Origin of the sequence: Paraburkholderia sp. J76 (assembly GCF_905220295.1) — a bacterium.
GTDB lineage: Bacteria > Pseudomonadota > Gammaproteobacteria > Burkholderiales > Burkholderiaceae > Paraburkholderia.
Genome location: NZ_CAJMZJ010000006.1, coordinates 1 through 57671, shown reverse-complemented (window position 1 = coordinate 57671; position 57671 = coordinate 1). Strand labels below are relative to the sequence as shown.

47 protein-coding genes (1 of these 47 running past the window's edge) are annotated in these 57671 nt (G+C 64.2%); 22 read left to right on the top strand and 25 right to left on the bottom strand.

Annotated features, from left to right (window positions below; all coding sequences use genetic code 11):
* On the bottom strand, window positions 1–302 hold the beginning of the coding sequence (locus U5768_RS13425; protein WP_322030889.1) for an ABC transporter substrate-binding protein. Its footprint begins 307 nt before the window's first position; 302 of the gene's 609 nt are visible here — the first part of the coding sequence; the start codon lies at window positions 300–302; its stop codon lies beyond the left edge, outside the window.
* 237 nt (window positions 303–539) lie between these two features.
* On the opposite strand from U5768_RS13425, the gene U5768_RS13420 reads away from it, so the two are divergent.
* Both U5768_RS13420 and U5768_RS13415 read left to right on the top strand, forming a co-directional pair.
* Window positions 540–3167 carry an MMPL family transporter gene (locus U5768_RS13420; RefSeq protein ID WP_322030888.1) on the top strand — a complete coding sequence of 876 codons (2628 nt, stop codon included), beginning with the start codon at window positions 540–542 and terminating at the stop codon, window positions 3165–3167.
* Window positions 3164–4237: a VacJ family lipoprotein gene (locus tag U5768_RS13415; protein WP_322030887.1), complete on the top strand. Its 1074-nt coding sequence runs from the start codon at window positions 3164–3166 to the stop codon at window positions 4235–4237. Before U5768_RS13420 ends, U5768_RS13415 begins: the two co-directional genes overlap by 4 nt.
* A 99-nt stretch (window positions 4238–4336) precedes the next feature.
* Here the strand turns inward: U5768_RS13415 and U5768_RS13410 are convergent, their stop codons facing one another.
* From U5768_RS13410 to U5768_RS13350, 13 genes are all read right to left on the bottom strand, one after another.
* Window positions 4337–7885 carry an ImcF-related family protein gene (locus U5768_RS13410; protein ID WP_322030886.1) on the bottom strand — a complete coding sequence of 1183 codons (3549 nt, stop codon included), beginning with the start codon at window positions 7883–7885 and terminating at the stop codon, window positions 4337–4339.
* Complete coding sequence (locus tag U5768_RS13405; RefSeq protein WP_322030885.1) at window positions 7882–9120, bottom strand: hypothetical protein; 1239 nt, start codon at window positions 9118–9120, stop codon at window positions 7882–7884. Before U5768_RS13405 ends, U5768_RS13410 begins: the two co-directional genes overlap by 4 nt.
* Before the next feature lie 3 nt (window positions 9121–9123).
* Complete coding sequence (locus U5768_RS13400; protein WP_322030884.1) at window positions 9124–9381, bottom strand: PAAR domain-containing protein; 258 nt, start codon at window positions 9379–9381, stop codon at window positions 9124–9126.
* Window positions 9382–9465: 84 nt separating this feature from the next.
* Complete coding sequence (locus tag U5768_RS13395; RefSeq protein ID WP_322030883.1) at window positions 9466–10452, bottom strand: hypothetical protein; 987 nt, start codon at window positions 10450–10452, stop codon at window positions 9466–9468.
* A complete protein-coding gene (locus U5768_RS13390) occupies window positions 10449–13160 on the bottom strand; it encodes a hypothetical protein (protein ID WP_322030882.1) in 2712 nt (903 codons plus the stop codon). The genes U5768_RS13395 and U5768_RS13390 overlap by 4 nt, the downstream gene beginning before the upstream one ends.
* An 8-nt stretch (window positions 13161–13168) precedes the next feature.
* The gene (locus U5768_RS13385) at window positions 13169–15505 is read right to left on the bottom strand and encodes a type VI secretion system tip protein VgrG (RefSeq protein ID WP_322030881.1); all 2337 of its coding nucleotides are present in this window, start codon (window positions 15503–15505) and stop codon (window positions 13169–13171) included.
* Between the two features lie 702 nt (window positions 15506–16207).
* Complete coding sequence (locus tag U5768_RS13380; RefSeq protein ID WP_415913896.1) at window positions 16208–16930, bottom strand: phosphorylase; 723 nt, start codon at window positions 16928–16930, stop codon at window positions 16208–16210.
* Window positions 16927–18993: a squalene--hopene cyclase gene (shc, locus tag U5768_RS13375; RefSeq protein ID WP_322030880.1), complete on the bottom strand. Its 2067-nt coding sequence runs from the start codon at window positions 18991–18993 to the stop codon at window positions 16927–16929. The genes U5768_RS13380 and shc overlap by 4 nt, the downstream gene beginning before the upstream one ends.
* On the bottom strand, window positions 18990–20258 hold the full coding sequence (gene hpnE, locus U5768_RS13370; protein ID WP_322030879.1) for a hydroxysqualene dehydroxylase HpnE: 1269 nt from the start codon (window positions 20256–20258) through the stop codon (window positions 18990–18992). Before hpnE ends, shc begins: the two co-directional genes overlap by 4 nt.
* On the bottom strand, window positions 20258–21109 hold the full coding sequence (gene hpnD, locus U5768_RS13365) for a presqualene diphosphate synthase HpnD (protein ID WP_322030878.1): 852 nt from the start codon (window positions 21107–21109) through the stop codon (window positions 20258–20260). Before hpnD ends, hpnE begins: the two co-directional genes overlap by 1 nt.
* 269 nt (window positions 21110–21378) lie before the next feature.
* Window positions 21379–22323 carry a diguanylate cyclase gene (locus U5768_RS13360; protein WP_322030877.1) on the bottom strand — a complete coding sequence of 315 codons (945 nt, stop codon included), beginning with the start codon at window positions 22321–22323 and terminating at the stop codon, window positions 21379–21381.
* On the bottom strand, window positions 22320–22943 hold the full coding sequence (locus U5768_RS13355) for a chemotaxis protein CheC (RefSeq protein ID WP_110383369.1): 624 nt from the start codon (window positions 22941–22943) through the stop codon (window positions 22320–22322). Before U5768_RS13355 ends, U5768_RS13360 begins: the two co-directional genes overlap by 4 nt.
* A complete protein-coding gene (locus U5768_RS13350; RefSeq protein ID WP_201699526.1) occupies window positions 22936–23304 on the bottom strand; it encodes a response regulator in 369 nt (122 codons plus the stop codon). Before U5768_RS13350 ends, U5768_RS13355 begins: the two co-directional genes overlap by 8 nt.
* A 640-nt stretch (window positions 23305–23944) precedes the next feature.
* On the opposite strand from U5768_RS13350, the gene U5768_RS13345 reads away from it, so the two are divergent.
* Together U5768_RS13345 and U5768_RS13340 are read left to right on the top strand one after the other, a co-directional pair.
* Window positions 23945–26221: a hybrid sensor histidine kinase/response regulator gene (locus tag U5768_RS13345; protein WP_322031178.1), complete on the top strand. Its 2277-nt coding sequence runs from the start codon at window positions 23945–23947 to the stop codon at window positions 26219–26221.
* A gap of 152 nt (window positions 26222–26373) precedes the next feature.
* Window positions 26374–27120 carry a hypothetical protein gene (locus tag U5768_RS13340; protein ID WP_322030876.1) on the top strand — a complete coding sequence of 249 codons (747 nt, stop codon included), beginning with the start codon at window positions 26374–26376 and terminating at the stop codon, window positions 27118–27120.
* Window positions 27121–27174: 54 nt separating this feature from the next.
* On the opposite strand, the gene U5768_RS13335 is transcribed toward U5768_RS13340, so the two are convergent.
* Together U5768_RS13335 and arsC are read right to left on the bottom strand one after the other, a co-directional pair.
* Window positions 27175–27729: an NAD(P)H-dependent oxidoreductase gene (locus tag U5768_RS13335; RefSeq protein ID WP_322030875.1), complete on the bottom strand. Its 555-nt coding sequence runs from the start codon at window positions 27727–27729 to the stop codon at window positions 27175–27177.
* 332 nt (window positions 27730–28061) lie between these two features.
* On the bottom strand, window positions 28062–28415 hold the full coding sequence (arsC, locus tag U5768_RS13330) for an arsenate reductase (glutaredoxin) (RefSeq protein WP_322030874.1): 354 nt from the start codon (window positions 28413–28415) through the stop codon (window positions 28062–28064).
* A 476-nt stretch (window positions 28416–28891) separates the two neighbouring features.
* On the opposite strand from arsC, the gene parA reads away from it, so the two are divergent.
* Both parA and U5768_RS13320 read left to right on the top strand, forming a co-directional pair.
* Window positions 28892–29554 (top strand): ParA family partition ATPase, encoded by a 663-nt coding sequence (gene parA / locus U5768_RS13325; protein ID WP_322030873.1) that lies wholly within the window; start codon window positions 28892–28894, stop codon window positions 29552–29554.
* A 24-nt stretch (window positions 29555–29578) separates the two neighbouring features.
* Complete coding sequence (locus tag U5768_RS13320; protein WP_322030872.1) at window positions 29579–30658, top strand: ParB/RepB/Spo0J family partition protein; 1080 nt, start codon at window positions 29579–29581, stop codon at window positions 30656–30658.
* 101 nt (window positions 30659–30759) lie between these two features.
* Here the strand turns inward: U5768_RS13320 and U5768_RS13315 are convergent, their stop codons facing one another.
* Window positions 30760–32118, bottom strand: coding sequence for a replication initiation protein (locus U5768_RS13315; protein WP_322030871.1), 1359 nt, complete (start codon window positions 32116–32118; stop codon window positions 30760–30762).
* Window positions 32119–33970: 1852 nt separating this feature from the next.
* On the opposite strand from U5768_RS13315, the gene U5768_RS13310 reads away from it, so the two are divergent.
* On the top strand, window positions 33971–35176 hold the full coding sequence (locus U5768_RS13310; RefSeq protein WP_322030870.1) for a DNA-binding protein: 1206 nt from the start codon (window positions 33971–33973) through the stop codon (window positions 35174–35176).
* A 105-nt stretch (window positions 35177–35281) separates the two neighbouring features.
* Here the strand turns inward: U5768_RS13310 and U5768_RS13305 are convergent, their stop codons facing one another.
* From U5768_RS13305 to U5768_RS13295, 3 genes are all read right to left on the bottom strand, one after another.
* Window positions 35282–36274, bottom strand: coding sequence for a tyrosine-type recombinase/integrase (locus U5768_RS13305; RefSeq protein ID WP_322030869.1), 993 nt, complete (start codon window positions 36272–36274; stop codon window positions 35282–35284).
* 95 nt (window positions 36275–36369) lie between these two features.
* On the bottom strand, window positions 36370–36777 hold the full coding sequence (locus U5768_RS13300) for a DUF2471 family protein (protein WP_322030868.1): 408 nt from the start codon (window positions 36775–36777) through the stop codon (window positions 36370–36372).
* A gap of 98 nt (window positions 36778–36875) precedes the next feature.
* A complete protein-coding gene (locus tag U5768_RS13295) occupies window positions 36876–37529 on the bottom strand; it encodes an XRE family transcriptional regulator (RefSeq protein ID WP_322030867.1) in 654 nt (217 codons plus the stop codon).
* 162 nt (window positions 37530–37691) lie between these two features.
* Between U5768_RS13295 and U5768_RS13290 the strand changes: the two genes are divergently transcribed.
* Window positions 37692–38891 carry a glycine C-acetyltransferase gene (locus tag U5768_RS13290; RefSeq protein WP_322030866.1) on the top strand — a complete coding sequence of 400 codons (1200 nt, stop codon included), beginning with the start codon at window positions 37692–37694 and terminating at the stop codon, window positions 38889–38891.
* Window positions 38892–38908: 17 nt separating this feature from the next.
* Window positions 38909–39940 (top strand): L-threonine 3-dehydrogenase, encoded by a 1032-nt coding sequence (gene tdh / locus U5768_RS13285; RefSeq protein ID WP_322030865.1) that lies wholly within the window; start codon window positions 38909–38911, stop codon window positions 39938–39940.
* A gap of 13 nt (window positions 39941–39953) precedes the next feature.
* Here the strand turns inward: tdh and U5768_RS13280 are convergent, their stop codons facing one another.
* Window positions 39954–40631: a YceI family protein gene (locus U5768_RS13280; protein WP_415913895.1), complete on the bottom strand. Its 678-nt coding sequence runs from the start codon at window positions 40629–40631 to the stop codon at window positions 39954–39956.
* 189 nt (window positions 40632–40820) lie between these two features.
* Between U5768_RS13280 and U5768_RS13275 the strand changes: the two genes are divergently transcribed.
* From U5768_RS13275 to U5768_RS13245, 7 genes are all read left to right on the top strand, one after another.
* Entirely contained in the window at window positions 40821–41645 is an 825-nt protein-coding gene (locus U5768_RS13275) for an AraC family transcriptional regulator (RefSeq protein WP_322030864.1), read from the top strand.
* Between the two features lie 105 nt (window positions 41646–41750).
* Window positions 41751–42788 carry a DMT family transporter gene (locus U5768_RS13270; protein ID WP_322030863.1) on the top strand — a complete coding sequence of 346 codons (1038 nt, stop codon included), beginning with the start codon at window positions 41751–41753 and terminating at the stop codon, window positions 42786–42788.
* Window positions 42785–43504, top strand: coding sequence for a TetR/AcrR family transcriptional regulator (locus U5768_RS13265; RefSeq protein WP_322030862.1), 720 nt, complete (start codon window positions 42785–42787; stop codon window positions 43502–43504). Before U5768_RS13270 ends, U5768_RS13265 begins: the two co-directional genes overlap by 4 nt.
* The gene (locus tag U5768_RS13260) at window positions 43497–43976 is read left to right on the top strand and encodes a nuclear transport factor 2 family protein (RefSeq protein ID WP_322030861.1); all 480 of its coding nucleotides are present in this window, start codon (window positions 43497–43499) and stop codon (window positions 43974–43976) included. Before U5768_RS13265 ends, U5768_RS13260 begins: the two co-directional genes overlap by 8 nt.
* A 187-nt stretch (window positions 43977–44163) precedes the next feature.
* Window positions 44164–44736, top strand: coding sequence for a hypothetical protein (locus tag U5768_RS13255; RefSeq protein ID WP_322030860.1), 573 nt, complete (start codon window positions 44164–44166; stop codon window positions 44734–44736).
* A gap of 171 nt (window positions 44737–44907) precedes the next feature.
* Entirely contained in the window at window positions 44908–45504 is a 597-nt protein-coding gene (locus U5768_RS13250) for a thioredoxin fold domain-containing protein (protein WP_322030859.1), read from the top strand.
* A gap of 341 nt (window positions 45505–45845) precedes the next feature.
* A complete protein-coding gene (locus U5768_RS13245; RefSeq protein ID WP_322030858.1) occupies window positions 45846–46868 on the top strand; it encodes a hypothetical protein in 1023 nt (340 codons plus the stop codon).
* A 377-nt stretch (window positions 46869–47245) separates the two neighbouring features.
* Here U5768_RS13245 and U5768_RS13240 read toward each other — a convergent pair whose 3' ends face one another.
* Together U5768_RS13240 and U5768_RS13235 are read right to left on the bottom strand one after the other, a co-directional pair.
* Window positions 47246–49117, bottom strand: coding sequence for an ATP-binding cassette domain-containing protein (locus U5768_RS13240; protein WP_322030857.1), 1872 nt, complete (start codon window positions 49115–49117; stop codon window positions 47246–47248).
* Window positions 49114–49968: an extracellular solute-binding protein gene (locus U5768_RS13235; protein WP_415913906.1), complete on the bottom strand. Its 855-nt coding sequence runs from the start codon at window positions 49966–49968 to the stop codon at window positions 49114–49116. Before U5768_RS13235 ends, U5768_RS13240 begins: the two co-directional genes overlap by 4 nt.
* Before the next feature lie 231 nt (window positions 49969–50199).
* Between U5768_RS13235 and U5768_RS13230 the strand changes: the two genes are divergently transcribed.
* The 3 genes from U5768_RS13230 to U5768_RS13220 are packed head-to-tail and all read left to right on the top strand — an operon-like array spanning window position 50200 to window position 51737.
* Window positions 50200–50628: a TOBE domain-containing protein gene (locus U5768_RS13230; protein ID WP_322030855.1), complete on the top strand. Its 429-nt coding sequence runs from the start codon at window positions 50200–50202 to the stop codon at window positions 50626–50628.
* Between the two features lie 37 nt (window positions 50629–50665).
* Window positions 50666–51274: a nitrogen fixation protein NifQ gene (locus U5768_RS13225; protein WP_322030854.1), complete on the top strand. Its 609-nt coding sequence runs from the start codon at window positions 50666–50668 to the stop codon at window positions 51272–51274.
* Between the two features lie 49 nt (window positions 51275–51323).
* The gene (locus U5768_RS13220; RefSeq protein ID WP_322030853.1) at window positions 51324–51737 is read left to right on the top strand and encodes a winged helix-turn-helix domain-containing protein; all 414 of its coding nucleotides are present in this window, start codon (window positions 51324–51326) and stop codon (window positions 51735–51737) included.
* A 47-nt stretch (window positions 51738–51784) separates the two neighbouring features.
* On the opposite strand, the gene U5768_RS13215 is transcribed toward U5768_RS13220, so the two are convergent.
* Both U5768_RS13215 and U5768_RS13210 read right to left on the bottom strand, forming a co-directional pair.
* Window positions 51785–53104 carry a DUF2325 domain-containing protein gene (locus U5768_RS13215; protein WP_322030852.1) on the bottom strand — a complete coding sequence of 440 codons (1320 nt, stop codon included), beginning with the start codon at window positions 53102–53104 and terminating at the stop codon, window positions 51785–51787.
* Window positions 53105–53244: 140 nt separating this feature from the next.
* On the bottom strand, window positions 53245–53805 hold the full coding sequence (locus tag U5768_RS13210) for a hypothetical protein (protein ID WP_322030851.1): 561 nt from the start codon (window positions 53803–53805) through the stop codon (window positions 53245–53247).
* Between the two features lie 235 nt (window positions 53806–54040).
* Between U5768_RS13210 and U5768_RS13205 the strand changes: the two genes are divergently transcribed.
* The 3 genes from U5768_RS13205 to U5768_RS13195 all read left to right on the top strand — a co-directional run bounded on the left by U5768_RS13205 (window position 54041) and on the right by U5768_RS13195 (window position 56549).
* Window positions 54041–55309, top strand: coding sequence for an MFS transporter (locus tag U5768_RS13205; protein ID WP_322030850.1), 1269 nt, complete (start codon window positions 54041–54043; stop codon window positions 55307–55309).
* A 159-nt stretch (window positions 55310–55468) separates the two neighbouring features.
* The gene (locus tag U5768_RS13200; RefSeq protein WP_322030849.1) at window positions 55469–55921 is read left to right on the top strand and encodes a zinc-finger-containing protein; all 453 of its coding nucleotides are present in this window, start codon (window positions 55469–55471) and stop codon (window positions 55919–55921) included.
* A 229-nt stretch (window positions 55922–56150) separates the two neighbouring features.
* Window positions 56151–56549, top strand: coding sequence for a hypothetical protein (locus U5768_RS13195; RefSeq protein ID WP_322030848.1), 399 nt, complete (start codon window positions 56151–56153; stop codon window positions 56547–56549).
* The last annotated feature ends 1122 nt before the right edge of the window (window positions 56550–57671 follow it).

Below are 57671 nucleotides of genomic sequence, written 5' to 3'. Positions count from 1 at the left end.
AGCAGGAGTTGAAATTGCTCATACAGCTTCTGCTGCTGTTCGGGCGTGGCCGTCGCCCAGGGTTTGCCCACGGCGATACGCGTGGTGCGTTTGAAGTCGGTGGCGGGAACGAAATGGGTCTGGACCACCTCGGTGATCTTGTTCATGTCGCCGCCGCGGGCCTGCTGGTCGGCCTGCATCGCCTTCACGGTGCCTTCCACGGCGGCCTTGACGACGGCGTCCGGCGAGGTTTGCGCGAGGGCGGCGCCCGAAACGCCCGTGAAGCAGGCGGCGACAAAAAATGCGGTCAGGTAACGTTTCATACGCTCTTCTGGAACAGTGAAATTCAGGCGCCGGTACAGTGCGGTTCAGTGGGTGCGGGTTCAGTGCATTCACCTGCGCGCCGCGCGAGCGGCTGAGCCAGTATAACGGCTTTGACGCGCACGCTGCCCAGGCGCTGTCCGACGCCTCGAGTACATGAGCCGCGCCGGGACGGGCGGGGCCGGTATACTTGTGCGTTTCGCGTCAAAAAACCTAATTGACAGGGCCCACTCGCCTGTATGCTGAAGCCATTCATCGTTAGCCTCGTCGCCTGGTCGGTGCGCCGCGCGGCGTGGGTGATCACACTTGCGATCGTCCTTGCCGTGCTGTGCGGCGTGTACGTCGCCAGAAATTTCAAGATCAACACCGACGTCAGCGGTCTCGTCGAGAACACGGCTCAATGGGCCGCATTGAGCGAAGCCAAGGACAAGGCGTTCCCGCAGCGCGCAAGCTCGCTGCTCGTGGTGGTCGAGGCCGACGCGCCCGAATTCGCCGACGCCGCCGCCGACAAGCTCGCGCAGGCGCTCAAGGCCGACTCGCGCGAATTCAGCGCCGTCTCGCAGCCTGCGGGCGGCCCGTTCTTCCAGCACAACGGTCTGCTCTTTCCGTCCACGGCCACCGTGCTCTCGACCACAGGGCAGCTCGTGCAGGCGCGCCCGCTCGTGAACCAGCTCGCGAAGGATCCGAGCCTCGCGGGCCTGGCCGGCACGCTCACGACCACGTTGCAACTGCCGCTCACGATCGGCCAGATCAAATTGCCGCAAATGGCCAATCTGCTCGGCAGCGCCGCCAGCGTCGTCGATGAGGTGCTGGCCGGCAAGCCCGCTGCGTTCTCGTGGCGCGCGCTCGTCGACAAGGACGCGGCCACCAGGCCCGCGTTCGCGTTCATTACCGTGCAGCCGGTGCTCAACTTCGGCGCGCTCAAGGCGGGCGCGAACGCCTCGGAGGCGATCCGCGCGACCGCCGCCTCGCTTCATCTCGACGCCGAATTCGGCGCGCGCGTGCGCCTCACGGGCGAACAGCCGCTCGCCGACGACGAGTTCGCCTCGGTGCAGGACGGCGCCGCGCTCAATGGCGTGATCACGATCATCGTCGTGCTCGCCATCCTGTGGCTCGCGCTGCGCTCGGGCAAGCTGATCGGGGCGACGCTCATCACGCTCGTGATCGGCCTTCTCATCACGGCGGCGCTCGGCCTCCTGATGATCGGCTCGTTCAACATGCTCTCGGTCGCGTTCATGGTGCTGTTCGTGGGGCTGGGCGTCGATTTCGGGGTGCAGTTCGGCGTGAAGTATCGCGAGGAGCGCTTTCAGGACGCGCGGCTCGACGCCGCGCTGCTCAAGACCGCGCGCACCATCGGCGTGCCGCTCACGCTCGCGGCCATCGCCGTGGCCGAAAGTTTCTTCTCCTTCCTGCCGACCGCCTACAAGGGGCTGTCGGAACTCGGGCAGATCGCGGGCGTCGGCATGTTCGTGGCGTACATCTGCAACATGACGGTGCTGCCGGCGCTCATCCGCGTGTTTAAACCGAAGGGCGAGCGCGCGTCGCCCGGTTTCGCGTTCCTCGCGCCGGTCGACGCATGGCTCGCGGGGCATCGCAAGCCGGTGCTGCTGACCACGCTCGTCATCGTGCTGGGCGCGACGCCCTTGCTGCTGCATCTGCGCTTCGACTTCAATCCGCTGCATTTGAAGGATCCGCATACCGAGTCGATGGCGACGCTGCTCGCGCTCAAGAACTCGCCCGTCATTTCGATCAACGACGTGAGCGTGCTCGCGCCGTCGCTCGAAGAAGCCGACAAGATCGCCGCGCGGCTCTCGAAGCTGCCGGAAGTGGCGCGTGCAACGACGCTCAGCTCGCTCATTCCCGACGATCAGCAGCAAAAGCTCATGCTGATTTCGAGCGCCGCGCAGCAGCTTCTGCCCGCGCTCACGCAGCAGCCGTCCACACCCGTGACCGACGAAGTGCGCGTGCAAACGCTCAAGCGCGCGGCCAACCAGCTTTCGCTCGCCGCGAGCGACCATCCGGGGCCGGGCGCGGCGCAGGCGCAGCATCTGTCCGATTCGCTCAACAAGCTCGCGAGCGCGAGTCCTGAGACGCGCGACCATGCGGAAAAGGCGTTCGGCCTCACGCTCAAGCTGGCGTTCGCGCAGCTAGAGCGTCTCTTGCAGCCCTCGGAAATCACGCGCGAAAACCTGCCGCCGGAGATGGTGCGCGACTGGGTGGCGCCGAATGGCAACGCGATCGTGGACATCGCGCCGCGCGTGCCGCCGGGCGTCGACTCCAACGACGACGTGATGCTCGCGCGCTTCGCCCACGCGGTGAAGGCGGCGGAGCCGAACGCGATCGGCGGCCCGATCTCGATCCTGCACTCGGCGAACGTGATCATCCTCGCGTTCTTCCAGGCGGCGGCGTGGTCGGTGCTGCTCATCACGGCGCTCCTCTGGATCACGCTGCGCAACTTCGGCGACGTGCTGCGCACGCTGATTCCTTTGCTGGTGTCGGCGCTCGTGACGCTCGAACTGTGCGTCGTCTTCGGGATTCAGCTAAATTTCGCGAACATCATCGCGCTTCCGCTCATGCTCGGCGTCGGCGTGGCGTTCAAGATCTATTTCGTGATGGCCTGGCGCGCGGGGCAAACCGGCCTGCTGCATTCGAGCCTCACGCACGCGGTGCTCTTTTCGGCCGCGACCACGGCAACGGCGTTCGGGAGCCTGTGGCTCTCGCATCATCCGGGCACCTCGAGCATGGGCAAGCTGCTCGCACTGTCCTTGTTCTGTACGCTGATAGGCGCCGTGGTGTTCCAGCCGGTGCTGATGGGCAAGCCGCGCGCCAGACGTATGAGTTCGGAAATTCAGGGGATCGACCAATGAAGAAGAATCAAGCCGCCCTCACCATGGCGGCAGCCGGCCTGGCGCTCCTCGTGACGTCCGGTTGCGCGACGGGCCCCGAGCGCAAACCGGGCGACCCGTTCGAGCCAGCGAATCGCGCGATTTTCAAGTTCAACGACAAGCTCGACACCTACGTTGCGCAGCCGATCGCCAAGGGCTACCAGAAGGTGACGCCGCAGCCGCTGCGCCAGGCGATCACGAACTTTTTCTCGAACATCGGCGACGCCGACAACTTCGCCAACAACCTGCTGCAACTGAAGATCACCGACGCCGTCGAGGATCTCATGCGCATCGCGATGAATACGACCTTCGGTCTGGGCGGCCTGATCGACTTCGCAACGGCGGCGGGGCTGCCCAAGCATCACCAGGACTTCGGCCTCACGATGGGCCACTACGGGGTGCCGGCCGGTCCGTATCTCGTGCTGCCGCTGTTCGGACCGAGTTCGGTGCGCGACGGCATCGGCATGGGCGTGGATGTGAAGTTCAACGTCATCAACTACTTCGAGCCGGCCGTTCGCAACCCGATGTATATCGCGCAGTTCGTCAGCGCGCGCGCGGACCTGCTTGGCGCGACCGACCTGCTCAAGCAGGCGGCGCTCGATCCGTATTCGTTCGTGCGCGACGCGTATCGCCAGCAGCGCGAATCTCTGATCCGCGCGGGACGCGGCAACAATGCGGCGCTGCCCAATTACGGCGAGCCGGGCGGCGAAGCGACGCCCAACGAGAACGGCGCGCCCAATTACGAGGATCCGGGCGAGTCGGGCGGTGCGGGCGGTTCGGGCGGCGGCGGGGGCACCGGCGGTTCCGGCGCTTCGAACAATGGTCTGCCGAATTACGAGGATCCGGGCGAGGGAAGCGCGGCGGGCGCCGCCGGGGCCGCTGCCGCGAGCGGCGCGGCGACGACGGGGGCGGCAGCGGCTGGCGCGGGGCCGGGTGCCGCTGCGGCGGCGGGTACGGCTGGCGTGGCGGCGGCCGCTTCAGCACCGGCTACGGCATCGGCGCCGGTCGCGGCTTCGGCTGCTGCGCCGGCGAAGCCGGCTTCCGCGCCTTGAATTTGATATGGCGGGCGGCTGAGTCGTCGTGTGGGGTTGCGCTTAGGTGGAAAAAACCGTCGGCCTGCGGGAAGGGGCTTCTGACGCCTCATCCCGACTTCATTCCGCTTGCGGCGCAACACCGGCTGGCAAAGGCGTCCCCGCATGCTTCGCAGCGGCAATCGCCGCCGGCGGCAATGGCGGCGGCGTAGTGGCCGCGGCCCTGGCGCCAGCCGTCGCACCAGCCGCCGCGAAGATGCGCGTGGGCAAGGTGAAGTGCCGCAGCTTCAGCACGTCGAGCGGGCCCGCGCCCGCCTCGCTGCGCAACTGGACCTTCAGCTCAATGCCCTGGCTCGCATCCGGGCTCCACGTCAGCAGGTAACGGGCGTTGTCCTGCTGCGAGACCTTCGCGCGCTCCAGCAGCCGCACGACCCCGAAACGCCCTCGTGCGTCGAGCGCAGAGCGCAGCCCGCCCTGCGTGGTATGCCATTCGACATGGGACAGGTTTTCGAGCGACTGGCCCGGCCACTCGAACGGCACCCATTCCTCCTGCTGATTGAAGTAGTCGAGCTTGCCCCCCGGCAGCACGATCCTCATGTCGGTGATGCCCGGCGTCGCGACGCCGCGCAGATCGAACCGGACATGCGCGTCGCCGGACGGGAACAGCACCGTAGACACGCGCATCAGCCGGTTCAGGCTATCGAGGAAGCCGGGGTCGAGCCGCAGTGCGTCCTGCTGCGCACCGTGATCCGCGCCCTGAGCCGCCACCCAATGGTCTCCCTGACGCTCGACGACACCGGCTAGCTGCGTCGCGACGAACTGGGCGATCACGCCGTTGTCGGGCCGCATGAAGCGCGCCATTTCCGGCAGCGATGCATCGTTCTCCGAATCCGCGAACGGGTAGCGGCCGCCAAAGGACTGGTTCCAGTCGGCCAGGATCGACGTGCGCCAGATTTCGTTCAGGCTCGCCGCCGCCGGCTTCACCACGGCCCGCCACGTCTGGTCCAGCGGCGCCTGCAGCAACTGCCCAAAGCCCGCCCACTGCTCGCCCAGGCTCGCGGCCACGCGGCTCGCGTAGTCGCGGCTGTCCGCGATATCCGACGTCTTGCCTTGCAGCACCGACTGGGCCGCAATTCTCGACATGGCGTCGGTGTCGGCACTGTTGACCATCTGCGCGATCTTTAACCGCATAGCCGTCACGCGCTCCAGATACCGGGCGAGGCTCAGGTCGCCGGTGGCCGCCGGTTGCGCGGCCTTGCCGCCCTGCGCAGGCGCGGCGCTGACCAGGTCGCTGCCGGTCAGCCGAAGGATGGGCCCGAACGTCACGGCAAGCGGTGCGAGCTGGGGCTGCGAGCGCTTCGACGGATCCGGCTCGCCGCCGCCAACCAGTTGCTGCGCCTTGCTGATCAGCGTGTCGGAGAGCGATTGCGTACTCGCGCCGGCGCCGGCCTGATACGCGATGGTGTTCATGAGCGCGACCAGCGGCGAGCGCTGCGGGTCGGCCAGCAGCGTGAGCTGGTCGGCCGTTGCCGGCAATGTGGACGCCGGCTGCCAGCGCAGGCTGTTGAGGAACAGCGCCCATGCGCGCCCGTAGTCGTCGAAATATCGCTGACGCAGTTCGGCCTTGAGCGTCGAGGGCACCCGCCCCTCCGGCTTCACATCCGAGAGCACCCAGTCGCTGGCAATATCGCCCTGCTCGCTGGCCTCGTCGATGGCCTTCGAGATGCGCTCGTCCCACGCCGCGCGCGTAAAAATGCCGGGGATTGTCTGCGTCGTATTGAACAGGCCCCGCCCGGAGGTATCGCCCAGCAGCGTGGCCAGCGAGACGGGCGGATACTTCGGCCTCGCGTCGTCGAGAATCTGCTGGTAGATCGCGTCGGTCGAATTCTGGATGCCGCGCACCCCGATGACGGTCTGCCGGGTGGCCGCGACGAGACCGCTGTCCGGCACGATCGCAAGCGCAGTCCCGTTCGACGGTGCCTGGCGCCCCAGATGGCTGGCGAGGAAACCGATTGTGTGCGCGCGCAGATCCTCCCACGTGCCCGATGTCACCCGCGAATCCAGCGGACGCGCAGGCGCCGCCGTCGCGACAAGCTGCGGAGTCAGGAACGATGCGGCGGCACGCTGCGGCTTCGCGAGCATCAGATAGGCCTTGAGCGTGTCGTAAGCGGCCTGCGCCTGGGTGTTGCCGCCGCTTGCGATCTCGGCGTCGGACATGGAGGCGAGCTGGCGCAGGCGGTCTTCCAGCTTCTGCCGGATCGGGCCGACCAGGATGCGGCCCGCGGCGTCCTCGTAGCCCGGCCACAGCGCGTCGAGCAGCACGCGGTCGCGGTTCAGGCCAAAGCGCGAGGTCCACGGCGCGCCGTCGCGCTGGCGTGTCTCGAGTGTGTCGATCTGCCGGTCGAGCTGGTCCAGCGTCTGCATTGCCTGCGTGGGGGCCGGGTTGCCCGACAGCCTGGCGAGCGTGTCCCTGGCCGCGCCGATCGTTGCGCGGTTCGTGAATCCCGATACCATCGTGCCGGCCATCCAGAGGCCCACCGCTGCCGTGGCAATCCACGCCGCGGTGGTCGAAAGCGAGAAGCCCACACGGCGGCCATGAACCGTGCGGCTGTGATCGGCAACGGTTTGCCAGATCGAGCGGTGCCGCGCCTCGGGCTGTTCCTCTTCTTCGGGAGTCTTTTTGAGGTTGGCCCGCGGATCCACGTCCCTGTCCTTGAAGAGCGGCGCGAACAGCAGCCCGTGCACGGCATGCTGCCAGTAGCGCGATTGGGCGGTCTGCATGACGAGCCCCGACAGCGCACTTTCCATCCTCTCGATGTGTTGCGACAGCTCGGCGGGGTAGCGGTCAGCCCAATCCGCAATCAGGCGCACGACGCCGGCATCCGCGAGATTGCGGGCGAGCCGTTGCAGCGAGGCGCTGATTTCGCCGGCATGGGTCCGCGTGTTTGACCACGTGAAGCCGATGGCCTCGTCGGGCCCCGAAGGCTCGGTGCCGAAATCGGTGACGTTGAGCAGGTACACGGGTGCGGCCCAGCGCAGGGCACGGGCGTGGCGGGCGAGACGTTGCGAGAGCGCTTCGGTGTCGAACGGCGAGCTGGCCGAATTGCGGTTGCGCGTCACCGCCACGATGGCGTCGACCGGACGACGCCGGCGCAGACGACGGATCTGGTCGAGCCACTGCGTGTCGAGTGTGCTGCCGGTCTGCTTCGCGTAGAGCAGCACTGCATCTGCGGTGATCGCGTAACCGGTGTCGGTCAGCCCCGGCGCAATCCGTTTCACCAGGGGCTCGTCGCCGGCGAGGAGGATCCAGCGGTCGCGGTAAGGCCAGTGCCAGCGCGAACCGTGCCGGTCCTTGATTGCATCCGGCAGGGAAAGCGATGATTCGGTGACGCTCCCGGCGTTGCAAGCGCCCTTTTGGGTGTCATATTGCAATAGCCATTGTGTTGCCCGCATCGACGCGATCCAGAGCAGGATGGCTTCAAAAAACTTCGCAAAAAGAAAGGACAGCAGCATGCCTGCGAGAAGCGCAAGCTCAAAAATGACTAGCCGTTCCAGACTCCATCGGTGTTCTTGCGCGATGATCAACGTCGCAATAGCAACAATCAGAAACAGGATGGCAAATGCGATGCCGATAAAAAGTGCTGCGGGCCGTTGTTTGTTTTCGCTCATGTCTGCTTCCTGCAGATCAGTGCAGTCAGGACATTACCTTCCTGCGTGACCACGAGTTGAGGTTCATCCGTAACTGCGGCGTGCGCGACTGCCAGGGTCGTAGCTAACCACGCGCGCGCAACACCAGCATCTCCGACCGTTGTGTCCAGATCCACGATTTCCATCGAGCGACCAAAACGACAGGACGAACGAATTGTCCGGATCGAATCCTCTGCGAGCCCAGTGCGCCAGGTCGTTCCGATCCTGTCGAACGCCGCCCCTCCCCAACGAGCAGCAAGCTGCAATGTCTTAACTGCATCCGTTGACGAACTTTTCGCCGGGCGGTGCAGGTGCACCGAAGAGGTCTGGCCCAAGCGTCGTGCCATGGAAGGACTTGCTACAAGCAAAATGCTTCCTGCTTCAGCCACACCGTTCGCCAGAACCTCGCTTGTCACTTTGCGCAATTGCAGGGCGACCAGCAGACTGATTGCGTCAGAACGACATTCGTCAAACCATTCATCCGCTCGAAATAAGGGGAGTTCAGCGTCTGGCTCATTTATCTCCACACCCGGTGCGCGCCGGCTCTCGTTGAGAAGCGAAAGCAGGCGTTCCCTGACGGTCAGGGGATCCAGCAATGAATCGATACAAAGGTCGACCTTCACCGAAGCCCGTCTCGGGAGTGCGAGAAGCTGAGGGGCGATACCGTTCACCAACTGGCTGAGTAACCAGTCACAGACTCCTGTTTGACGTGCGTGCTCCGTCAGTGCGTTCCCTGCATGAAATTGTCGATCCGGGACATCCAGCCATCGCGCGATAACATCAGTGTTAGGCTTGGCCACACTCGGAACAGGACGTAACTTTGTCCTTTTATCCAGCAGAGAATCGATCGAATTCTCCTCCTCTGTGGAACTGAATCTCCATACATGCCCCAGCACGGCAATGGGCTGGCTTGAAGATTCATGGCACTGTGCTTCGACTCGATCGCTAGTTTTGTTCGTCGCCAATGCGGAATTAACCCGTCCGTATATATATGCGAGCCGACCACTCAACATAAAGGCCCACGCCAGGATGGGGAATCCAACTGAACAGAACCAGAACAGCGCACTGTCTGGTTTGCCGGCAGGCCAGACGAAAACGGCGAAGATTGTGCAACCGAGGATCATGAGGCAAAGCAGCAGCGCCCACCCCACAATTGAAGGGCGGGTGACGTCTGGGACAATGACCTTCGGCGGAACGCGCATAAAATCGACAGGCATCGTTTAGCCGACTTGAGCACCGTCCGAGGACGCGATCAGAACGCTACCGCACTGTGTTGCGTCGCCATCTCTTGCCAGCGGTACGCCAGCGTCGGTAAGACGACCACACCCCTCTATGATCTCGTTATCACCGTGGATTGGACAGGATACGAGAGTTCCCACCTTTGCAGCTCGGCGCCCCTTTACGGTAATCCTGTCAGATCCAGAAAGGACGACTCCACCGTGACTCGTATGATCGCCTTCATAGGCTAGCTTTTTCATTCTCTCTATTCCCGTTTAATTCATGGATCTCATGTGACGCCAATTTGCGATGCACCCGAACCTTGATCCATAAGTTTGATTCGACTAGTTGACACCGACTCTCTTCACGCAGTCTGTTCGAATCCACTTGCGCAAAACGTGGCCGCTTTTTTCCGAATACTCCACATGAGTAAATCCGGAATTATTGGATTCAACTACCGTGACGATGTCACCTCTAACGAGATACATTCTCGTTTTTGCATCGACGTTTGGACGATCATAAAGCCATGCTCTGTCTACGCTTACCCCAAGCCGCTCGCCGTTTAGTTGTGTTGACTTTACAGCGGACTCTGTCAATTTAGACTCAATATATGCAGCCTGCGAGTTCGCCTTCTCAATTTTGAGTTGTCCTGCAATCGCGAGGTAACTTTTTCGATTAGCGTCACCAAGCGGATCGCACGCCATCACATTGGAAATGCCCATGTTGCTGGTAATCACATCGCGAAGCTTCAGGTGGACGCTAGAATTTAAGAATTCTTTCCACAATTCGTCGGCACCGGATGTCGTCCTCTCCGTCATTTCCGACGTGCGATCAACGCTCGCATCTATCCACCTATCACCTTTCGAGCTCCACCCTCCGCCGCATATTTCTCCCGTTTGCATCGTAACAATACAACCGGTAGTCGCTTCAACAACCGGACAATACTCCCTCCCCTCAACGCGTGGCTTCTCACCCGCGTTTTCCAACGTTCCTTGTCGGACGACCTGCAATACAAAAAAATTGCCAGAAACGGAAATGTTCCTTTGATCCAAATCCTCAAATACAATTCCGCCGTGTTCTGTCAAATTTTCTTCCGAGAATAGCTGAAGACGCTGACGGTCCTTGCCGATGAAACTCGCCTTACTCCAACCCTCTCCGAAGCGATTCTTCATCTCTCCAGTCAAAGGAACATCAAGTTCGATTGACTGCCCCCCTGGTAGGGATACCTGCATCCCATAAGTCATCTCTGAAAAAACTGCAATAACGAAACATAACGACACAAGGCCGAAGATAAATTTCCTTATGGCAAGAAATGAATTAGTGACTTTCATGATAGCCTGCTCGTCAAGTGTGCAAATCTGGAATGACAATCGTTCATGCGCCTATGCTCCCCGTAGTAAGAAAGTATCTCCGATTCGTAGGCTGCATGAGAGTCGCCCCACGTAGACGGGTCTTTTTTTACGGTGGGATGAGCGTGAAAGAAGACATCCAAAGCTTTCCCCACGTCTTTCACGACATTACCTGGACGATTAACGTGTTGGTCGAGAGCAGTCGCGTGGCCAAGATCGGTCCAAAAATAGTCGGCGATCGAATGAATGTAGCCAACAGGAACGAGGGTACAGACTAAGCGTAATCGATCCACGAAGTCCTTGACTTGCTTATCTTGAAATTCATCATCCACAATTGCGTGAGCAATAACCGCTAGTGGTTTGTGTCTAATGTTTTTACCGAATGTCACCTGGCTACAGCCTTCCCTCATCTTTGCGTGCAATTGATCGCCGGTTATCTTTACGCCACCTGTGATTTCGGAATCCTGATAGTACATTTTTGTACGATCATCCATTTCAACTGTCCACCCGCATTGCGCAAAAAGGCGCTGATACCCTGCTTCATTGTCAGCTCTAAACTCAGCAACCTGTACCGGGAATTCACCTTCTCCTGTTGGGCTAACCGTCTTTTGACAGGCACCCGCGGTAAGGATTTCGCTGTCATATGCCTGAACACCGTCAACATTCCCTTCGTTCTGGGACATTGCCGCGAGTATGCGATGTTCACTCTCTGTCATTCGACCACTATCAAGGAACCGCTGCATAGCAGGTGAGTTCTCCAATGAGAGACTACCTTTATAGATCGGACCATAGTGAACTATCTGCCCATTCCAGCGCGTAACCTTGAAGTCGTTTTGTAAGCAACATCCACAGTTACAGGTGTCTGATTTTTGAAAATTTGCCACCAATGCAATCGGATGAATATGAAAGACACCGGGGTCCGGCAAGCCCTGCACGCCTGACCTGGCCTCGTCCCACCAGACGAGTTTAGCGATGCGCTTCTTCTCCTCTTCGTGCTCGGGTTGGGGTCCGGTGTGCTCCTCAATGGCACTCACCAATTCCTGCCATTTCGCCGGATTGGCCCATTCACTTTCGTGCTTCGGAATCAAGCGCGATGCGCTGAACGCGACCCACGGAAACTCGCTGCCCTGTGGGTTCTGGGCGACGCCACGAAGCTCTTCTACTGCGTGAACCCCATCCCCCTTCGGGTAGAGGGAATGGTAGATTGCGGACATGAGGGGGCTCAGTTTGCTGACCGAACCGAGATCAGGCGCACCACTGCCCGTGGCGTAGTTTACGTAATCGCTCGTGCTCGCAAAGATCGTGTGCGTCGGGTCGTGGTCCTCATCATGGTATTCAAAGTCCACCCAGCTTTGAGAAAACTCTCGGGTTACACGGCCGCCTTGGAAGTTCTGCTCTCGGACCCAACCCGTGATGGCTTTACGCTGAACATCTGCGCTGTCGACTTTCCACCATCGCCGCTTCTGCCCATCGGTACCTGCCGCCGTTTCGGTGAAAAGGTGTGCCGCGTCCTGCGGCAATGTCGCGAACCCATAGGTCTGGACGACGTCAGTTGTCTTGGCGTCCGAGCCCGGTTGTCCATGCTCCGGAGCGAGACTGACCCCCTTGCCGACGCGCAGGATGGATGGGTCCGCCGGCAATCCAAGTTGGCTCCACTGGTTCGGGTTCGCGCCGTCGGCGTCGACCCAGGTCCGCCCAGCATCGATGAACTGCTTGATGCTCTCGTCGCAGATCACCTCGATGTGCACCATGCGCGTCGACGTTGAATCTCGCAACGAGTCGTAACGTCCGGGGTAACCCAGCACATCGTCCGCTTTGACCTTGAGGCGCTGAGCCTCAGGTACAACGTTCACACAGTCGAATGACGAATCAGGCAGGACGGCCTGCACGACCGGGCCAGTGTGGCCGCTTTCTTTGCCGAGGAAGATCCACCCACCCTTTGCGGCACTTGGAGGCACGAACGCCCCGGCCGTTGGGGGATAAAGGAATTCCGGGTCGTCTGCAATTTGCCCCCAGTCGCCGTCACGGCTGGAAAGGCTTACCTTTGTACCCTGCGGGAGGATTCCGATTGGCGTCCCGTGCCCCTTGGATGCACGAACGCGCAATCCAACCTGATCGCCCGGTGCAGCTTGTCCGTTAGCCGCAGCCTTCGGGCGGTCCACAGTGTTCTGTGTTACTTCGTATTTTGGAGACCAGTAGAGCGGCCAGGGTATGGTCGAATCCGCTTGATAGGCAGCGTAATCCTGAAGGTGCATATACAGGCTAAAGAAGACGAGCTTGGTCCCACGTGGAAATTCCATCGTGTGTTCCACCAGTACAAAGCCCGTGCTGTACGGCGCACTGATTTCTGGGCGTCCATTCTGAGCAGGAATGGTACTCACGGGATAAGCCCGGTTCAGGCGCCATGCCACTACCTCGCCATCGGCGAGGCAGCGCACGCCTCCCTTGAAGTCCAGCGACTGGCCGGCACCCGCTTCGCTGATATGGATGCCGCCGTGCCACATGCCGCTGTCCGTTACTGCGAAGGTACCTGCCGGCTCTCGTTTCAGGAGCACGTACCAGTCGTGTTCATTCATTGCATCGGCCGTCGAGCTGCCACTTCCCTGCTGCGGCTTCTTGCGAAACGGGAAAGAGAACGCCAACTGCTTGAGGGGCGGCGGCGGCGGGGGCGGTGGATTACTGTTTGCCATGAGAATTCCTATTCAGAGAACCCGAAACCTAAATTGCCCTTCACGTCCTTCGGCACCGAATTCGTCCAGCTCGGGAACGAGAAGTTACCTCCAGCAGGTCCGTCCACTTTCAGATTGCCCTTCGCATCGATCTGGTCGCTTGGACTCGCCAGCTCGATCCGACCGTTCGCAATCCTGATATATGCACCCGCCCCATCGCCGAGCGTAATTCCCTTTGACCCGGTGATTGATATCTCGTCAGTTGATGAGCTGATTTTCACGCCTTTGTGCGCGAGCATTTCCAGCGCGTCCTCTTGCGCCTGAATCTGCACCTTCCCCTTGGCAAAAATGCGAATGCCCAGCTTCGCTGCAAATAGAGAAATCGCTTCGCCCGCGGCAATTGCGATACGCTTCATGACGCCAATGTCGAGTCCTTCGCCGGCGGTGAAGAATAGCTGCCTTTGCGCGGCAAACAAGGCGTCGCTTCCACTGGAAATCCCAACCCCGTCGGGTGCAGTGGCAACGATTGCAGATTTTTTGAGCTGCGTCAGATTTTGTTCGACGAGCGCACGTTGTTTTTCGATTTCGGCAAGCAATGCTTTTGCGGCGTTGGCACTTTCGTTGAGCGATCTCAAGATATCCTCGGATTGCTTGAAAGTCGTATCAGCGTTCTGCATGGCAAGCTGCTGGCCCGCCGCTGCCGGCTGAGCTTCTGCGGAAACAAGTACCCCCTTCGCACCACGCACCGCAACGCGCTCATCCGACCTTAGCTCCGCCCCCCGCCCCCGCTCCTTGCGATCGACATCGACCATGTGCCCCAGATTCAGCTCGCTGGTCTGGAACGGCGTCGTCAGATGGATGTGCTCAATCCCCTCCTTGTCCTCCATCCGCATTTCATTCTGCGCCGCCGTGCGAATGAGATTGCGCGTGTTGTTGAGGTTGTTGACCAGATCCGGATGCAGGCTGTCGTGCATCGCGCCGATCATGATGGGACGATTAGGGTCGCCCCCAGTAAATTCGAGCGCAACCTCGGCGGAATCGATCAGCGGGAAATGGTGGCCGTAGTTGTCGCCGCTGTAGGGCTTCGCAAAGCGTACCGGCCGGCTCGTGCCGCCCGGACTCCACTCGTCGAGATCGAAAGGCAGCTTGATGACGTACCAGCCCTGCTCTGTCAGATACGCATATTTGTAATTCCCGGGCGACGTGACGCGGGCCGGCAGGATACCGGGGATAACCGGCTTTTCGATCGACGAGAGGGGCGTTCTCCAGACCGTGTCAGAAGGAATGCCCTCGAACTTAACGCGGTACGACTTGTTGCGCGCGCCGTGCGAGCGCACCGACGTGATGAAGATCCCATGCTTCGCATCGACCTGCACCGGGTCGACCAGCATGACTTCGCCGGCCTCAAGCCAGAACGGATTGGCAGTGCCAATAAAACTGATCTGGCCTGCCAGCCAGGCCTCGTGCCGCAGCCGGGCAATGGTCCTGCCTTCTTCGGGGGTTTCGTAATGCTCGCCCCAGTGATAATCGACGGCATTCGTGGTCGTGTCGTCGCGCGCGGCGTTTTCCTCGACAAGCAGCGACACGTCGGCCTGCCGATGGTTGTAGTCGTGCAGCCGCACCGAGGCGGGCACGCGCTTCGTTCGCCGCCTCAGCGTCTTGATCGAGTCGGCGCCGACGCTCTCAAGGCCCGACTCGCGACGATACGGCACAGTACGCTGCTTGCGCGCGTAGGCATCGAGATCGTCGCCGAACACCACTACCGCATAGTCCTTTTTTTGCTCCCAGCGGAACCAGATGCCTTCTTCCGCGCAGATACGCTGGATAAACCTGAAAGTCGTTTCGTGGTACTGAGTGATGTACTCGTGACGTTTGTACTTCCGGCGAAGCTTGAACACAAAATCGACGCCGGCCCGGTAGCCATAATGCCGCAGCGTGTCGGTGATGATCTCCTCAACCGACTGTTTCTGGAAAAGGCGGCTCGTTACCCCGCGGTCGAGGTCCGCCAGTTTCGGTTCGAGCACGGCGCGATAGCGCGTCTCGTCGGCAGACGTGTCGATTTCGTCAAACTTCGTGATGATGCCGTGGATGGTGTACGCAGGCGGCTTCTTGCTGAACTTCGCCGCGTTCTCGCCATACATGCGGTGCAGGTTGGGCATCTCCGGATCGATCGGGTCGATCACGAATCGCGCAGGACGCCCGAGCACCTGATCCATCGGGATTCCTGCCTTCGGGCTCGTGAATTCAATCGCGTATCCATATAACTGGCTGATCCGGTCGATGCCAGTGAAATTCAGGACCGAGAACGGCGCGGGATGCGGCGCCAGTTTCAATTCATAAGCCTGCAACGGCATGACCATCGACATCGGACACCCTCCTCGAAACACGAACACAACGGCAAGGCCGGCGCGTGCTGCGGTCCCCCGGCGGGTCATGCAGCGACCGGCAGATCAGCTCCTGGCGTACGGCATCTGCGACACGAGCGACAGCCCGGTATGCATGCACTCGACCTCTTTTTATTGCAGCCGTCCATTAGACCGGTTTCCATTCCGACGTCAAAGTAAGTACAGCAATTATTGGCACAGTTAATTATGGTTTTTTGTTAAATGCCGATTTTTTATGACCTGACGCGTGAATACCGCATCCTATGAAACAAGGCTGAAACCACCGATCTACAGCGTTTTTTTGATGATCGTCAGTTTTGTTAGTTATGCGTAACATTTTAAGATAATTGATTTGCATATTCCTAATGTCGAACAGGAACCCAAGTTAATTCTGAAATTGCTTTTGATGAATCAGAACGTATGCAGATCAAATTGCGGCGTTTGAAATCATTCCCACGGACATAGCGCCGCCCGGTCTCGCGCGCAAGGGCCCAACAACCTGGAGGGGTCAGTTTATTGAGGAATGCCTGGTGGCCGACGGCGTGGTCTGATACCTGTCAGTCGATGCCCGCATGAATGCATTCGAGCCGTCGAGCAGGTTCCGCGGGCGGGAACGACCGCATGAAGGCAACGCCTGCGCAAGGCGTCGCCCATTGCGAATCTAATCGAATTACCCCGAAAGCGTCACCAAGGGAAAAACGCGCCCGTCGCCGCCAGCACCTGCCGCGCTGCACTCAACGACTGGCGCGCCGCTTTTGCATCCGCGGCCACGCGCAACAGGCCGCCCAATTGCGCCGGGTCGCGCGCCAGTTCGCGCAGGACGGGGAGCACAGCCGTCGTGCCGTCGTCGCGCAAGCCGGCCATCGCCGCTTTCGGCAGGCTGCGCCAGGCCGGATCGACGATCGCGCGGCACACGGCGAACGGCACGCCATGCGCGGCGGCAGCCGCCGCGGCCAGATGCGATTCCATGTCGACGGCGAGCGCCCCGCACACGCCGAACAGCGCCGCTTTGTCCGCCGCGCCGGTGAGCGGCGCGGCCACGGCGGCCTCCACGCCGCGCCGGGTTTTCGCGGCGAGCGGCGAGGCCATCAGCGCGTCGGCCATGCGGGCGCTCCAGGCGGGATCGGTCGCGACGCGTCCGAACGGCCCTTCGATCGCCTCCGCGATTACCAGGGTGCCCGGCTCGAGGTCGGGCGCAAGACCGCCCGCCGTGCCAAAGCTGACGATGCCCGCCGCGCCGTCCCTGAGCGCCGCCGCGAGCGCGCTCTGCAGCAGATCGGCGCGCGCGGCGTAGACGGCGCGCACGCCGTCCTGGCCTTTGCCCGCGGCAATGCCCGCCTCAAAGGCCATGCCCGCCACCGCGAGCACGGGCAACGCGCGCGCCTTGACGCCAGCGGCCGCGCTCACAAACCGACCGCGACGCGCGTCACGCCCGCGCGCTTGAGGTTGCGGTAGCGCGCAAGCGCCCAAAGCGGGAAGAACTTGCGATAGCCGTGATAACGCAGATAGAACACGCGCGGAAAACCCGTGGCCGTGAAACGCGTTTCGTCCCAAAGGCCATGGTCCTGCTGTGCGTTCTGCAGATATTCGATGCCGCGCGCGACCGCCGGATGATCGACCGCGCCCGCGGCCATCAGGCCGAGCAGGGCCCAGGCCGTTTGCGAAGCGGTGCTCGTGGCGCGCTCGTAGCCGCGATATTCGAGCTTGTAGCTCGTGCCGTCTTCGCCCCAGCCGCCGTCGTCGTTCTGGATCTGCACGAGCCACTGCACCGCGCGCTTCATGCGCGGGTCGTCGTGCGCGAGGCCGGCCGCGTTCAGCGCGCACAGCGCCGTCCACGTGCCGTAGATGTAGTTCATGCCCCAGCGGCCGTACCAGCTTCCATCGGCTTCCTGCTCTTCGAGCAGGTAGTTGTACGCACGGCGCGCGTGCTCGCTCGCGGCCGGCAGTTCGCCGAGCTGCGCGAGCATCGAAAGGCAGCGGCCCGAAACGTCGGCGGTCGGCGGATCGAGCAGCGCGCCGTGGTCCGAGAACGGGATGTTGTTCAGGTAGTACTGCGTATTTTCCGGCTCGAACGCGCCCCAGCCGCCGTTGCTGCTCTGCATGCCGACCACCCATTCGCGCGCGCGCTCGATCGGTGCGTCGTAAGCGTTGGTGTTGTGGAGTTTGTCCACGCGATCCATCGCGGCCACGACTACAGCCGTATCGTCGACGTCAGGGTAGTGCGGGTTCGCGTACTGGAACGCCCAGCCGCCCGGGCGCACCGCCGGACGACGCGAGATCCAGTCGCCGCGCACATCGAGAATCTGCAGCGGACGCAGCCATTCCAGGCCGCGGCGCGCGGCTTCCTCGGCGCGCGCGTCGCCGGTCTCCAGCAACGCATGCGCCGCGAGCGACGTGTCCCACACCGGCGAAAGGCACGGCTGGACATACGCTTCTTCGGTGTGGACCGTCACCAGCTTTTCGAGCGACTGGCGTGCGATGGCGCGATTCGGATGATCGGCGGGATAGCCGAGCACGTCGTACATCATCACGGCGTTAGCCATGGCCGGGAAGATCGCGCCAAGGCCGTCCTCGCCGTTCAGGCGTTCGTCCACGAACGTCACCGCGGCGTCGATCGCGCGCTGGCGCAGGTAGTTCGGGAAGAGCGGATCGGTTACGCGCAGCACGCCGTCCACGGTGCGGAAGAAGCCGAACCAGCCCTTGCTCTGATGCGGCGAGCGGGCATTCAGGCCCACGCTCACCGGCGCGCCGCGGAACAGTTCGTCGATGCGCACGCCGCGCGGGTTGCGCGCCACCGGGCGCTTCGCGCCCAGCACGAGCAGCGGCACGATCACGGTGCGCGCCCAGTACGACACCTTCGAAAGATGGAACGGGAACCACTGCGGCAGCAACGTGATTTCGACAGGCATCATCGGGACTGCGTACCATGTCACCACGCCAAAGAGCGCAAGCAGGATGCGCGTGAACACGTTGACCTGCTCCGCGCCGCCCGCCGCGAGAATTGCCTCGCGCGCGCGCACCATGTGCTCGGCGTCTTCGGCGTCGCCGATCATCTTGAGTGCGAAGTAAGCCTTCACGCTCGCGCTCACGTCCATGGCGCCGTCGGTGAAGAGCGGCCAGCCGCCTTCCGGAAGCTGGATGCGGCGCAGGTAGCGCGCGATCTTCTGTTCGAGTTCGAGGTTCGCTTCTTCGCCGAGGTAATGCACGAGCAGCACGTATTCGGCGGGGATCGTGGCGTCCGCCTCGAGTTCGTAGACCCAATGGCCATCGGCGCGCTGGTCGGCGAGGATCGCGTCGGTCGCGCGCGCCACGGCGGCGTCGAGCGATGCGAGCGGCGCGGCAACGTGTGCGGCCGCCTCGTCGGCGAACGTGGGAGCGGGCGTCGCCACGGCCGGCGCGTTGGCGACGTCGGCGCCGGTGACGCGGCTGGCGAGTTCTTCGGTCGCTGTGGCTTGGGATAAATCGTTCATCTACGTTCCAAATTTTCGGTCAGGAGCAGCTCGGCGGCCTTGCGGCCCGAGCGGATCGCTCCTTCGATCGTCGCGGGCAGACCGGTAGCCGTCCAGTCGCCTGCAAGCATCATATTGTTCCAGCGCGTGCGCGTCGCGGGGCGACGCCATTCCTCGTCGGGCACCGCGGCGAAGGTCGCGCGCGCGTCGGCGCACACGCGCCATGCGGGCAGCGGCTCGAGCGGCAGCGAGGCCGCCTCGGCCACGTCGGCCCACACGCGGCGCGCGATCTCCTCGGGATCGAGGTCGAGCATGCCATGCGCGTCGTGGACGGTCGCCGAAAGCCGCCCTTCGGCCGCGCACAGCCAGTGGGCCACGCCGTTGACGAGCGCCATCGGCGCGACGAGGCCCGGTGGTGCGGGCACCGCGTAGTGCACCGTGACGATTGCGGTGTGGCGCTGCGGCGTCTGCAGCGCCGGCACGAGCGCCGCGGCGGCCGCGCCGGGCACGGCCAGCACCACCGCCTCGTCGGGCGCGAGCGTGATACGCCCGTCCGGAAAATCGAGTGCGGCGACGCGGGCCGCCGAATCGTCGTACACGATCTCCCTGAGCGGCGAATCCAGGCGGATCGCCGCGCCGCCGTGCTGCAGCATGCGCAAGGCCGGATCGATGAACGCGCTGGAAAGCCCTCCGCGCGCCGACAGCGGCCGGAACGACTCGCCGCCCGCCGTAAGCGACTCGCGCAGCATCGCGCCCGCCAGTTCGGCGCTGCCCACGCGCGGCTCGACGTTGAGCGCCGTGAGAAAGAACGGATGCAGCAGCCGGTCCCACAGCGCACCTTCGCAGCGCATGGTCTGCGCCATCGTGCGGCCAGGCTTGGCGAACAGCAGCGGCAGCAGCCCCAAATAGTCGGCGGCGCGCGTACCCGGCACGCGCGAGCGCGAATCGCCGATCCAGAACGGCATACGTGAGCGCGAGAAGCGCACCGTCCAGCGCGAGCGCGCGGCGATATCCATGAACGCGAAGCCCGGCTCGGTGGGGCCGGCGAGCGCGTCGCCGGCGCCGATCGTGCGCACGTATTCGAGCGTGCGCGCATGTCCCGCCAGCACCAGATGATTGCCCGTATCGAGCGTCGCCGAAAGCGAGCGGTCGTAGTACGAGCGGCAGCGTCCGCCTGCCTGGCCAGCGGCCTCGTAGAGCGCCACCTGCACGCCGCGCCGCTGAAGCCGCACGGCCGTCGCGAGGCCCGCGAGCCCCGCGCCGATGACGTGGACTAGCCGAGGCATCAGAACAGCGCGTAGCGCGCGACGATCCACATCAGCCGCGCGCGCGGCTTGTTGATTTTCGTGCGCGGCAGGTCAAAGCCGCGTTCCACGGTGCGTTCGAGCAACACACGGTAAACGCCCGACATGATGCGCGGCGCTTTCACCTGTGCGCGCGGCGCGGCGTCCATGATCGCATCGGCCTGCGCGAAGTGCGCGCGGGCGCGTTGCACGAGCGGCTCGCACACGCGCGGCAGCGACGGTTCGGCGGCGATCGCGTGCGGATCGGCCGCCGCGATTCCTTCGCGCGCGAGCAATTCGCGCGGCAGGTAGCAACGGTTGATGTCCGCGTCTTCGTCGATGTCGCGCAGGATGTTGGTGAGCTGCAACGCGCGCCCCAGATGGTGCGACAGCAAGCGGCCCGGCTCTTCCTGCATCCCGAAAATTCTCACCGACAGCCGACCCGCCGCGCTCGCCACGCGGTCGCAGTACAGGTCGAGCGTGTCTTCGTCGGGCGCGCAGATGTCCTCGGCGGCGTCCATGGCCATGCCGTCGATCATCGCGTGGAAGTCCTCGCGCCGGAGCCCGAACGTATGGATATGGCGCGTGAGCGCCGCGAGCGAGGGGCGCGGCGTGCCGGCATAGCACGCGTCGATGTCGGCGCGCCATTGGTCGAGCCCCGCGGCGCGCTCGGCGCGCGGCAGGTCGCTGTCCGCGATGTCGTCGACAGCGCGGCAAAAGGCGTAGACCTGATACATGGCGTCGCGCTGCGCGGGAGGCAGGATCCGCATCGCCAGATAAAACGAGCTACCCGACGAAGCGGCGGCGGCGTCGGTTTGTTGTGTATCGTCCACGACGAGATTGGAAACAGCCAAGACGATCTCCGCTGGGGGCGCCCTCGACGGGCGTTCGAACTCTATTCGGGCCCGCGTTGCCGCGGGTCGCCCGCGCGCGCGGACACGCGCGAGGCACCCGACCCTAAAATTACTCGCCAGCAGGCGGGCAAGGCCGGAAACGGGCAAAAGTATAGCAATCTTTGGATCGGCCCGCGCAGGGGCGCCGCAGCCGGGACAACGGCGCGCAGCCCCGAAGCACGGGGCGACCAGATGCAGGGAAGGGGGCGCCGCCCGCGCGCCGGCGAGCCTCAGGCGAGAGCGACCGAGCGGTTGCGCCCCTGACGCTTCGCGGTGTAGAGGGCCGCGTCCGCCTCGTTGATCATGCCTTCGTAGTCAGGAGCGCCCGTGCGCGCGGTGGCGGCCCCGACGCTGGCCGTCACCGGCACGATCACGCCCTGCACCTCGATCGGCTCGTCGCCGATCGTGCAGCGGATCTTCTCGGCCACGTAGAGCGCGTCGTCGAGCGGCGTGCAGGGCAGAAGCAGCGCGAATTCCTCGCCGCCGAAACGCCCGAACACGTCCTGCTTGCGCACCACGCCAGCTACGCGCTGCGCCATCGAGCGCAGGACCGTGTCGCCGGCCACGTGGCCGAATTCGTCGTTGATGCGCTTGAAGTGGTCGAGGTCGAACAGCAGCATCGAAAGCTCGCCGCCGTAACGTTGCCAGCGCAGGAATTCGTCGGCGAGGCGCGTTTCGAAAAAGCGCCGGTTCGCGATGCCCGTGAGGCCGTCGCGGTCGGCGTATTCGCGCAGCTTCGCCACGGCCTCCTCGCGCTCGCGCTGCATGACGCTCACGTGCGTAACGTCCGAGAGGGTCACGCACACGGCGATCACATCGCGCCCGCGCATGAGCGGCATGAAGGTGCAGTCCTGCTGCATGTAGTCCACGCCGCCCGTGATCGGCCGGTCGTGGTCGAACTGGAACAGATACGGGCGCTGCTCCCACGAGCTGAACGCGAAGCTGCCCAACTGGAACACGCTTTCCACCTTGCGTGTGAGCCACGCGCGCGGCAGATCGCGGAAGCGTTCGAAGATGGAGCGGCCGATCACGTCGTCCGCCGTCACGCCGCTGTGATCCTGCATGAAGCGGTTCCAGCTCAACACGTTCATGTCGCGATCGACCACGAAAATGCCGAAGCCGACCCGTTCGACGACGAGATCGGCTAGCGATGGCAACCCGGCTGGCTCGTTCATAGGCTGTGCAACAACGCGTCGATGGCCCGGCTCACGACATGGATCGACTCCTCGGCCATCAGCATGACGAGGTGGGCCCGAAAGCGCTGGTCCTCCAGCGCGAAATTGACCTCGACGAGCAGCGCGACGTCCCAGGCGAGCAAGCCCGGCTGGAACACCTCGTCGAGCATGATCGCCTCGCCGAGCAGGCCCGGCTGCGAAAACACGGGCATGCGTCCGAGCTGGTCGAGCATCGACGAAACGCACGCGCCCGTGAGCGCGTTGGCGACGTCGAACATCAGCTCTTCCTCGGTGAGCGCGTCGTCGCCGATCGTCGCATAAGGGCCGCCGACCAGGCTGCCCAGTTCGGCGATCTCTCCGCTGCGGCAGATCACGAGCGCCTCGCCCTTGATCTCCGAGCGAAACCCCTGGCGCACGGCCGCGACCGGACCGTCGATGCCGGTCATCTCGCGCAGCGCCGCGGCAGCCTCGGAAACGGCGACGACGCGCACGCGCGGCACCGAAAGCTCGATGAAGGCGTTGAGCAGCCCCGACAGTCGCGTCGCTGCCTGCCCCATGCCGAGATTGGCGATCTCCTGGAGCGCGTCGCGCTGGAGTTCCGTGAACACTCGATCAGGCATACAAACCGTACTCCTTCAGGATCGGCAGCAGCGCCTCCTGGGTTACCGGCTTTGCGACGAATGCCGCCGCGCCGAGCGCCTGCACGCGCTCACGGGCACGAGGCTGGATGTCCGCGGAAACGACGATCACGAACGTGTTCAGGTCTTCGTGCTGCAACGCTTCGAGGACCTGAAAGCCCGTCATGTCGGGCATCGTGAGGTCGAGGAACATGACGGCCGCACGACCGGCGCGGTAATGGGCAAGCGCTTCATGTCCGTTCGACGCGTACGAAATCGCCACGTCCCAGTCCTCGGGCAGCGCCTTCGTGAGCACCTTGCGGGCTAACAGCGAGTCATCGGCGATCACGATGGGCAAGGACATGGATATGCTGAATGAGTGTGCGTTGGACGGAGTGCGTTTCGACGGATTAACGGCGGCGCGGGCAATTACTTTAGGGAAAACTTCAAAGAAAATAGCGAGGCGGCCAAATAATGCATAACGCATGAACCGGTCCGCGCGCGGGCGTTCTGGCGCCCGGCGCATGGCCGCGCCGTTGCCGCACGGCCGCGTAATGGATGCCGGCGGACACCGGCAGCAACCCGTGCGCCGGTCGTGAAGGCCCTCGTCTGCATGACTGCAGCCACCCCGTAGCATGGCCATCGCCTTTCGGCCGGCATGGCTTTATGCGAATGCGTTATTTATCGTGACCGCGATTCTCGAATCAAATTGAATCAGATGCAACTCGCCGTTAATCGATCAACGAACAAAATCGTCTCATTCCGGCGCACTTCTGGAAATAAATGATCATTCCCTTAAATAAAGGGCGTCGATTATCCCTTTGTGGTACGTTTGCGCTTCGCCGATTTTCGCGATTCGGCATAAACGAAGAGGAAAACCCCTGGAAAGCGTGCCCGCCGAAAGATAATTGGGGCGCGGCGGGCGCGCGCTGGCCGTCGGGGCGCCATCGCGGTCGTTTATCATGTCGCATGCCCCGCCGTCTTTTCCCCTGCTTTTCCGTACGATGATTGCTGACCGGCCCGAGCGACCCGACGAACGCCCCTCCTTGCCGCATGCCGGCGACGCGCCGTTTCCGGCAGCACCCGGCCACGACTTCACGGTGCGCCGGCGGACGCTGCTCGCGCTGCTGGTCGCGGCAATCGTGCTGCCGTGCATCTACGTGGCCGCCATGGCGTACAACGACCTGCGCGCGCGCGAAGCCGACGCCACCGACACCACCCTGCGCACCGTGCGCGTGGCCGAAGAGCACGCGCTCAAGGTATTCGACATGAACGAGGCGCTCGACGCGCGCGTGGTCGATCTCGTGCGCGGCCTGAACGACGACGGCATCCGCGCGAGCGAAGCGCAGATCCACGAGAAACTCGACGCGATCGGCGGCGGTTATCCGCAAGTGGCCGCGGTGTCGATTTTCGGCAGCGACGGCGACCTGCTCGCCAGCAGCCGCTACTCGCCGCCGCCGCCGGTGTCGATCGCCGCGCGCGACGACTTCACCGGCATCCGCGACGGCCGCGTGCTCGACCACGTCTCGCGCGTGATGCTGGGCCAGGTGAGCGGCGAAACCGTGTTCAACATGGGCGTGCCGCGCCTGAACGAGGCCGGCGCGTTCGCGGGTCTCGTCTCGGTCGCCTTGCGCCCTGGCTATTTCAGCTCGTTCTACCGCGACCTGCTCGGCCCCGGCTCGCCGATGTCGCTCGGCCTCGTGCGCAGCGACGGCACGATTCTCGCGTTCGATCCGCCGCCGCGCGCGGACGTCCCGGCCATCACGCCGCGCTCGCCGCTTGGCGCCGCGCTCCAGCGCGGCACCGAATCCGGCGTCGTGCGCATGCATTCCGCGCTGCTGCGCAGCAACGTGATCCTCGCATTCCGGCGCGTGGGCGCGTACCCCGTCTACGTGACCTGCGCGTATCGCACACAGGCGATCTGGGCCGCCTGGTACCGGCACCTGAGCGTGCTCATCATCTCGATGTTCACGCCGTCGATCGCGCTGTGGTGCGTGATCTGGCTTTCGCTGCGACGCCTTGCCGCCGAGGAGGAGGCGTGGGAGCGCTGGCAGGCCGAAGCCTCGATGCGCCGCTCGATCGAATCCGCCTACCGGCAATCGCGCAAGATGGAAGCGCTCGGCAACCTCGTGGGCAGTGTCGCGCACGACTTCAACAACCTGCTGATGATCGTCTCGGCCAACGTGCAGATCGCGCGGCGGCGCGGCGCGGCGGCTTTCGAGCGCGAACTGTCGGCGATCGAGCGCGCGCTCAAGAGCGGCCAGTCGCTCACGCGCCAGTTGCTCGGCGTGGCGCGCAAGCAGCCGCTGCGCAACGAAACGATCCATGTGGGGCGCTGGCTGCCGGCCGCGCGCGAACTGTTGCGCGCCTCGCTGGGCGCGAAGGTGTCGCTCGTCGTCGAAGTCGATGACGACGTATGGCCCGTGCTCGTCGACGTGGCCGAATTCGAACTCGCGCTGATCAATCTCGCGGTAAACGCGCGCGACGCGATGCCCAACGGCGGCCGCTTCGCGGTGCGCGCGCGCAACATCAGCTTCCGGCCCGACGAAGGCTTCCCGCTCGACGGCGACTTCGTGCACGTCACGCTCGAAGACACCGGCACAGGCATGCCGCCGGACGTGCTCGCGCGCGCGTTCGAGCCGCTTTACACGACCAAGTCGAAGGGCACGGGGACTGGCCTGGGGCTCCCGCAGGTGTTCGCGTTCTGCGAGCGCACGGGTGGGCTCGCGGCGATCGACAGCGCCATCGGCGCGGGCACGACGGTGCATCTGTATCTGCCGCGCTCGCTCGCCGAGCCGCCGGCGCCACGCCCGAGCGAGCCGCGCGAAGAAAGCGCCGAGGTGCAGCAGGGCTTGAATGTGCTGCTGGTGGAGGACAACGACGAAGTCGCGGCCGGCACCGAGGCGCTCCTGCAGATGATGGGCCACCGCGTGACCTGCGCCAGCGACGCGGCGAGCGCGCTGCAACGGATCGAAGCGCCGCTGGCCGAGGGCGAGCCCACGCCGCGCTTCGACCTGGTGCTTTCCGACATCCACATGCCGGGCACGATGAACGGCATCGATCTGGCCGAGGCGCTGCAGGGCCTGGAGCCCGAACTGCCCGTGATCCTCGTGACAGGCTACGCGGAGGAACTCGAACGCACGCGCAATGCCGACGTGCGCGTGCTCTCGAAGCCGTTCGACATCGGGCTGCTGGAAAAAATGCTCGAGGCGATTCGCGAGGACCGTCAGACGCGGGCGAAGCCCCAGCACGACGCCACGCTCCAAAGCCCGCGGGCATGACCGGACGCGCGTAACGAGCGTCGCGGCACGACGCTTGCGGCAGGCAGCGCGACCCGCAGAATCAGGCGGTTTGACGCCATGCATAACGTGCGCCCACGGCTTCGCAATCGGCGCATGATGCAAGTGGCGTCGCCATCTTGAAGGAGGCTGCCATGAAACAGACCGTGACCGGCGTTTTCCAAACCTACGAGGAAGCACGCCACGCGCAGGCCGCGCTGCTGCAACGCGGCTTTGCCGCGACCGACATCGATCTGCCGGCGCGCACCGAAGGCGTGCTGGCCGGCATCGAACGGCTCGTGGGAAGTTTTTTCTCGACGACGAGCGACGTGCGCCGCACCGCCGAGTCACAGACCGGCATGACGCCGCCGCCGGGCGAAGCGGTGCGCATCGGCGTGCATGTGAGCGACGAGGCGCGCGCGAACCTCGCGTACGAAACGCTGCGCGAGGAGCACGCGACGGAGGTGGCGCTACGCGGCACGCCGTGGGCGTGGCCGGCGACGGAGCGACCGGTCGAGCGCGAGCACTCGGCGCTCGACGAACTGGGTCTCTCCGACCTCGCCGACGCCATGCGTCGCCGTGCGGCGCCAACCGACGCTACTACCGACGCAACGCGTGACGCCGCCGCTGTCGAGCCTGCGCTTGACCCAACCGTCGATCCCACCGTCGTACCGATGCGTCCCACGAGCGAGGCCGAGGCGAGCGTGTTAACCGCAGCCAGCGCCCCGGGCGCCGGGGCGGTGATGGGCGCGCACCCCGTGGTGGACGTTCCCGCCGCGCCCGAAGCGACGCGGCCCGCCGCAGGCGTCGCGCCGCAGATTCCGGACGAATTCCTCGAGTACGAGGAAGACACGCCCGAACATCACAAGGACATGCCGGGGCAGCGGCCTACGTTGCACTAAATGGGCGCGCGCAAAGCGTGCGGGTGTCGCGATCGTCAGGCGTCAGTGGGCAAGTCAGTGGGCAAGCTGGCGCTTGACCCAGGTCACGTACGTATCTACGAAGCCTTGCAGGAACTTGCGCGTATCTTCGCTGACGATCTCGCCTTTCTCGTTGATGCGGCTCGTGTCGTGCTTGATGAACATCTCGGGCTGGCCGAGCAGCGCGACGTCGAGGTAGGCGAGAACGTTGCGTAGATGTTGCTGCGAGAGGGCAGTGCCGGTCGCTCCCACCGACGTGCCGAGCACGGCGCCGGGCTTGCCGCGCCACGAATTCGTGCCCCAGGGCCGCGAACCCCAGTCCAGCGCGTTTTTCAGTACGCCCGGAATCGAGCGGTTGTATTCGGGCGTGACGAAGAGGAGCCCGTCGGCGGCTTCGATCTGCTGCTTGAAGCGGCGCGCCACCTCGGGATAGTCGGCGTCGTAGTCCTGGCTGTAGAGCGGCAGCACGCCGATGTCGAGATGCTCGAAAGTGAAATCGGCGGGGGCCAGCGACGTTACCGCGTGCGCGAGTTGCCGGTTGAATGAATCCTTGCGCAGACTGCCGACCACCACTGCGATCTTGTAGGCCATTTCGGTTTCCTCGGAAGTGCGCGCGAAGCGCATGGATGGAAACACCATGATAGGCGCGTGAGCGTTTCCGCGACGCACGCGCGTGCGGGGCTAGCTGAGCCTGGCCGATAGCGTCGCGGCCTGTGGATAACCGAGGGTAACGCGAATTTATCCACAGTTTTTGTTGGCAACCTTGTGGACAACTTGCGTGGAGAGCCGATGGGTAGAGGCCTCGCGTGGGATTCGTCTGCAGGTTAGCAAAGATGCAGTCGCGGTGCGCGGACGCATCGATTGCGTTCTGGCGGTTCGCTCGCTGTGGCATGGAGCGAACCGATGAATGTATCCCAGCGATTTCAACCGAGGAGTGCCGCGACGTTTTCGGTCGGACGGCCGATCACTGCGCGGCCGTCGCGTACGACGATGGGCCGCTGAAGCAGAACCGGATGCCCCGCAATTGCTTCGTAGAGCTGATCATCTGTGACACCCGTCGCATCGAGGCCGAGTTCCGTGTACTCGGATTCGCCGGTTCGGATCATGTCGCGCAAGCGGCCGCCCAGCATCGCGTGCAGCGCCCTCAGTTGGTCGACGGAGAAGGGCTGCTTCAGGTACTCAATCACTTCGACAGGCTCTTTGGCCTTCGCAGCGGAGACCAGGTCGCAAGCCGCGCGGGACTTGGAGCAGCGGGGGTTGTGGTAGATCGTGATCATGAGGTGGGATGTGCGGGAGGGGAGTGGTGGGTGAGCCCTTGGTGAGGCGGCGGAATCGTTGCGATTTTACCGGGGCGTGGTGGTTGGCGCGTGGGAGCCTTGGGTTCTGACGACGGGCTCGTGGCGCGTCAGGGCTTACTGCATGTCACTGCGTGTGGGATTCACCGCTGGAATTTCTCTGGCCGCTCGCGAGGGATGGGAGGAGATGCGGTGCAACGGCCAAGGCTTTATGCGCATAAAGCTAGCTGTGATGGAGGCGCGCTCGCCTCCGATTGCGTTTGCGATCTCATCCGTAAAAGCGACGCTCCGGGACGCTCGAAGCACTGCGAGCCCCGCATGCGGCACCTCTCCCACGAGCTTTATGCGCATAAATCTTGTCCGAATGGCTAATTCAAGCGTGAATTACGCCAAAAATCATTGAACTGAAAAACATTCCAGGTAAAATCCCATGCTAATAGCAAAAAGGAGAATACCAATTGGCAGCAGAGATAATCGCAGTCACGCAGCAAAAGGGCGGAGTCGGCAAAAGCACGATCGCGATGCATCTCGGCGCGGCCTTTCACGAGAAGGGGAAGCGGGTTCTTGTCGTTGATGCCGACGGTCAAAACACGCTGGTCCATTGGGCCAGCGCATCTGCCGATGGCGATACTGGCATCCCGTTCCCGGTGGTCAACCTCTCTGAAGCGGGTGGCCAGATCCACCGGGAAATCAAGAAATTCATCAACGACTACGACGTAATCGTGGTGGACTGCCCGCCATCGATTACGGAGAAAGTCTCCGGCGTGGTGCTGCTTGCCGCTACCGTCGCCGTCATTCCGACTTCGTCTTCTCCGGCCGATTACTGGTCGAGTGTGGGTCTCGTGAAGCTGATCCAGCAAGCCCAGGTGATGAACGAGGATTTGCGCGCCGTATTCCTGCTGAACAAGACCGAAGAAAAGCGCATGCTCACCCGCGAGCTGAAGCGTGCTCTCGAAGAGCTTGGTTTCCCTCTGCTCAAGACACAGATTCCCACCCGTGAGGCGTACAAGCAGGCGATGGCATTGGGCCAGACCGTTCTGCAAATGAACGACCGGGGCGCCCGCCTCGCCGCCGTGGAAGTGCGCGCATGTGCCGACGAGATCGCGGCGATGCTCCCCTGACTTTATGCGCATAAAGGACCCTGAATGAAACCCTCCCAATTCGCCAAAGGCTTTCAGGCTCGGCCTGATACCACAAGCAGCGAAAAGCGCACGGCACTCGACCGCCTCAACGCTATCGACGGACTCGTCGAGGACACGCCCAAAGCACGAGAAGTTGTTGATCGCTCAAGTCAGCCGACATTGGTTCCCGGTCTGGAATCGACGGCAGAGTCGATTCGGGACGACGCACCGGGACTGGAAAACGAGTCCGCCGAATACCGCGCATGGCGCGTTGCACACGGCTACCGTGCGGGGCAGATCATCGAGTTGCCGCTCAAGGACATCAAGCCGAGTCCCTTCAATCCGCGTCACTTTTATCTGAAGGGATCGATTGCGGAACTCGCTGTCAATCTCGCGAAGCAAGGACAGCAGCAGGCCATCCATGTAATTCCCGACTACGCGGCGCCCGGCACCTATTACGTCAGCGACGGCGGCCGTCGCGTGCGGGCGCTGAAAGAAGCGAACAAGGAAGTCGTCAAGGCGATCGTCGTCGATCTGCCAATCGGCATTCAGAGCTACAAGCTCGGTTACGACCTGAACGTTCAGCGCGATTCGCAAACCGTGTTCGATAACGCGGTGGTGTGGAAGCGATTCATCGACGAAAAGCATTTTCAGAGTCAGCGCGAGCTTGCCGATCACCTCGGCCTCGACGAATCCACGGTTGCCGTTGCGCTATCGATCGGCAAATTGCCGGAATCGGTCATGCAGGAAATGGTGGCGCGCCCCGACCGCTTCGGCTCGAATATGGCCTATCAGGTCGGGCGTTATCACGGCGCGCGCGGGACCGACGCCACGCTGCGTCTCATCAATCGCATCGTTGCCGACGATCTCAGCACGCGCCAGGTGGCGGATATCGTGAAAGGCCGGGCGAGCGCGCAGGAGAGCCCGAAGCCGGCGGGGCGGCAACGCTACGCGCAACGGCTGGAGATCAAACTGGATGGTGTGGCGGTCGGCGACCTGAAGTCATACGGCGACGACCGGCTCGAACTGCGCCTGAAGGGACTTTCAAAAGATCGACGCGACGCGATTCTTCAGCAGATCGAGCAGATTCTGAAAACGAAATAAAACTGGAAAATGTGTCGACGGCTGCCCGGAATCGGGCGGCCCTCGACGACGGGCACCGCGGCCCCGCCTTGCGCGGGCGGCGGCCACGCCCCAAGGTCAGGTTAGGCCGCGCGGCTCTGGCTCAGCGTGAACGCGAGCAAATCGCCGTCGGTCGGTTCGCCCCAGGTCTTGCGCGCGAGCCAGTCGAAAAAAGCGGTATCGGCCAGCTTCGATTCCAGCCCGCGACGACGCCAGTCATCGCGCAGATGCGAGCCCAGTCCCGGCAGTTCATCCGTCTCGAACGACTCACGCGCAAGCTCGCGCTCCATGTCGCCCTGCTCCTCGTAGAGCGAACGCGCTTCCTTGCGCCGATAGGCCGCATATTCATCGAGCAGTCGCGCCTTCGGATCGTCGGCCGTCACCGCTGCCGCCCCGCCGCGACCAACGGCCGGTGTGGCGCCCGCTGCCGTCTCGACCGGCGGCGCGTAGCCCTTCTTCAGCGCGTCCTTGAACAGCGCCGCAGCGCTGCGCACCGGCGGCAGGCTCGTGCTGCGCATACGCTGTTCGGTCAATTGCAGCGCGGCGCGAATGCGATTTTCCTCGCTGTCGGCATAAAGCGACTGCGCTTCCTTGAGCGGAATGCCGATCTTCACCATGCGGTCGACGAGCGTGCTGTCGAACACATTGGGGTGCTCGTCGAGAGCGAGCATCGGCTGCTTGCGCTCGGTCACGCGAAACTGGATTTCGGCGACACGGCGCCCTTCGCGATGCTCGATCAACTCGACGAAGATGTTGGTGACCGCGTTGACTTCCGCAATCGCGGGCCGCAGATAATCGCGCTTGAAGTACTTGTATTCGCGTTTGGCTTCGTCGCCCGCCTCGGTGTCCGGCGTGCCGGAAAGGATCGGACGCCACCATTCCCAGGTCTCGCGCATCGTCAGATGGCTGGGGTTCGTCAGATAGCGCACGCAGATCTCGTAAAGCGCAAGCCCCGCGCTGCTACGTAACTGACTCTGGAATTGCAGGCTCAGACGGGCGTACTGGACGGGGTCCAGCAGTTTCTTCTTGATCTTCGGCGCGAAGGAGAACTCCACCCAGACGCGACGAGTTTGCGGATCCTCGAGAATTTCCGCGTCCGCGATCAGCGTGGAGATGCCCCACTTGCGGCCGGGCTTCTGGCTCGACGTGCCCTGACTCCACTCGACCTGCACCGACACCATGCGGCGCAGATGCTCCTTCACGAGCGCCGTATCGTTCGAATCGAACGCCGAGTTGGCGACGATGTCGGAAAGGAGCGCACGGTAAGTATCGCCAGACTCGTCGGCCTGCTGCGCGACGGCCAGCAGGACGTTGAACAGCTTGCGAGTCAGCAGGGTGATCTTGCCGCTCTTCGGCTGGATCGCGATCGCCTCGACGGCCTTGCGCAATTCCGCCGAGCTGGGGCTCACCACATCGGTCTTTTTCACGCGCTTCGTGGCCATGCGTCGGGTCGAGGAGAGAATTTCGCGAAAGGATACCGTCTGTGGTGATAGGCGTCTATAGGGCCTCTCTCACCATTGCCGGTGATGCGCGCCTCACGCGTCCCACTCACCGCGGCAACTTCCCGAATTCCCTCACCTTTCGCGGGACGCCCATCCAGCGGGGCGCTTTGCGTCATGCGCGGTCCGGCCCGTTCGTGTATTTCCGTCGGTGCGCCAATGGTCGGCATTTGTTCCCGTATCGGCTCACCTTAAATATTTTTGTGTGGTCGGCGGGAAAAATACGTTGAGCAGGGAAATTCCCTCTTACCCAACGGGTCTTGTCAAAAAGGGCGCCTGGATACCACCGCAATGCAGCAAAACGGCGCGAGTCGGTTGATCCGCGTGACCAAGCGGTCGAACTAGTGAGGCCATCGAAAGCCCGGATTGTCGAGAATAGCCAATACGAGCCCGGCGCATCCCGAAAATTCTCACCTATGGCTCAATGGGCCGGTCAGATCTGTCCGCGTCAAAAGTCCGTCACTACGCCCTCCGGGCCTCATCGAGTCCCGAAAATCCTCACCTTCTATGTTCGGAGGCTGCCGCGCTCCGCCGTCTGGGGATCTCCCGAAAGTTCTCACCATTCCTGCAGTCCAACCAAAAAGGCCAATGGATTCCGTGACTTATCCACATGCGCGCGAGGCGGCTCATAGGCCCTCGGTTCCCGTATTCCCTCACCGCAGAAGGCGTCCGAAGATTCGGTCACGGATGCAATCATCAAAAAAGCGCTCCTGAATACTCTCACCTGAGACGGATTCCTGGCGGGAGAAACTTCCCCGGCACCCACGTAATCTCGGTGCCTGCAGCGCAGTGATCGCCAACTTTCTCCCGAATTGGCTCACTTTGAGTCCAAAATCCGCCAAAAATGGGCCCCGAAAAATCTCACCTTTGCCGTAGAGACGCTCCGGAATGGTGCCGGTTTCGCGGCATTGCGCAAACCTCCCGAAAAACCTCACCTTGCGATGGAAGAGTTCCCCGACAATGAATGGTGGGCGTCTCGAAGTCCGGGCCGGTCCGGGCGCCAATTCCCGAAAAAGCTCACCTGTAAGCCCCATGAAGCCCCGTTTCACCTGATTTCCGGCGTTGTCTCCCGAATAGCTTCACCTTCGATCCGCATTTTTTCCCGATACTTCTCACCGTAGGTGCCGCAGCCCCTCAATTTTGGAGAAAAATCCAGCGAATAGAGGCCCCCGAATCAGCTCACCGTTGCATTTCCCGTAACATCCGGGACGCGCACCGCCGCGCGCGACCTGCCGGCTTACCGCCTCCTGTATTCCCTCACCCTTGCCGTAAAGTCAAGAATCGCCCCGTTCCCGAACCCGCTCACGTCCTTTCCCGCAGTGGCTCACCGGCGTTCCCGAAGGCCCGCACCCAACCTTCCCGCAGGCACTCACCCAGGTTCCCGTAAAGCTTCACCTGACCGGCCGAAAAGCCACGCCAGGTAAGGCTTTGCCATGGCGTTAACGTTTTTAACCGGTATCAAGGGTGTTTACTTTTATATCTCTCAAGCAAGAATCCCCCGCGAGCTACCGGAGATATCCACACACAAACGTCCCAAGCCGGGCGCAAGGCTGCAACCGCTCGCGTGAAACAACGGATGGAAGTAAAATTCGATCAAAAACGCAAACGTTTACAAGGGGTTATGAAACAAACTTCGATTTGTTTCACGAAGCAACGTCGTCAGTCTCACCTTTTAGCTCGGGAAACTACCCGCTGATAGCGCTTCCCCGGCACCAATCAACCCCGACACCCAAAAACGTAGCAAATAAAACGTAATTTGTTATTATTCGTCCACTCCCCTGCCGAGAAGACGAATATGCGAGACCAGGACCGCCAGGCAATCCGCGAAGAAATCGAGGAATTACGTAAAAACGGAGCACGCAGACAGGAGCTTTCCTTACATGCCTGCAAGCGGTTGTTCTTCGATTTCGAGATCAAGCCTTCCATGGCTGCCGTCCGTGAATTGACCCAGACAGGCAGTGCAAGCGACATCCCAAAAGATATCGAACTGTTCTGGCAGCGCATTCGCGCAACATCAAAAGTGCGTGTCGGCGCTGGCGCTATTCCACCCGCACTGGAAGAACGCGCCGGCGAACTGCTCGGCGCGCTTTTTGAGGAAGCGCTTGCGCACGCAGGCGATGCGCTGCTGACCGAGCGCGCGGAATTCGAAGCGGGGCGTCGCGATGCCGAACAGGCCACCCGGGAAGCCGAAGCGCGCCGTGCTGCCGCCGACGAAATGCTCCGACGCAGCGAAGCGCGCGTGGAAGCGGCCTACGAACGGGTACGCGAACTCGAAAGCCAGCTTGCCGCGACGTCCGCGCAGGGCGCCGCGGCGAGCGACAACCGCGAAGTGCTGGTCCAGCGCCTGGAGACGGAAAACGAAGCGCTGCGCAAACGGATCGAGGCGGAACAGACGACCAACGCGGGTTTGCGCGATCGCATCGACGGCTTGCACGAGGACATGCGCAAGAGCACGGAACACTACGCGCAACAGATCAAGGATGCGCTTGCCGAGGCCGAACGGCGCGTCAAGCCGATGCTGGTCGAACTCGACGCGTTGCGCTCGATGTCGTCGACCTGGCAGGCGGCGCAGCGCGACGCAAGCAAGAAGGAGTTCGATTTCATCCAGCAACTGGCGACGGCGAAGGCCCGTGCCGACCGGCTCGACGCCGTGCTGCGCGAACGGTCCGACGAAGTGGATGAACTGACCCGGCAGGTCACGACGTTGCGCGCCCAGCAAGGACTCGACGCGTCGGTCGCGGCCGTGCTTTGCTCACTCGCCGCCGGCGGCCAGTTGGGCGAAACCGAGTTGGCGAGCCTCGGCACCTCGGTCGATGGGCACGTCGCGTTGCCCGTGCGCTGTCCTAATTGCCGCGAGGGAGAACCGGAGTTGTCCGAAGTGGACGAGGGTTTCGAATTCAGTTGCCCAGAGTGCGAGCACACGTCGGGCACAGGAGTGTCGAAGCTTGCGGCCTACGCGCGTTTCATGGCCGGCAAGCATTCGCACGAACAGGCTTCGTGAGCGCTCACGGAAATACGTGATAGGTCGGCCGGGCCGCACACGTGAGCTTTTACGGGAGACGTGTCTGCTTTCTTCGAAAGCCTGATCTCCCGCCGCCTTGCCGTTTCACGCCTTGTCGCTTTCCCCCGAAGCGTGTGGCATCGCTTCGCGTTCCGCCCACGTTTTCCACGCGCGATGCAACCGCCCCGCGGAGATCGGCTGCAGGAAACCAAGCCACTGCCCTACCTGGTCGGTATCCACGCCGCGCTCGAACAACTCTGCCGCGAACGTGTTGCGCAAGGTTTGCGGACTCGCGCGCTCTGCACGCGTTTCGGCCACGCCCGCGGCTTCCATCAATGCGTCGATGGCGCGCAGCACCGTGGCCTTGTGCATGGGGCGCCCCGACGGCGAGCCCGGAAACACCAGTTGCCCCGGGAGTCCGGCGAGACGGCGCGCTTCGAGCCAGGCGCCGAGCACGTCGACAGCGAATGGCGTCAGTCGCGTGACGCGCGTAAATGCCGGGTTGGCGGCTTCGATCGTGACCCACTCCGAGCCGATCGCCACGCAGTCGAGCGTGAGCGCGATGGCGTCTCCCGTTTTCAATCCGCCGCCGAGGAAAATGGCGACGAGCGCCCGGTCGCGGCGCTCGCGCCATCGTTTTGCGGCAGAGGGCTCGACGACCGGCGAGAACAACTGGCCGATGATCGCAGCGCGCTCAGCGGGCGCAAGGAAGCCGGTCGGTTCGTTTTCGCGCGCGTTGCGCCATGCGGCCTCGCCGTCCTGGGCGATGAAGCGTGCGGGGTTGGTCGAGGCGAGTTCGATTTCACGCACGTGGTCGAGCACGCGTTCGATGAGTCGCAGGTAGCGAAGCCGCTGCGGCTTCTTCACTTCGAGGCTCGCGACGAATTCGGCGATCGTGCCGGTATCGACAGTCATGATCGACTTGCGCTTGAGCGCGAGCCATTCGAGAAAGCGTCCCCACTGCACGCGATAAACCTCGGCTGACGACTGGCGCAAGTCCTGCGACGCGAGCCAGGCGTCGAACGCGGCGACGGGGTCGCGTTGCCAATCCTGGCGTTGCTGGTCGAAGAGGTCGCGTGAGGAAGTGGAGGACGCCATCTCTATCATTCCGTTAGTTGCGTTACACGACTATTATAGCGATAGCAGATCCTCGCTGCGGCAATCGTTCTGCACGACGCGCCGCCGGCGTGCGATCAACCGCCCCACGCCCTGACACGTCGAACGGCATAGCCGGGGCCTGCCTGTCGGCGGAATTCTTCCGTGCATTGCGCTGCGCGTTCATAGGCCGAGACCGCGAAGGCGAAGACGGCCGGCAGCGCGTTTGATTGCCCGAAGTCGACGGTTTCGTCCGTTTCGGGCCACGCGAGATCGCCCGGCCGTTGAAAGAGGCCGAGCATGAGGGCGTCGTGACGGCTCGCGAAGCCGAGATCCGCAAGCGCTTCTGCCTCGATGGCGTGCAGCAGCCGCCAGGTGAGCGGCACCTCACGCGCGATATAGCGCTGCGCGATGTTGCGGACGATTAGTTCGAGGTCGCGCGCGGCGGCCTGGAAGCGCAAGGCCGCCAGGGCGGACTCGCGCGGCAGTTCGGTTGTGAGGGACATCGACGGCTCCAGTCGGACTTCCACTGTATAAATATACAGTAGTCAGGCCCATCGCGCAGCCTCGTCCGTTCGGCCAGGGTTAGCGGTGAGGAGGGCGCTCAGCCATGAATCACCACCAGCAGCGCACGCGCTTCCCCCTTACCGGCGTTGCGGATCGCGTGCGGCTGATCGGCGATGTAGCGCGCCGTGTCGGCGGCCTTCAGACGCTGCGCCGTGCCCGCCGCCTCGACCTCGATGCTGCCCTGCAAAACCGTCAGATGCTCGCGCGTGCCCGGTTCGTGCGCCGCCGAGACCAGCGCGCCGCCGGGCTTGAGCGTCAGTTCATACCACTCGAAATTGCCGGCCAGCTCGATCGGCCCCCACACGCGCAACTGATAGCCCGCGTCGTGACCGTGCAGCGTCGGGATGTCGTGCGGCCCGGCCACGGCGATCGCCTCGGGCGCCTTCGGCGCCGCGAACAGCGAATCGAGCTTGACGCCCAGCGCGTTCGTGAGCCGCCACGCGACGGCAATGGTCGGGTTCGCCTTGTCGCGCTCGATTTCCGATAGCATGGATTTTGAGACGCCCGCGGCGCGCGAGAGGTCGTCGAGCGTCATCTTGCGTTCGGCGCGCAGACGCTGGATTTGTTCGCCCACGCGCGGCGGTGCGGTGGCGGGCGCGGCCGACGGCGGCAGTACGCCACTTGCAGGCGATGCGCTCGCGTCAGGAAGGGCGTTCGCCGGTGCGGCGCGCGGTTTGCGGGTGCTTGCCATTCACGGCCTCATCGATTAGAGTGCGTTCGACATATCGAACCGGCGTTCGAAATAACGGAAATATTCGCCTGCGGCTGACGGCGACTATAGCAAAACCCAAGCAAACCGGGGCAGGCCGGGCAAAACGCGGCAAGCCTTGCCTCTATGTGAGGAGCACGATTCATGCGTACACCGTATCTCGACCACTTGCGCGCGACGCTCGACCAGATTCGCGCCGCTGGCTTCTACAAGAACGAGCGCGTGATCGCCACGCCACAATCGGCCGACATCCGGCTTGCGGACGGCAGCGACGTGCTCAATTTCTGCGCGAACAACTACCTCGGCCTCGCCAACGACGCGCGCCTCATCGCCGCCGCCAAAGACGGCCTCGAGCGCGACGGATTCGGCATGGCGTCGGTGCGCTTCATTTGCGGCACGCAAACCGTGCACAAGCAACTCGAAAGCGCGCTCGCCACGTTTTTGAAAACCGAAGACTGCATTCTCTATTCGAGCTGTTTCGACGCAAACGGCGGCCTCTTCGAAACGCTGCTCGGCGAAGAAGACGCCATCATCAGCGATGAACTCAATCACGCGAGCATCATCGACGGCGTGCGCCTTTCGAAAGCGCGCCGCTACCGCTACCGGAACAACGATCTTTCGGACCTCGAAGCAAAACTGAAAGAAGCCGACGAAGCCGGCGCGCGCTACAAGCTCATCGCCACGGACGGCGTGTTCTCGATGGACGGCATCATCGCCGACCTCAAGGGCATTTGCGATCTCGCCGACCGCTACGGCGCGCTCGTGATGGTCGACGACTCGCACGCGGTGGGTTTCATCGGCGAACACGGGCGCGGCACACCCGAGCACTGCGGCGTCCTGCAACGCGTGGACATCATTACGGGTACGCTAGGCAAGGCGTTGGGCGGCGCTTCGGGCGGCTATATCGCGGCGAAGCAGGAAGTCATCGACCTGCTGCGCCAGCGCTCGCGTCCCTATCTTTTCTCGAACACGCTCACGCCCAGCATCGCGGCCGCGTCGCTTGCCGTGCTCGAACTGATTGCGAGCGACGAAGGTGCGCAACTGCGCCGCCGCGTGCACGAAAACGGCGCGCAGTTTCGCCGCGAAATGAGCGCGCTCGGCTTTACGCTCGTGCCAGGCGAGCACCCGATCATTCCCGTGATGCTCGGCGACGCGCAGCTCGCCTCGAAAATGGCCGACGCACTCCTGCACGAGGGCGTCTACGTCATCGGTTTTTCGTATCCCGTCGTGCCCAAGGGCCGCGCGCGCATTCGCACGCAGATGAGCGCCGCGCACACGCCTGAGCAGATCGGACGCGCCGTCGAGGCATTTGCGCGCGTCGGCAAGCAGCTTGGCGTGATTTAACAAGGATTACGAATCAAATGAAAGCACTCGCCAAACTCGAACGCGCGCCCGGACTCACGCTCACGCGCGTGAAAAAGCCCGAGGTCGGCCATAACGACGTGATGATCAGGATCCGTAAGACGGCGATCTGCGGCACGGACATCCACATCTGGAAATGGGACGACTGGGCGCAAAAGACCATTCCGGTGCCGATGCACGTCGGCCACGAATACGTGGGCGAAATCGTCGAAATGGGCCAGGAGGTGCGCGGCTTTCAGATTGGCGATCGCGTGTCGGGCGAAGGGCATATCACCTGCGGCTTCTGCCGCAATTGCCGCGCGGGGCGGCGCCATCTGTGCCGCAATACGACGGGCGTGGGCGTGAATCGTGAAGGTGCGTTCGCCGAATATCTCGTGATTCCGGCGTTCAACGCATTCAAGATTCCGCCCGGGATTTCCGACGATCTCGCCGCGATTTTCGATCCGTTCGGCAACGCCACGCACACGGCGCTCTCGTTCAATCTTGTCGGCGAGGACGTGCTGATTACGGGCGCGGGGCCGATCGGCGTCATGGCCGTGGCGATTGCGAAGCACGTGGGCGCGCGCAACGTCGTGATCACGGACGTCAACGATTATCGCCTCGAACTCGCGCGCAAGATGGGCGCGACGCGTGCCGTGAACGTTTCGCGCGAGTCGCTGCGCGACGTGATGAACGAACTGCACATGACCGAAGGCTTCGACGTGGGGCTCGAAATGTCGGGCGTGCCGAGCGCGTTCACGGCGCTGCTGGAGTCGATGAATCACGGCGGCAAGGTGGCGCTGCTCGGCATTCCGCCCGCGCAGACCGCCATCGACTGGAACCAGGTGATCTTCAAGGGGCTGGAAATCAAGGGCATTTACGGCCGCGAGATGTTCGAGACCTGGTACAAGATGGTCGCGATGCTGCAAAGCGGGCTCGATCTTTCGCCCATCATCACGCACCGCTTCAACGTGGACGACTACGAAAAGGGCTTTGCGGCCATGCTGTCGGGCGAGAGCGGCAAGGTGATTCTCGACTGGAGCGCCGCCTGAACGCGCGGCGGTTTTACTGCGCAACGGCTGCCGCGGGCTGCTCGAATTCGGCCTCGATACGCACGTCGATCTCGTCGCCCACGGCGGGATACCAGCTAGTCAAACCGAACGCCGAACGGTTGAAATGGCCCGTGGCGGTGAAGCCGAGCGTGGGCTGCTTCGTGAGCGGATTCGGCGCGTAACCGTTCAATGTAACGTCGAGCGTGACCGGCTGCGTGACGCCGCGTAGGGTGAGATTGCCCGTGAGCGTGCCGCGCCCCTCGCCCGTGCGCGTAAAGTGCGTGCTCGTGAAACGGACCGCCGGGTAACGTTGCGCATCGAGCATTTGCGGGCCTTTCACCATGGCGTCGAGCGCGCTGACGTTGGTGTCGAGGCTCGTGGCGTCGATCGTCACGTCGACCGTGGCCGCTTCGAGGCCGCCCGCCTGCCAGTCGAGCGCCGCCTGCGCGCGGTCGAAACGCATGACGAAGCGCGAATAGTGGAAATGATCGACGTCGAATACGACGCTCCAGTGATGCGCGTCGAGCACGTAGTGGCCGGGCGGCACGTCGGCTTCCGTGCGGCTCACGCTGTGCGTGACCACGCGCAGCGGCGTGCACGCGGCAAGGCTCGCCGCGCACAGCGCCATGCAAAAAGCGCGGCGCGAGCCGCGAACGAGCGGCGCAATCGACACAGGCTGCCGGTCTTTCATCTCATCTCCCTTTAGTTCGCCGATATCCGTAAGTACGATTAACGGCCTGCGTTTCTTCCATTCGGTTCGCGAAGCATAACGCGACGGGGCCGGATCGTAATGGCCGCCCGGACCACGCGCACATTGCGCGCCGCGCGAAACTCGGGTTTCATACGCCCATTGGAGTTCGAACGAGCGGAGAGCCGACCCATGCCAGCCACGAACCACACCGTGCGTTTTCACGCCACGCTCGTGCGCGACGTCGACGCGATGACGGCCGCCACCGCGCGCTCGTTCGGGCGCCATACGCACGATCAGTACGGCATAGGCGTGATCGATCGCGGCGGCCATATCTCGCTGAGCGACGCTGGTCAGGTCGAGGCCTTGCCGGGCGACCTCATCCTCGTCAATCCGGGCGAAGTGCACGACGGCCGTCCGCTCGACGCGGGTGGGCGCACGTGGCGCATGCTGTATTTCGAGCCGCGCTGGGTTGACGCGTTGCAAGCCGACATCACGCAAGGCGACGACGCCGCGTTCGCGCTTCACGCGCCGGTGATCAGCGAGCCGCGATTGCGTGCGCTGTTCGACGCGGCCTTCGCACACGTAACCCGACAAGGCAGCGATCTCTCCCGCCAGGCCTTCGACGCCGCCGCGCTCGAAGTCATGGCGCGGCTCGTCGGGGCGCTCGGCCACCGGCGTGCGCTTGCGCAGTGTTCGCCGGCGTCGCTTGCGCGCGTGCGCGACATGATCGACACCGATCCCGCCCAGCCCTTTTCACTCGCCGAACTCGCGCGGGCGGCGGGGCTGAGCCGCTTCCAGCTCCATCGCGGCTTCCTGCGCGCGTTCGGCGTTGCGCCGCATGGCTACATCCTGCATCGCCGCGTGGCGCTCGCGCGGCGTCTGCTCAAGGCGGGAAACGCGCCGGCGCAGACCGCGCTGGCCGCTGGTTTCTGCGATCAGAGCCACCTGAATCGCGCCTTCGCGCGGCAGTTCGGCGTATCGCCGGGCCGTTACCGGCTCGCGCGCGCGGCCTGAGCCTCGCACGCCGCAAACGTCTTACGCGCTGACACCGACGCACATCGATCCAAGACGGCGCGCCGTGGTGAGCCTATACAGGCGTATCACCACGAGGAGCGCTCCATGTCGATACGACTGCCGTCGCGCGAAAGCGCGCGTCGCCCAACCTTTTCTTCCCGATCCCGCGCGCATTGGCAATTGACGGGCGCCATGCTGACCGTGGGCAGCACGGTCATTGCGAGCAAGGCTATCGGCGCGGGGCTCGATCCGCTGCCTGCGACCGCGCTGCGCTTCGGCATTGCGTTGCCGCTCTTTCTGCTGCTCATGCGCTTAACCGGCACGGCGTTTCCGCGCCCCGGGCTGCGCGACGCGTCGTTGCTCGTCGCGCAGGCCGCCATCGGCAGCGTCGGCTATACGGTTTTGCTGATCGCGGGCACGCAGCGGACCTCCGCGAGCGACGCCGGCATCATCCTTGGCACGCTTCCCGCCGTCTGCGCGTTGACGGCGGCGCTGGTGCTGGGCGAGCGGCTGCGCGCGAGCACGCTCGTTTCGGTGACGATCGCGAGCCTCGGCGTGGCCATGGTCACACTCGCGCCGGGCGAACATCGCGATGGCGCTCGCTCGCTCACCGGCGATGCGATGATACTCGGCGCGGTCGTGTGCGAGAGCTTGTTCGTCCTGCTAAACAAACGGCTTTCGCGGCCGTGGCCGCCGCTTGCGCAGGCGGGCGCGATGACAGGAATCGGTTTCGTCGTATCGGGCTTGTGCGCGCTACCGGGCTGGCTTGGCTCCGCCCACGCCGTGCCGCTGAACGCCGTGCTCGGCGTGGCGTATTACGCGCTCGTGCCGACCGTGGGCGGATTCTGGCTCTGGTACGCGGGGGCGGCGCGCGTGCCGGGCGGCGAGGCCGCCGTTTTTACGGCGGTGGCGCCCGTGTCGAGCGTGGCGCTTGCCACGATCCTGCTCGGTGAGCCGCTGACGCTCACGCGCGTGCTCGGACTTACGCTGGTCGTGGCTGCCGTATTCGCGGTTTCGGGACGCGCGCTTTGGGATCGCATCAATGCGCTGCGGCCGCAAGGTGTCTTGACGCGGGAGAATGATCGTTCTACATTACGGGCGAGGGAGAACGATCATTCTCCCGCTGAACGAGATTATCCATGAGCCTGCCCGCTGCAACGAACCCTGAAGCGAACGCGCAAGCGCAGGCAGACGCGCGCGCGCGTCTGCTCGACGCCGCCGAGGCGCTGATCTACGCGGGCGGCATTCACGCCACGGGCGTCGATGCAATTGTTCGCGCAGCGGGCGCGGCGCGCAAGAGCTTCTACACGTACTTCGAATCGAAGGACGCGCTCGTCGCGGCTGCGCTATCGCGGCGCGACGAGCGCTGGATGCGCTGGTTCATCGCCGGCACGCTCGCGCGCGGACGCACGCCGCAGGCACGCCTCATCGGCATGTTCGACGTTTTGCGCGAGTGGTTCAGGTCAGCGGGCTTTCACGGTTGCGCGTTTCTGAACGCGGCGGGCGAAATCGCGTCGCCCGACGACCCCGTGCGCGTGGTCGCGCGCGAACACAAGGCGCGCCTGCTCGACTTCGTGCGCGAACAGAGCGATGCGTGGGCCGCGAGCGTCGGCGCAGATCGCCGGGTCGCCGCACGCCTCGCGCGCCAGTGGCTCATCCTGATCGACGGCGCAATCGGCGTCGCGCTCGTCAGCGGCGACGCCGACGCAGCGCTCGACGCTCGCGCGGCAGGCCGATCGTTGCTCGAAGCCCTCACGCCGAAAAGCGCCCCGCAGTCCCGAGGCCGGTCCCCACGCCCATCCTCTTCACGCGCACCGTCCCGGCGCGCTGCCCAACGCAAGGAGCAAGACCATGAGTGATACGCCCGAAGTGCGTCCGCCGCTGCCGCCGTTCACGCGCGAGAGCGCGATGCAGAAAGTGCGCGCCGCCGAGGACGGCTGGAATACGCGCGACCCGCAGCGCGTTTCGCTCGCGTACACGCCGCAAAGCGTGTGGCGCAATCGCGCCGAGTTCGTCACGGGCCGCGAAGCGATCGTCCAATTTCTCACGCGCAAGTGGGCGCGCGAACTCGACTATCGCCTGATCAAGGAGCTGTGGGCGTACACGGACAATCGCATCGCGGTGCGTTTCGCCTATGAGTGGCACGACGATTCGGGTAGCTGGTTCCGCTCGTACGGCAACGAAAATTGGGAATTCGACGCGAACGGACTGATGGCGCACCGCCACGCATCGATCAACGACCTGCCGATCCGCGAAGCGGATCGTCTTTATCGCTGGCCGCTCGGGCGCCGCCCCGACGACCATCCAGGCCTTTCCGACCTCGGGCTCTGACGCTTCGCTTTCATCGGGACGACTCGCGGCGCTGGCACCATGTCAGCGGTAAGCGGGTTGCCCGATCCGAGCCTGGACTCCATTGCGCGCGCATCGGGTTGCGGTACAGTTCGTCATTCACCGCGAACCAGCAATCAGAAAACAGACGGCCCCATAGCGGATCGGCGCAATAAAGCACGGAGAGCCCATGCGGTTTTGGCAAAAGCAACGTGACGCGGCAACGAGAACGGCACAGAGCGCGCTAACGAAAGCGAAGAAAACGAAACGCGGCGCGGCGGCTGCCCTGGTGCTCTTGCCGCTGCTGCTGTTCGGTACGTCGCAACCGGCGCGCGCGGCAAACTGGTGTAGTTCGGGCCTTTGGGTAGACGCGATGGTGGGCTCGTACCACATCCATCCCGACAAGGACTTCGAACAATTCAACCCGGGTCTCGGCATCGAATGCTGGCCTGGCGACACGTGGGCGCTCACGGCAGGCGGCTTTCGCAATTCGCTGCGCAGGCCCTCTTATTATGGCGGCGCGTTGTGGGCGCCTGAGTTCCTGCACTGGGGCTTCGTGCGGCTCGCGGCGATGGGCGGCATCATCTCCGGCTACAACTATGGCAACTGGGGTCTTGGCCACAACCATACGATCGGGCCCGTGGTGGCGCCTGTCGTGATGGTCGCGTACAAGCGCGTGGGCGTGAACTTCATCGTCATCCCGCCGATACCTTCCGACGATCTTCCCTTTACGATCGGGTTTCAGTTGCGGTTCAAGTTTTAGTCTTCTACCGCCTCCCGCAAACTCTCACCTTTGCTGATAACCTGACGCCTTTGCCATATTGGCGTCAGGCGTGCGTCACGGCCTCGCCCTAAGATACGAGCCTTCGTTTACAGGGCGCGAGACGTCGCGCGCTATCCAGCTCAAAGGAAAGCAATGAAGAAGTTCCCACGCTTGCTGATCGCCGCGGGCGCACTAGCCTTGAGCGCTGCCGCCATGGCCGCAGACGCCCCCGAGCCCGCCTGGTTGCCCGCAACGGCCGCCGCCAGTTTGCAGAATGCGAGTGCGATCGTCGAAGGTGCGAATGGGTCGAACGTGAAGTCGACGCTTTATGTCTTCATGGACCCAAACTGTATTTACTGTCACCTGGTGTGGAAAGCGCTGCAACCGTATGAAGCAGTGGGTTTGCAGGTGCATTGGATTCCTATGGGTTTTCTGAAGCCCGATTCGGCCGGCAAGGCGGCTGCGCTGCTGGAAGCGAAAGACGGCGCCGCGCTGCTCAAGGAACTCGAAACGCACTACTCGGAGAAAGACGAATCCGGCGGTATCGCGCCGCTCGCGCAGGTTCCCGTCGTTGACAGGAACAAACTCGACAACAACATCAAGCTCTTCCAAGACCTCGGATTTGACGGGACGCCTACGCTTGTCTATCAAGGTTCGGGCGGCCGCTGGGCCGACGTCAGCGGCTTGCCTAAGCTGAACGACTTGCCGGGCATGCTGAATCTGCCGGCGCAACCGGTCACCGATGCCGAATTGCAGAAGTATCGTTGAGCGCGCGCGGTGGTGAGCGAGCCGCCACATGGTGAGTTCACCGATACAACGATAGGTGAGGCGTTCCAGGCGTTGAGCTTGTTGCGCTCCTCCCGAAAAGCCTCACCTTTCCTGGCGACGGATATCGCGCGCCCACTTCCATGGAATTCTTCGCTTCGCTCAGAGGCGGCGAAGCTTGGCGTAAAGGTGAGTGTTTCCGGGAGTACGCACGTAGCGAAAGCCGTTCTGCGCCGCGGCGGCCGGCCCGTGATTCGCGGTATAGTCGTTCGCGACAAGAGAATTCGTTGTGCGCTCCACGCTTCGCCGCTGCCGCACGCAAGCTGTCTGCAACGGAGTTTTCCATGGGTATCCTGGACAGGCTTTGGCCGCGCGCCCGCAGGAAGCCGGCGCCGGAATCGCCGCAAATCCAGACGCTCATCGCGCGTCTGCTCGTACTCAGCCCCACACTGAAGCTCGCGCCCGGCTGGCGCGAACGGCTTGTTCCCGCGCTCGCGCAATCGGTTGCGTACGTCCGCAACGTGGTGGATCGCATGCCGCTCGCGCGCGAAGCGAGCGCCGCCACCTGGTCCAGCGATCCCTATATCCACGCGTTTTTCGCGGCGCCCGACGAGGTCGGCCATGTGTTGAGCCGTTCGCCCGAACTGCATGCGTGGTTCGGGAATCACCCGCTTGCGCGCGAAACTTACGCGGTGCTCGGCATGGCCCTGAACGAGCGGCGCGCCTTCGGCGTCGAACTGCATGGCGACGAGGTGCACACCGATGTCATGCAGACGACGCTGAGCTTCGACGACCACCAGGTGCGCGTATGCGGCGAAACCGAAAGCGAGCTTCGCGAGCAGATCGTGGAGCGCGTGGTCGAGCAGATCGCACTCGAAGGGCTGGAGCAGATCGGCGCCGACGAATCGCGACGTGATGTGCTTGAACAGGAGCGAGCGCTTCTCAGAACGCGTCTGCAACTGCTCACGCGTCACGGTGCTGGCACGCAACGCATGCTGGGCGAGCATGCTGCGCAAAACGTGGCCGAAGTGGCCAAGGTCGAGGCGCAGATCGCACAGAACGAGAGCGAGATCGCCGCGCTCGGCCTCAAGAGCGAAGCGCTCGAACATCAGCTTACGGTGATCTGCAGGGTGCTCGCGAACCCCGCGCAGTACACGAACGTCGAAATGCGCGAAATCTGCCTGAGTCCGATGAACGTCCTGCTTCCGAACGGCGGCCCAGGCAACAGCGCCTCGATCACGTTCCCGCTCGCACGCCTGCCCTCGAGCCCGCAAGGCTTGCGCGCCTTCTCGCTGGTGCGCTTCGCGCGCGCCGACCTTCAACCGTTGCCGCGAGTGCTCGTGGAAGACAGCCGCTTCATGATCTGAACGTCGCCGCGCGGGTCATAGGTGAGAAGATCCGGGAGCCGCGTTTGCATCGGAAGTTTCGTGATCCCGATGGAAAGGAGAACCTGGTTTCGGCGCGCAAGATTTTCCTGGGAGTCCCAGGTTAAGGGATGCGAATATTGCTCAGTGCCAGGTATTGGCAACCAAAACCTTGCGTGCGCGGGCGCGAAATGCCGAAAGGTGAGCGTTTTCGGGATCGGTACGAAAGGGTGCGAAACGGTGCGAAATGGTGCTTCGAATTGCTAACCGCTTATGCGAAAGCCGGCAAAAAGCCCCTTGAAAAGGGGCCTTTTTTCGTCGGTCGAGACATCGCGGCTCGCACTTCGTCGCGAAAGGTGAGCGTTTTCAGGGGCCGTGGATCAGGCGCCGGGTGCGGGCCACGCAAGCACGCCGTTCGCGTCGATCGTGAAGCGCAACTCGCTGGATTGCGATGCCGGTGCATCTTCGGCGGCGATATCGAACGTTTCTCCCGCTATCTCGACGGCAACGTAGCAGTCGCCGTGACGCAGCGACGTGCCCGCAATGCGCCCGCGCCACGCGCCCTCCTGCGTCGCGACGAGCGCGCGCGGCGAGACGCGCCACATCACGCGCGAGCCCACCGCAAGCGAGGTATCGGCGCACGGCAGACGCAATCCCATCGACGTTTCGATCGCGCCGCCCGCGCGCACGATGCCTTCGCCGACGTTGTGCAGGCCGAGCAGTTCGGCCACGCGCAGCGTGGCGGGCTGCTGGAACACGTCGGCCACGGCGCCCGCCTGGAGCACGCGTCCCTGTTCGATCACGAGCACTTCATCGGCGAGGAGCGCGGCTTCGTCGGGGTCGTGCGTGACGATCACCGTCACCGCGCCCACCTCGCGTTGCAGCGCGCGCAGGGACTGCTGCAGACGGCGGCGGCGCGGTGTGTCGAGCGCGGCGAACGGCTCGTCGAACAGCAGGAGCGGCGTGTGCCGCGTGAGCGCGCGCGCCAGCGCCACACGCTGGCGCTGGCCGAACGAAAGCTGGCGCGGCAGGCGCTGCGTGAGCGTGTCGAGTCCGAGGTGCGCCAGCCAGTAACGCGCGCTGGCGGCGTCGGCGTCGACAGGAAACGCGAGTTGCTGCGCCACCGTCATGTGCGGAAAGAGCCCGTAATCCTGCGGCATATAGCCGATCTGGCGACGCTCGGGCGGCAACGCGCCGAGGTTGGTTGCGCCGAGCGTGACGTGGCCCGCGTCGTTGCGTTCGAGCCCGGCGATGATGCGCAACGCGAGCGATTTGCCCGAACCCGAAGGCCCGATGATCGCGAGCCGGCGCGTTTGCGGCTGCCATGCAACGTCGAGCGTGAACGCGCCGAGATGCCGCCGCGCCGCGAAGGCGAGACGCAGGTCGGTGTTCTCCGCCGCGGCGGCGGCCGGCGTGATGCCGGTGAGTTCGTCGCCGTTGTCGAGGTTCACCGCCAGCGTCGAGCGCGCGCCCCGGCTATAGACGGAGAGCACCGCGCAGATGATCGCGATGCCGAGCGTGGGCAGCAGGAGCGGCATCATCGCGGGCAGGCCCTGGCCGCCGAACACGACGTAGGTATAAACAGGCAGCGAATACGGGTGATAGGCGACCATGACGGTCGCGCCGAACTCGCCGAACGCGCGCAGCCAGGCGAGCGCCAGGCCCGCGCGGATGGCGGGCCACGCAATCGGCAGCGTGATGCGAAAGAAGCGGCTGGCGGCGCGATGGCCGAGCGTGGCGGCGACGTCGTCGTAAACGGGATCGACGGCGCTGAATGCCGAGCGCGCCGCGACGATCAGAAACGGCGCGGCCACGAAGGTCTCGGCGAGCACGATGCCCGTGAACGAGTCGGTGAGCGAGCCGCCGAAGAGCTGGCCGATGCCGCTATATGGCCCGATGAGAAAAAGCAGCAGCACGCCGCTCGTGAGCGGCGGCAGCGCGAGCGGCAACTGCACGACGAAGCCGAGGAGCGCGATGCCGCGCGCGCGCGAACGCGCGAGCCAGTAGCCGAGCGGCACGCCGCCCAGCAGGATGACGAGCGCGGCCACGCTCGCGCTCGCCACCGAAACGCCAACCGCCGACCAGGTGGCGCGCCAGTCGACGCCGGCCCAGTCGGCCTGGCCGATCTGCGGAATGCTTGCGACGAACGGCGCGCACAAATAGACCGCGAGCAGGGCGCCGAGCCACCAGAGCGGCTGAGAGCGCTTCACCGCTGCCTGCGCGGTGATCTGCGCGGCTCGTGTTCGTGTCATTGCTGCGCGGCGTCGATCACGGCCTGGACCGACGGCGGGATCGCCTGCGCTTGACCGGCGACCGTGGGCTTCGTCACGTCCACGCCGTGCTCGGCGAGCAGCTTGCGTCCTTCCGCCGAAAGCAGGAAGTCCACGAAGCGCGCGGCGCCGGCGCTATTGGGTGCGTCGCCGAGGATCGTGAGAGTGTAGTTCGCCTTGATGTTCAGTTCGGGCGCGGGATGGATCGACGGAATCTTCAGGTCCGAAGTTTCGGTCGAGTAGAAGAAGCCCGCGTCGAGCTGACCCGACTGCAAACGGCCAACGAGCGTTTCCTCCGGCAGCACCTGTTCGGGATTTTCCGGCGCGCCGAGCGTTTTCTCGACGAGGTCGGGCTGGTTGTACGCCTGCGCGGCCTTCGTCATGAGTTCCACGGTGAAGGCGCCCTTCGGGTCGAGCTTCGGGTCGGTGCGGCCAATGCGGATGCCCGGTTCCTGGAGCACCTGGTCCCACTTCTTCGTCTTGAAGTCGTTGGCGAAACGGCTCTTCGGGTTATAGCCGATCAGGAGCGGCGACTCGGCGAAATTCACGTACCACGAAACATGATTGCCGTTGGCCTCGCCCATGAGGCTCGTGTTGACCTTCGGGCTCGCGCTGATGAACACGTCGCCGCGGCGCAGCTTGCCCTTCACTTCATTGGCGATCTTGTTCGAGCCAGCCGCATAGCCCTTGAAATGCAGGCCCGTTTCCTTTTCGAACGCGGGGCCCACGCTCTTTTCCATGAGGTTCACGAGCGAGCCCGCATAAAGGACGTTGACGTCGGTTTCGTCGGCGAATGCGTTGGTGGCTGCACCCATCGCCCCCATCGCCCCCATTACACCGCTCATCATGACGACTGTAGCCACCAGCTTGCGGATAAACATGTTCGACACCCCGTCCGTTATAAAGGCCCATATATTACGATGGACTGCTGGATTCATGTGCTTATCCAAATGGCTATTTTGGCGATCCATGCCTGTGCGCTTCGCGCTGTCACGGCTAAACTGGGGTTCAGTCCTTTCGCGCTTTTTCCCGTTCCATTGTCCTGTTCAATTGTGGAGGCCCTTATGCGTACCAGCGCCCGTAATCATTTCTCTGGCCAGATCAGCGCGGTCAAGGCCGGCGCCGTCAACGACGAAGTCACGTTGCGCGCCGATGGCGGGCTTGAAATCGTCGCGATCATCACGCATGGCAGCGCCGCTTCGCTGGGTCTCGCCGCGGGCAAGCCGGCGTTCGCGCTCGTGAAGGCATCGTCGGTGATCCTTATGGTCGATGGCGACGCGAGCAAGGTGTCCACGCGTAATGTCGTCGAGGGCACCGTTTCGTCGGTCACGAAGGGCGCGGTGAATGCGGAAGTCGTGCTCGCGGCGCCGGGCGGCGCGCAAATCGCGGCCATCGTGACGAACGAGAGCGTCGATCGTCTCGGCCTCGCGGCAGGTAAGCAGGCTGCGGCGCTCTTCAAGGCATCGAGCGTGATCGTCGGCGTAGACGGTTGATGCGCTAGCGCGATCGCAGGTGAATGCGATAAATGCGATGAATGCGATAAGCGACAAACCCGCTGCGCCGCCATCGAACGATTTCGATGCGCTGGCGGCCGCGCGTTGCGATGCCCTGACGGGAGCGCCAGCGCCGCCGCGCACGCGCGATGCGTGGCTTTTCGCGCGGCTCGTCGCGGCGCGCGAGGTTCGCGGCGAATTGCCGTTGCTGGGGCTGTCGCTCGCACAGATCGACGCACTCGGCGCGCGGCACTTCGTGTGTGCGGTGACGGCTGAAGCGCCGCACGCGCGCGTCGTCACGGATGCGTCGCATGCGGCATTCGCCGCGGCCATGCACGCCTTTCTCGTGTCGCTCGCCGCGCCGCAAGCCGATCCCCACGACGTGCGTTGCCTCGCCGCGATCATTGCCCATGCGTGCCTGCGCCCCGATCATCTGTGGCGCGATCTGGGCCTGCGCGGCCGCGATGACGTCACGCGCATGCTGGAGCGCTTCTTTCCCGAGGTCGTGGCGCGCAACGTGGAAGGCTTGCGCTGGAAGAAACTACTGGCGCGCGAGCTTGCGCTGGCGTCGGGCGCGACGCCCGGCCCGGCGCCCGGTTGTCCCGGCTGCGAGGACTTCGGCTTCTGCTTTCCTGCCCGGCGATAGCCATTGGTAGCGCAGCGGCGCGCGGCACGCATCGTGTATGCTTGCGCGCATGACCAAGTCCCCCAACGATCAGCCACAGGCAGAAGCTCTCGCGCCTGAGCAGGCGCAGAAACCGGCCCAACCCGAAGTGCGTTTTCGTATGCGTATCGTTCATGAAGGCACGATTGCGCTCGGGCCGGGCAAGGTGTCGCTGCTCGAAGCCGTTCGCGAGCATGGCTCGATCTCGGCTGCGGCGCGCAGCATGAACATGTCGTACCGGCGCGCGTGGCTGTTGATGGACGAACTCAACCGCGCGCTGGAGTCGCCAGCCACGGTTTCCGAGCATGGCGGGCAGAGCGGCGGCGGCAGCATGCTCACGCCGGTGGGCGAGGAGATCGTGCGCCTGTATCGCAGCATCGAGGCGCGCGCCGCTTCGGTTTGCGAGGCCGAGATCGAGGCGCTCGTCAAACTCGTAAAGCGCTGACATGACGTGATCCGACGCGGCGGCGCGCTGCCGCCGACGTTAGCCGCTTAGCCGTGGCGCAGGCAGAAACGCGAGACGGGCACCGCGGCGAGCGTGGGCGTCGGGCTCGCATGCAGGCGCATCATCAATTCGACGAAGCTCGCAAGACTTGCGGTGCGCAATGGGTGCCACGTGACCTGATGCCGTTCGCACACGCGCTTGAGCATGCTCATCGAATCGTGGTCGATGCAGTCCACGGGAAACACCGCGAGATCGGCGTTCGCGAGCGCCGCCGCAAGCAGGCCCTTGCGATCCTCCACGCCGCCGTCGTGGATGGTCAGCTCGCCTCCCGCTGCCTCCACCCAGCGCCTGAGCGCGTGATTCGAACCCGGCCTGCCACCCACGTAGACGATGTGGCGGCCCTTGAGCGCGTCCACGGGAAGCGCGCGGTGCGCCTGCGGGTCTTCGTTCGGCTGCGCCGTTTGTTCCATGGCGTGCACTTCGGCGCGCAAGGCGTCGATCAGCGCATGGGCTTCGTCGAGTTGTGCGCGCAGCGTATGGAGCGCGGCGGCGTCGGCGTTCGCGCGCTGTTCGGCGATTTCGCGGCGGCTCGTGTGCAGCGCGAGCCGCGCGTCGCGTGCCGCGAGCGCTTCCTCCAACGCTTCGAGTTGCGCCTGCTGCGGCGTCGTTTCGCGCAGCGCAGCCAGTTGCGCGGTTTGCGCATCGAGGGCATGGCGCGCCGCGTCGCGCTCACGGCTCATCTCGTGCAGGCGCGCCTGCTGGCGCTCGATCCTGGCCTGGAGTTGGGCGTTTTCCGCCTCCAGTGCCACGAGGCGGCGCAAGTCGGCGCGATTGGCGGCGCCCACCAGATGCGAAAGCATGTGCAGTTCGCCGAACGCGGCCTGGCGCACTTCCATCGTCGTCGCCGGATGCGTCATCAGCGCCCAGTACGCGGGCGGGATGTCGCCGTTCGCCAGCGATTCGTTCCAGAGCGCGAGCACGGCTTGCGCGTCGCGCGCGGCGGCGAAACGGCGCACCGCGCCCGCGTAACGCGTATCGAGGGCCTTTTGCAGCGCTTTGCTGCCCGCGCCGCCTTCTATCGCCAGTTCGACCGCCGCGTGGTGGATCTCCAGATCGCTCGCGCGCTGGGCATCGAGCCTGGCGAATTTCGGCACCAGCTTGCGCAGCTCGTGCGTGCTCAGGCAGGTGCCGATGATGGAGCAGTGCAGATGGGAGTCGAGTTCGACGAGGCGCGTGCGCTGCCGCGCGCGGGCGAGTTCGGCTGGCGAGGGGCCGCAGCAGTCTGCGTTCGCCAGAACGCGCAGCGTGTTTTCTTCGGCAGATGTGCCGCCCGGCGTGCGGGCGAGGCGGAACGGCGGTGCGTGCATGGTGACCTCTGTCCGGTGCGCAACGCGGGGCTGTGCGTGGGGGCGTGCCTCAATACGGCTCGCCGCCCGCAACTAGCCGCGCCGACAGCGCAATATATCATGGAATATAACGAAAACCGGCTGGCGGTTGGCAGCGCGGTTCAGGCTGCGGGTTGGCGCACGAGCGCTGTTGCGACAGCGGTGACGGCGACGGCTTTGGCTTTTGCCTTGGCCACAGAGCGATCCGCGTCCGAACGTGTTTCGGCTGCGTTTGCATGCTGCGCCAGCACATGTTCCACGCCGAGCCCGACGAAGGCCGCGTCGAGCCGCTCCAGTTCGGCGGCGGTTCGGCGCAGCGCTTCGGTGTCGAGGCAAAACGCGTCGCTGAAAAGCGCATCGCGCGTCTTGTCGAGGCGTCGCGCGTCGCGAATGACGCGCTTGAGTTCGCGCTGACGGGCGAAACGGGCCAGATCGATGCGTCGCGAGAGCGCGAGAAGGAGCGGCTGCAACGACGCGCCGGCTTGCGCCGCCTGTGCGCCGCCGCGCGCGCCGCTTTCGCCGCTGTCGTAGCCGCGCGCCAGCATGCGCTCGAAGCGCTCGATGCTGTTGCGCAGCCGCCTGAACGCGTCGATCACATCGCGGATCAATTCCGCGCGTTCGTGCCCCGACGCGGGCCGCAGCGTAGTGATCGTGGCAGCGAAGCCGTCCGCGCCGGCGGGCATGGGCGCGCCTCGCGCCTGCGATATCGAGCTAGCGCTTACGAAGCGCCGACTACTCGCCACTTGATGCCTCCGTCTGCTGATGTTCGTCCGATGTATTCTATAGGATATAACGATTCAGAGATGCAGCGCATGAATCGCGCGGTCCGGTGTTCCTGTGGCGCCACGCCGCATGAACTAAAATTGCCGTTTTGCGCCGCGCTTGCGCGCCTGACTTTTCGCTTTTTTCCGCAGTTCAATGATCACACCCTCTCCGGACGCGGTCTCCGACGACCCGCCCAGTCTTTCGCGCAATCGCGGCTTCCAGCGTTTCTATGGCGCGCGTGTGCTGTCGTCGTTCGCGTTCCAGATGCTTGCCGTCGCCATGGGCTGGCACATCTACGCCCTCACTCACAGCGCGTTCGCGCTCGGTCTCGTGGGCCTCGCGCAGTTTCTGCCGATGTTCTGCCTCACGCTCGTCGTCGGCCACGTGGCGGACCGGTACGACCGCAGACGCATCGCCTCCGTTTGCCAGCTCATCGAATGCGGCGCCGCACTGACCTTCGCGGCCGGCACGCTCGGCGGCTGGCTGAGCGCGCCGCTCATTTATGGGCTCGCCGCGTGCGTGGGCGCGGCGCGCGCATTCGAGTCGCCCGCCATTTCGTCCTTGTTGCCGGGCGTGGTGCCGCGCTCGCAACTGCCCAACGCCACCGCCTGGTCCACTTCGGCGAATCAGACCGCTAACATCGTCGGCCCGGCGCTGGGCGGCCTGCTGTACGGCATCGGCGCGACGCCGGCCTACGCGGCCTGCTCGCTCGCGTTCGCGGCGGCGGCCACGCTCTCGGGCACGATCCCGATGCGCGCCAAACCGCCCGCGCGTGCTCCTGTCACGCTCGAATCGGTGTTTTCGGGCATCGCGTTCATCCGCTCGCAGCCTGTGATTCTCGGCGCGTTGTCACTCGACCTGTTCGCGGTGCTGTTTGGCGGCGCGACGGCGCTCCTGCCAGTGTTCGCCCGCGACATCCTGCATGCCGGACCCATCGCGCTCGGACTTTTGCGCTCGGCAACGGCCGCGGGCGCGCTGGCGGGCTCGATCTGGCTCGCGCACTTTCCGCTGCGGCGCCGCCCGGGCCTCGCGATGTTCGGCGGCGTGATCGTGTTCGGCTGCGCGACGATCGCGTTCGGGCTATCGCACAACATCGTCGTGTCGCTCATGGCGCTGGCGGTGCTGGGCGCCTCGGACGTGGTGAGCGTGGTCGTGCGCACGTCGCTCGTGCAGTTGCGCACGCCCGACGAAACGCTCGGCCGCGTAAGCGCGGTCAATTCGCTTTTCATTGGCACGTCGAACCAGTTGGGCGAGTTCGAATCGGGGCTGACGGCTGGCTGGTGGGGCGCGCAGCGCGCCGTGCTCGTGGGCGGCGTGGCGACGATCTGCGTTGCCTTGCTGTGGATGCGGTTGTTCCCGGCCCTGCGCGACACGCGCTCGCTCGAGCGCGAAGAAACGCGCGCCACCGCGAGCGCAAACTAGTCGCGCACGCGCCGCGGCCTGCGGCGCCCCGTCCCGCCGATGCCGCACGCCGGGGTTTGCCGTTATCCTTTCTCTACGGCCCGCTCGCGGCGGGCTGCCGTTTGGCTCATCCACCCTTCAAGTCATGCATTCATTGACCATCGCCCTGAGGAGTGCCCGATGCGCGTAGGCCGCCCCGTCAAGGCGCTGCCGCAGCCGCTGTGCGATTACTGCGGCGCGAAAGCAGTGCTCGCGCGTTTTGCCGACGAGGCCTACCCGTATCGCGACGATCACGGTCCGCTTTGGGTCTGCATGCCCTGCGAGGCCTGGATCGGGGTGCCCGCGCGCAGCACGCGCAACGTGCCGCTCGGCCGGCTTGCCAACGCCGCCCTGCGCGACGCCAAGAGCCGCCTGCATGACGCGCTCGAACCGCTGGTGGCCGCGAAAATGCGGCGCGACAAGGTCAACGCCTTCGAAGCGCGCGGCAAGGCCATCCGCTGGCTCGGCGAGGAACTGGGCTTCGACCTGCCGAATCCGTCGATTCACCTCCTCACGCTCGAACAGTGCGAGCAGGCCATCGCCCACATCGAGGCGTTCATGGCCGCGCGGCCTGGAGACGACGAGCGGCGCTGAGGTTGCCCCGCGTCGTTGATGCAACTAACCGCGAGATCGCCTGCCCGGCGGCGCGATGCCCGGCGCATGGCTGTCACTGATGGTTACATTCGATTTGCGGATCGACGCTTAACCTTCGGCGCGGCGTGCCGTTATTGCACGGAACAGACTCTTACTTGCCCTTCCCATGGTCAGGACCATCCCTTTTCCGCAACGCTCGCAAGCCGGTCGTCCCCGACGCAGCAAGTCGATGTTGCTGCCGATCCCGCACGCGGTCGCCAACGAGCTTGCGCTGCAAGTCCATCTCGCGCTCGCGGCGCTGCGCCGTGGCGGCACCGGCGACGACGCACGCGCTTTGCTTCACGCTCACGTGCTCGCGCAATCGATTGCGGAGGCCGGATACGGCGTGCTTGAAGCGGAAAAGGTGCGCGCAGCCGATGCCGTGCTGATCGCCTGCTTCGAGCGCGGCAACACGGGCGGCGGCTGGCGACTGGAAGAACCGGACTTCGATGCCATCGCCCAGCTCGTGAACGTATACGACCGACAGCTACAAAGCGCGCCGCTGTGGGCGCTGACCGAGGCAAGCGAGCGGCTCGAACGCATGGGCGCCGGCGAAACCAGCCAGCAGGCATTGCGCAAGAGCGCCTGACGCGTGCCGAAAGCGTGCCCACACGCACCGGGCATGCGCCTTGCACGAAGGTTACCTAACCGTTGTGGCGGATCGAACCGATACGGCCCGCCAGCCGGGCCTGTGGCGACATTGGCACGAGATTTGACGCGGGACGCGAATCGTGTTGACTTGGGACAGGTGGCGCGCCTAAAATTCGCCCGTCTTAACAAAAGGGGCTGACGCCTTGGACAGTAGCAGTTGTCGATCTTCGAACAGTTTCGCTGCCTGACCGGCAGGACGTCCGCGCTCCCTTTCTATCAGCCGCCGTCTTGCCAGCCAGGCAGATGGTGCGCGTCCAGCAGTAAATCCTCGTGCACTCTTGATTAGCGTCGACCGACGCCGCAGCGCCGTGACCGTCACTTTGACCGTATCGCGCGCCGCGGATGGCCGACATCGCGCCCTAAGCCCGCCCTGATCGATGCGCGCTTGCGGCACGGTTCGTTCGTTGCGCCCTCCAGCGCGACGCGCGGATCGACACTTGCGCGCCTTTGGGGCCGCTTCGCGTTCGGGCCAACGCCCGGTCGAAGCCTCCAGCACCGGCCGCCGTGACGATAAGGAGTTCCGATGTCTGACAGTGACAGTTATCCGTTATGCCGCTTCCTTTCGAATTGCACTGAGGAAAGCGGGCAGACGCGAGCCGCCGCGCGCTGAAAGATTGCGCTCTGCCGGGTCTGCTGGCTTTCCTCCCTAACGCGTCCGCCGCGACGCCAGGAGAACCAGTATGAATTTCGGCCTTCTTTTGCCGCACCTGTCCAGACTGCAGCAAACGCAGCACTCCCTCCATCCCGATGTACTCGGCGCGCGTGAGCGCGCGAGCGCTCCGCCGCCCTGCCGGAAATCGCGGCTCGCCGCGCGCTGGCGAGACCTGCGAGCGCGCGTGTTTCGGGTCTGAACCAGACGAGATGTAAAACGGATCCCCGCGCGTATGTTCCAGCCGACCCGACTGGTCGTACGCGCCGCGCGAGGGATTCGCGCAATAAACCCAACGCCGGTGCTTCGACATGAACCAGTTCAACCACACATTGCGAACGACCCGCCGCGCAGCGCGCGCCTGCGCCGGCGCGCTCGTGCGCACGCTTGCACGCGCTAACGGAGGCCGCT

Excerpts from the sequence above, each read along its gene's own strand:
- U5768_RS13300 (WP_322030868.1), bottom strand. The coding sequence starts at position 36,777 with ATGTCCCTCACAACCGAACTGCCGCGCGAGTCCGCCCTGGCGGCCTTG.
- U5768_RS13305 (WP_322030869.1), bottom strand. The coding sequence starts at position 36,274 with ATGGCGTCCTCCACTTCCTCACGCGACCTCTTCGACCAGCAACGCCAG.
- arsC (WP_322030874.1), bottom strand. The coding sequence starts at position 28,415 with ATGATCACGATCTACCACAACCCCCGCTGCTCCAAGTCCCGCGCGGCT.
- U5768_RS13260 (WP_322030861.1), top strand. The coding sequence starts at position 43,497 with ATGAGTGATACGCCCGAAGTGCGTCCGCCGCTGCCGCCGTTCACGCGC.
- U5768_RS13390 (WP_322030882.1), bottom strand. The coding sequence starts at position 13,160 with ATGGCAAACAGTAATCCACCGCCCCCGCCGCCGCCGCCCCTCAAGCAG.
- U5768_RS13255 (WP_322030860.1), top strand. The coding sequence starts at position 44,164 with ATGCGGTTTTGGCAAAAGCAACGTGACGCGGCAACGAGAACGGCACAG.
- U5768_RS13400 (WP_322030884.1), bottom strand. The coding sequence starts at position 9,381 with ATGAAAAAGCTAGCCTATGAAGGCGATCATACGAGTCACGGTGGAGTC.
- U5768_RS13295 (WP_322030867.1), bottom strand. The coding sequence starts at position 37,529 with ATGGCAAGCACCCGCAAACCGCGCGCCGCACCGGCGAACGCCCTTCCT.
- U5768_RS13340 (WP_322030876.1), top strand. The coding sequence starts at position 26,374 with ATGAAACAGACCGTGACCGGCGTTTTCCAAACCTACGAGGAAGCACGC.
- U5768_RS13355 (WP_110383369.1), bottom strand. The coding sequence starts at position 22,943 with ATGCCTGATCGAGTGTTCACGGAACTCCAGCGCGACGCGCTCCAGGAG.
- U5768_RS13290 (WP_322030866.1), top strand. The coding sequence starts at position 37,692 with ATGCGTACACCGTATCTCGACCACTTGCGCGCGACGCTCGACCAGATT.
- U5768_RS13240 (WP_322030857.1), bottom strand. The coding sequence starts at position 49,117 with ATGACACGAACACGAGCCGCGCAGATCACCGCGCAGGCAGCGGTGAAG.
- U5768_RS13220 (WP_322030853.1), top strand. The coding sequence starts at position 51,324 with ATGACCAAGTCCCCCAACGATCAGCCACAGGCAGAAGCTCTCGCGCCT.
- tdh (WP_322030865.1), top strand. The coding sequence starts at position 38,909 with ATGAAAGCACTCGCCAAACTCGAACGCGCGCCCGGACTCACGCTCACG.
- U5768_RS13195 (WP_322030848.1), top strand. The coding sequence starts at position 56,151 with ATGTTGCTGCCGATCCCGCACGCGGTCGCCAACGAGCTTGCGCTGCAA.
- U5768_RS13270 (WP_322030863.1), top strand. The coding sequence starts at position 41,751 with ATGTCGATACGACTGCCGTCGCGCGAAAGCGCGCGTCGCCCAACCTTT.
- U5768_RS13310 (WP_322030870.1), top strand. The coding sequence starts at position 33,971 with ATGCGAGACCAGGACCGCCAGGCAATCCGCGAAGAAATCGAGGAATTA.
- U5768_RS13210 (WP_322030851.1), bottom strand. The coding sequence starts at position 53,805 with ATGCCCGCCGGCGCGGACGGCTTCGCTGCCACGATCACTACGCTGCGG.
- U5768_RS13315 (WP_322030871.1), bottom strand. The coding sequence starts at position 32,118 with ATGGCCACGAAGCGCGTGAAAAAGACCGATGTGGTGAGCCCCAGCTCG.
- U5768_RS13230 (WP_322030855.1), top strand. The coding sequence starts at position 50,200 with ATGCGTACCAGCGCCCGTAATCATTTCTCTGGCCAGATCAGCGCGGTC.
- U5768_RS13385 (WP_322030881.1), bottom strand. The coding sequence starts at position 15,505 with ATGTCGATGGTCATGCCGTTGCAGGCTTATGAATTGAAACTGGCGCCG.
- U5768_RS13265 (WP_322030862.1), top strand. The coding sequence starts at position 42,785 with ATGAGCCTGCCCGCTGCAACGAACCCTGAAGCGAACGCGCAAGCGCAG.
- U5768_RS13335 (WP_322030875.1), bottom strand. The coding sequence starts at position 27,729 with ATGGCCTACAAGATCGCAGTGGTGGTCGGCAGTCTGCGCAAGGATTCA.
- U5768_RS13280 (WP_415913895.1), bottom strand. The coding sequence starts at position 40,631 with ATGAAAGACCGGCAGCCTGTGTCGATTGCGCCGCTCGTTCGCGGCTCG.
- U5768_RS13200 (WP_322030849.1), top strand. The coding sequence starts at position 55,469 with ATGCGCGTAGGCCGCCCCGTCAAGGCGCTGCCGCAGCCGCTGTGCGAT.
- U5768_RS13415 (WP_322030887.1), top strand. The coding sequence starts at position 3,164 with ATGAAGAAGAATCAAGCCGCCCTCACCATGGCGGCAGCCGGCCTGGCG.
- U5768_RS13320 (WP_322030872.1), top strand. The coding sequence starts at position 29,579 with ATGAAACCCTCCCAATTCGCCAAAGGCTTTCAGGCTCGGCCTGATACC.
- U5768_RS13410 (WP_322030886.1), bottom strand. The coding sequence starts at position 7,885 with ATGAGCGAAAACAAACAACGGCCCGCAGCACTTTTTATCGGCATCGCA.
- U5768_RS13360 (WP_322030877.1), bottom strand. The coding sequence starts at position 22,323 with ATGAACGAGCCAGCCGGGTTGCCATCGCTAGCCGATCTCGTCGTCGAA.
- U5768_RS13205 (WP_322030850.1), top strand. The coding sequence starts at position 54,041 with ATGATCACACCCTCTCCGGACGCGGTCTCCGACGACCCGCCCAGTCTT.
- U5768_RS13420 (WP_322030888.1), top strand. The coding sequence starts at position 540 with ATGCTGAAGCCATTCATCGTTAGCCTCGTCGCCTGGTCGGTGCGCCGC.
- U5768_RS13395 (WP_322030883.1), bottom strand. The coding sequence starts at position 10,452 with ATGAAAGTCACTAATTCATTTCTTGCCATAAGGAAATTTATCTTCGGC.
- U5768_RS13225 (WP_322030854.1), top strand. The coding sequence starts at position 50,666 with ATGAATGCGATAAGCGACAAACCCGCTGCGCCGCCATCGAACGATTTC.
- hpnE (WP_322030879.1), bottom strand. The coding sequence starts at position 20,258 with ATGCCTCGGCTAGTCCACGTCATCGGCGCGGGGCTCGCGGGCCTCGCG.
- U5768_RS13275 (WP_322030864.1), top strand. The coding sequence starts at position 40,821 with ATGCCAGCCACGAACCACACCGTGCGTTTTCACGCCACGCTCGTGCGC.
- shc (WP_322030880.1), bottom strand. The coding sequence starts at position 18,993 with ATGAACGATTTATCCCAAGCCACAGCGACCGAAGAACTCGCCAGCCGC.
- U5768_RS13215 (WP_322030852.1), bottom strand. The coding sequence starts at position 53,104 with ATGCACGCACCGCCGTTCCGCCTCGCCCGCACGCCGGGCGGCACATCT.
- U5768_RS13405 (WP_322030885.1), bottom strand. The coding sequence starts at position 9,120 with ATGCCTGTCGATTTTATGCGCGTTCCGCCGAAGGTCATTGTCCCAGAC.
- U5768_RS13235 (WP_415913906.1), bottom strand. The coding sequence starts at position 49,968 with ATGGGGGCGATGGGGGCGATGGGTGCAGCCACCAACGCATTCGCCGAC.
- U5768_RS13345 (WP_322031178.1), top strand. The coding sequence starts at position 23,945 with ATGATTGCTGACCGGCCCGAGCGACCCGACGAACGCCCCTCCTTGCCG.
- U5768_RS13245 (WP_322030858.1), top strand. The coding sequence starts at position 45,846 with ATGGGTATCCTGGACAGGCTTTGGCCGCGCGCCCGCAGGAAGCCGGCG.
- U5768_RS13350 (WP_201699526.1), bottom strand. The coding sequence starts at position 23,304 with ATGTCCTTGCCCATCGTGATCGCCGATGACTCGCTGTTAGCCCGCAAG.